Genomic DNA, 53,771 nt, shown 5'->3' on the forward strand with positions numbered 1-53,771 from the left:
GTGTAAGCGCAGTGATGTGTTGAGCTAACCCATACTAATTACCCGTGAGGCTTAACCATACAACACCCAAGAAGTGTTCTAAGGCTTGTAGCAAACCTAAGCGAACTACTAATTCAGTGATAGCGAAGCCAACAGGCAGTTCGTTATTCACGTCAGCTTTCTAGATTAAGAATTTGCCTGGCGGCCATAGCGCCGTGGAACCACCTGATCCCATGCCGAACTCAGAAGTGAAACGCGGTAGCGCCGATGGTAGTGTGGCATTCGCCATGCGAGAGTAGGACACTGCCAGGCACTCAATTTAAGAACCCCGCTCATCGAGCGGGGTTTTTTATTGCCTGCAATTCAGCAAATAGCCTGATAATTGACCGTTCATTCTCTCTTCTCCGCCGTTTCTCTGTTTTCCCTCCCCGATTTTCTCCGGTTATGCCATCGCCGCTGGCTCTGGTTGCCGTTATAATGGCCGCCCTCAAGCAAGGTGGTGGTATGAAAGCGGAATATCTACAGCGATTCGGGGGCATTGCCCGTCTTTATGGTCAGAACGCCTTGCGTTCCTTTAGCCAGGCCAAGGTCTGTGTGGTGGGGATCGGCGGCGTAGGCTCCTGGGCGGCCGAGGCGCTGGCCCGTGCCGGTATCAACCAGATCACCCTGATTGACATGGACGATATCTGCATCACCAACACCAATCGCCAGATCCACGCCATGCAGGGGACTGTTGGTCGCCTCAAAACCGAGGTGATGGCTGAGCGCATTCGCGGCATCAATCCGGATTGCGAAGTGATCGAGGTGGACGATTTCGTCACCGCCGACAACCTGGCCGAGCATATCAAGCGAGAGTTTGACTATGTGGTGGACGCCATCGATTCGGTCAAGGCCAAGGTGGCGCTGATTGCCTTCTGCAAGCGTAACAAGATCCCGGTGATTGTAGCGGGTGGTGCTGGCGGCCAGATGGATCCGACCCAGATCACCGTGGCCGATCTGGCCAAGACCATTCAGGATCCGCTCGCTGCGAAGGTTCGCTCCGACCTGCGCCGGTTGCACAACTTCAGCAAGAATCCTGCGCGCAAATTCGGGGTGGAGTGTGTCTTCTCAACCGAGCAGCTGAGTTATCCGGATGGTAATGGTGGTACCTGTCAGGCCAAGGCGGCCAGCGATGGCACCATGAAGATGGATTGCGCCTCCGGTTTTGGCGCCGTGACGCCGGTGACGGCCACCTTTGGGCTGGTTGCCGCGTCCCGGGTATTGAAGAAGATTGCCGAGCGGGGGGCCCGCGCCGAGAAAGAGGCAGGGAATGAAAACGCCGGGTCGATTGGCGAAGCCTAATCGACCACTGAACAAGGCGGGTTAGACTGCCTGCTCCCGGATCGCCAGCACGATCGCTCTGAGCCCGTTACCTCGTGACGGGCTCAAGTGTTTCTCAAGTCCCAGTTCGGTGAAATACCCTTCCATATCAAATGCCTGGATCGCCGCAGACGATTGGTGGTTGAGTGCCGCCAGGACGATGACGATGAGGCCACGCACGATGCGAGCATCGGAATCACAGGCAAAGTGCCAGCAGCCATCCTCGCTTTGTTCTCCCTTCAGCCAAGCCTGGCTTTCACACCCCTTGAGGCGGAACTCCTCCTGCTGCCATTCGGCGGGTAGCGCTGGCAGCTGCTTGCCGAGCTGGATGATGAGCCGATACTGGTTCTCCCAGCCGTGGGCGGCGGCAAACTGCTGGCGGATAGTGTCGGCGTTGGGCTCAAGGCCAATCTGGGTATAGCTTGCGAGGTCACTCATTCGGTTGTCTGCCTTAGAAGAAGTCACAGAGTTTGTGCAGGGCGGCCAGCAGGGCGTCGACATCATCCCGATTGTTGTAGCAAGCCAGCGAGGCGCGCATGGTGCCGCCGATCCCGAGGGATTCCATCAGCGGCATGGCGCAGTGATGGCCGACTCGCAGGGCGATACCCTGCATGTCGAGCAGGGTAGCAGCATCTTGCGGGTGGATGTCGTCGAGCAAGAAAGAGACCGCACCGGCGCGTTGGCCGGGTTCGCCGACCAGACGCAACCCCGGCACTTGTTGCAGGCCAGCTACCAGATAGTCGGTCAGTGCCTGCTCATGTTGGGCGAGCCATTCCCTATCTTGCCCCATCACAAAGTCGATGGCGGCGGCGAGGCCGATAGCGCCAGCGATATGGGGGGTGCCCGCCTCGAATTTGAAAGGCAGGGTATTGAAGGTGGTGCCGCTGAAACTGACCCGATCGATCATCTCGCCACCTGCTTGCCAAGGCGGCATCCGCTCCAATAGCTCGGTGCGGCCCCACAACACACCGATGCCGGTCGGGCCATAGAGCTTGTGGCCGGAGAAGGCGTAGAAGTCGCAACCGATGGCTTGCACATCCACCTCGAGATGAGCCACTGCCTGGGCGCCGTCGATTAGCGTCACGGCGCCAACCGTTTTGGCGGCAGCCACTATCTCTTTGACCGGATTGACTGTACCGAGGGCATTGGAGACGTGAGCTACGCTCACCAGTCGGGTGCGTGGCCCCAGCATGGCGTGATAGGCGGCCAGATCGAGATCGCCTCGCTCATCGAGCGTGATAACCCGGATCTCCGCCCCGGTGCGCTGGGCGACCAGTTGCCACGGGACGATATTGGCGTGGTGCTCCAGCGTACTGAGGATGATTTCATCCCCCGTCTTGAGCTCGCTCATCCCCCAGCTCTGGGCAACCAAGTTGATCGCTTCCGTGGTGCCGCGGGTCCAGATCACCTCGCGAGAGTAAGGCGCATTGATAAAGCGGGCGACCGTCTCGCGGGCTGTTTCGAAGGCCCGGGTCGCGCGGCCACTCAGGGCGTGGGCGGCGCGGTGCACGTTGGCGTTGTCGGCCCCATAGTAGTGAGCGATGGCATCCAGTAACGCTTGCGGCTTCTGGGTGGTGGCGGCGTTGTCCAGATAGACCAGAGGGTGGCCGTTCACCTCCTGCGCCAAGGCCGGAAACTGGCTGCGCAGTTGGTCGTGCTGTTGCTGATTCATGCTCCCCTCATCATCCGGAAAAAGTCATCATCTCGAAAGGTCGGCCATGATCCTGAAAATAGCGCCCGAACACAAGGTGCGATAAGCCCGATGAGCGGCTGCCTGCTGTGCAGCAGGTACGGCTCGTCGGGTGATTTCTGGTACAATGCCGCCCCTCATCATAAGCCAAGAGATCCGGCCCATGAAGCTCAACCCCAATCAGAACGAAGCGGTCAAGTATGTTTCCGGCCCTTGCCTGGTGCTGGCGGGTGCCGGATCGGGCAAGACCCGCGTCATCACCAACAAGATTGCCTATCTGGTGCAGCAGTGCGGCTACAACGCTCGCAACATCGCCGCAGTTACCTTTACCAACAAGGCGGCACGGGAGATGAAGGAGCGGGTTGGCCAGACTTTGGGTCGCAAGGAAGCGCGGGGGCTGATGGTCTCCACCTTCCATACACTGGGTCTCGATATCATTCGTCGGGAGCACAAGAGCCTGAATCTCAAGGCGAACTTCTCCCTGTTCGACGACACCGACCAGCTGGCGCTGCTGAAAGAATTGACTGAAGACGAGCTCGACAACGACAAGGACAAGCTCTCGGCACTGATCAGCCAAATCTCCAACTGGAAGAACGACCTTATCCTGCCCGCCCGTGCCATGCGCATCGCCCGCGGGCCGGAAGAGGTGCTGATGGCCCAGCTCTACGAACGTTATCACCGCCAGATGGTGGCCTATAACGCGCTGGATTTTGACGACCTCATCGTGATGCCGACCCTGCTGCTCAAGAGCAATCAGGAGGTGCGCGAGCGCTGGCAGAACAAGATCCGCTATCTGCTGGTCGATGAGTACCAAGACACCAACACCAGTCAATACGAGCTGGTGAAGCAGATCGTCGGCGAGCGGGCCCGTTTTACCGTGGTAGGGGATGATGACCAGTCCATCTACTCCTGGCGCGGTGCCAAGCCGCAGAACCTGGTGCTGCTGAGCGAAGATTTCCCCAGCCTCAAGCTGATCAAGCTGGAGCAGAACTACCGCTCCAAGCGGCGGATCCTCAAATGCGCCAACATCCTGATCGCCAACAACCCGCACGTCTATGACAAGGCGCTCTTCTCCGAGTTGGATGAAGGGGTGAAGCTCAAGGTGCTGTTTGCCAAGAACGAGGAGCACGAAGCGGAGCGGATCGCTGCCGAGATGATGGGACACAAGTTTATGAACCGCACCAGGTTCAAGGATTACGCCATCCTCTATCGGGGCAACCATCAGTCGCGCATCTTCGAGAAGGCGCTGATGACCAACCGCATTCCCTACCGTATCTCGGGCGGTACCTCGTTTTTCTCCCGCACCGAGATCAAGGACATCATGGCCTACCTCAAGCTGCTGGTGAACCCGGACGAGGACACAGCCTTCCTGCGGGTGGTCAACCTGCCGCGCCGCGAGATTGGCCCCACTACCCTCGAAAAGCTCGGCCAATACGCCAATCAGCGGGGCAAGAGCCTGTTTGCCGCCAGCTTCGAGCTGGGGCTGGAGCAGCACCTCTCTGGCCGTGGCCTCACTGCATTACAGGCCTTCACCAACTGGCTGGTTCGCCTTGGCGATCAGGCGTTGCGCGGCAATCCGGTGGAGGCGGTGCGGGACATGATCAAGGAGATCCACTACGAAGAGTGGCTCTACGAGACCTCCCCCAGCCCGAAAGCGGCCGAGATGCGGATGCAGAACGTCTCCACTCTGTATCGCTGGATCACCGAGATGCTGGAAGGGGATGAGCTGGAGGAGTCGATGACGCTGGCACAGGTGGTCACTCGCCTCACCCTGCGCGACATGATGGAGCGCAACGAAGGGGAGGATGATGCCGATCAGGTGCAGTTAATGACCCTGCATGCCTCCAAGGGGCTGGAGTTCCCCTATGTCTACATGGTGGGGATGGAGGAGGGCTTGCTGCCCCACCAGACCAGCATAGATGAAGACAACGTCGAGGAGGAGCGGCGTCTCGCCTACGTGGGGATCACCCGGGCTCAGACCGAACTGACCTTCACCCTCTGCAAGGAGCGGCGTCAGTTTGGCGAGTCGGTACGGCCAGAGCCGAGCCGCTTCCTGCTGGAGCTGCCGCAAGATGACCTTGAATGGGAAAACCAGAAGAAGGTGACTGCCGAGGAGCGCCAGCAGAAGGGGCAGGTTGGTGTTGCCAACCTGCGGGCGCTGTTCAAGAAGGATTAATCCTAAGGATTGGCCGGGGTCAGTAGCGGTACTATGTCTGCTCCCGGCATGGGCGGTGAGATATAGCGCCCTTGCCCCATCCGGCAGCCGATATCAATCAGCTTCTGCAATTGCTGCTGGTTCTCGATCCCCTCGACTACCAGGGTGTAATCGAGATCCTGACAGATATCCCGCATGGCGCGGATCAGCGCCAAATCTTTGGGCGATTGCAGCATCCGCTGGGTAAAGCTGTCATCCACCTTGATGTAATCCACCGGGAAGTGGAACAGAGCGTTGAGGGAGGAGAAGCCGGTGCCGAAATCATCGAGGCTGATCTGGATACCCTTGGCGCGCAGCTCGTGCAGCGACGCCAGTGCATCGGAATCTTGTCGCGACAGTTCCCGCTCGTTGAATTCAAAAATCAGATAGCCTGGGGCGACCCCTTCCTCTTCGATGATCCCCATCAGTCGCATGATGTGGTCATGGTTGACCAGATGCTTGCCCGACAGATTGATGGCGACCTTGAACTTGCTCTGCCCGGAGATTGGCAGCCAGTTTTTCAGTTGCTGACAGGTGTGGCGCAGGATCTGGTAATCCAGCTCCAGAATCAGGCCGCACTGCTCCGCCAGCGGAATAAAGTCGAACGCATCCTTCAGAATCCCCTCCTCGGTCAGCCAGCGCGCCATCACCTCCAGTCCGGTCAGGCGGCTATCCTGCAGCCGGATCACCGGCTGGAAGTAGGGGACGATACGCCCCTCCCGCAGGGCTCTGGCCAGCATCTCTTCCGGCGAATTCCAGTTCTGGTTGATGCAATCATCCGAGTAGCTGACGATGCGACTGCGACCATTGCGCTTGGCCTGATACATGGCCAGATCTGCCTGATGGAGCAGCTGGCTGATATCTGAGGTTTGCTCGGAGACGCTCGATACCCCAAGGCTGACGGTAATGCTCAGCTCGTTGCCGAGTAGCCGGAACGGGTAGGAGAGACGGCTGATAATGCGGTTGAGCACCGGGCTGATGTCATCGTCGCTCTTGCTGCTGTCCAGATAGATGACAAACTCGTCGCCCCCCAGTCTGGCCACCAGATCGTTTTGCCGGATGCAGGTTTGCAGGCGGCGGCTCACCTCCTTGAGCAGCTGATCGCCAGCGCTGTGGCCCAGGGTGTCATTGATCTGCTTGAAGTGGTCCACATCGATAAAAATTACCGCAAATCCCGGCGATTTGTAGCGGTTGTAGTGGGTCATGGCGTGGTTGAGGTGGTTCATCAACAGCGCGCGGTTGGGCAGTTGGGTCAGCGGGTCGTGAAGCGCATCGAATTGCAGCCGCCGTTCCAGCTCCTGATGCTGCTTGAGCTGCTTTTGCAGCCTGAGGTTGGTTTGACGCAGCTGTTGCAGCCGTTGGTTGATGGAGTCTTCGGTATTGATGTCGTTGAGCTGCTGGCGGATCCGTCTCAGCTCCAGCAGCAGGGTGAGCTGACCACGCAGGAAGTCGAGAAACAGCTTGTCGTCGGTCTCCAACGGTTGAGCCGTGCTGATGATGAAGTGAGCGAAGTACTGTTGTTGCAGCCGCAGCGGCATGCTGTGCCAGTAGCGTGACTCCCTGCTCACCTCGATATTGCTGGTGCTGTGGCACAAGCCGCTGATGAACTCGTCTCCCTGATGGGGATGGGCAGGGTAGATCTTTTCCAGCTTCTGACTGGTTAACCTGACCAGCAGCATGTCCTCTATGGTGAGCATCTGGCGCAGTACCGCCTCCAGTTGGGAGAAGAGCGCCTGAGCCGGCAGGGTATTGGCGAGCCGCATGATGCGGCTGATGCTCTCGATTTTCTTTTTCCAGTTCGGGTCTTTGCGGATCAGCGGTGAAGGGAGCTCGGTGAGATGGGATCCCGCCTGGGTTTCGGTCAGCCGTTTGGCCAGACACTCCAGCAGCAGGCGCAGGGTCGGCAGGTCGGCTGGTGTGCCACGCGCCAGCAACCACTGTATCTGGCCATGCTCGATGGGGAAGACACACCACCCTTCGGCCTCATCCAGCTGGGTGAGCTGATCGGTTATGCGGGACTGCTCCCGGCCCAGCTGTTGCTTGAAGATGTCGCTGACCTTGTAGGCGTAAAGCCAGTTCAGACCGGTATCGGAGAGGCCCAGCATGCCGAAATGTTGCAGCGGGCAGAGTTGGTCAATCTGCTGGATCAGGGAATCGTAATCGTCAGACGTGGCGGTTTGTGGCGCCGGGAAGTCCATAATGGCAGAGACCAACGCCAACAGAGGAGTTGAGTAGTGGGGTTCGATGGATTGGGACGACATGTGCAACTCCCGATATGTCTACCTTACAAGAGTAGTCGGAAGCCGATAGATTGAAAGGGCCGCAATTGCGGCCCTTTCAAATACTTACAGCTTGTCGATCATGTAGTGGATGGCGTTTTCAATCTCTTCATCACTACAGTTCGCACAGGTACCGCGCGGAGGCATCATGCCGGACTTGCCGGTAAAGCCTTCAATGGCATGTTTCTTGAGAGTATCAATGCCCTGGGCGATGCGAGGATCCCAGGCTGCCTTGTCACCCCGTTTGGGGGCACCGGCTGCACCGGTGTCGTGACAGGCAAAGCAGGCGCCCTTGTATACCGTTTCGCCATCGCGGGGACCGGAAGAGGCGGCCGCCGTCGGTGCAGCATTCGCGCCGGCAATACCTTCCAGATCCTTGGCGGTATAGACCTGACCGATTGGTTTGATCCGCTCGGCAATGGCTTCCGGTGACATCTCATCGGCAGCAAGCACTGCCCCAGACAAGCTGGCGGCCGTCATCCCGACAGCCAGCAAATAGCTCAGTTTTTTCAACACGCTCATATACTCCCAGCAGTCTTTTATTATCCATGTAAACGACGGGATTATAACCGAATAGTTACAGCCATTTAAACGCTTGTGTGTGAAGTGTTAAACACTCTGCGTACAAAGTTTTGGTCGATATCACGGCAATTCGGGTAGTGGAGATAAAAAGAAACCCGGCATTCGCCGGGTTTCGGGTACCCAAGGGGTGAAATGGGTTATTTGTCCCAGCTCAGGATCACCTTGCCGGAGTGGCCGGAGCGCATCGCATCGAACCCCTGCTGGAATTCGTCGATATGGAATCTGTGGGTGATGATGGGGGAGAGATCCAGCCCGGACTGGATCAGGCTGGCCATTTTGTACCAGGTCTCGAACATCTCGCGGCCATAGATCCCTTTGATAAACAGCCCCTTGAAGATCACCTTGTTCCAGTCGATGGCCATGGTGGAGGGGGGAATGCCGAGCATGGCGATCTTGCCGCCATGGTTCATCTTGTCGAGCATCTCCTGGAAGGCGCTCGGGACGCCGGACATCTCCAGCCCCACGTCGAAGCCTTCGGTCATGCCCAGCTCGCTCATCACGTCGGCCAGCTTCTCCTTGGCCACGTTGACCGCGCGGGTGGCGCCCATCTTGCGGGCCAGCTCCAGCCGGTATTCGTTGACGTCGGTGATCACCACGTGGCGCGCACCCACATGACGGCAGACGGCGGCGGCCATGATGCCGATGGGGCCTGCCCCGGTGATGAGCACATCTTCACCCACCAGATCGAAGGAGAGGGCGGTGTGCACCGCATTGCCGAACGGGTCGAAGATGGCAGCCAGCTCGTCCGGGATGTTGTCCGGCAGCTTGAAGGCGTTGAATGCGGGGATCACCAGATACTCGGCAAAGGCGCCCGGGCGGTTGACGCCAACGCCAATGGTGTTGCGGCAGAGGTGAGTGCGCCCGGCGCGGCAGTTGCGGCAGTGACCGCAGGTGATGTGCCCTTCGCCGGAGACCCGATCGCCGATAGCGAAGCCGCGCACCTCCTGACCGATGGCGACCACTTCGCCGACATATTCGTGGCCGACCACCATGGGTACCGGAATGGTCTTCTGGGACCACTCGTCCCAGTTGTAGATGTGGATATCGGTGCCGCAGATGGCGGTTTTGCGGATCTTTATCAGCAGGTCGTTGTGGCCGAGCTCGGGGGCTGGCACATCCGTCATCCAGATGCCGACCTCTTTGTGCAGTTTGGAGAGTGCTTTCATGGCTGTTCCTTCAATATGAATGCAGAAAAAAGGGGCTGCAGCCCCTTGATTCAAATCAGATAACGCCGAGTTCACGGCCGATGCGGATAAAGGCGTCGATCGCCTTGTCCAGCTGCTCGCGGGTGTGAGCGGCAGACATCTGGGTGCGAATGCGCGCCTGACCCTTGGGCACGACCGGGAAGGAGAAGCCCACCACATAGATGCCGGCTGCCAGCATGCGGCTTGCCATTTCGGAGGCCAGTTTGGCATCCCCCAGCATCACCGGAATGATGGCGTGGTCGGCACCAGCCAGAGTGAAGCCGGCGGCGCTCATCCGTTCGCGGAAGTAACGGCTGTTCTCTTTCAGACGTGCGCGCAGGTCGTGACCTTCCGCCAGCATGTCGATCACCTTGATGGTGGCGGCAACGATGGAGGGGGCCAGCGAGTTGGAGAAGAGGTACGGGCGGGAGCGCTGACGCAGCCAGTCGATCACCTCTTTCTTGCCGGAGGTATAGCCGCCGGATGCGCCGCCGAGCGCCTTGCCCAGGGTGCCGGTGATGATGTCGACCCGATCCATCACGCCGCAATATTCGTGGGTGCCGCGACCGTTTTCGCCGATAAAGCCGACGGCGTGGGAGTCATCCACCATCACCAGCGCATCGTATTTGTCTGCCAGATCGCAGATGGATTTGAGGTCGGCGATGACGCCATCCATGGAGAAGACACCGTCGGTGGCGATCAGCTTGAAGCGGGCGCCATCGGCGTCAGCCTGCTTGAGCTGGGCTTCCAGCTCGGCCATATCGTTATTGGCGTAGCGATAACGCTTGGCCTTGCACAGTCGCACGCCGTCGATGATGGAAGCGTGGTTGAGGGCATCGGAGATGATGGCATCTTCGGCGCCGAACAGGGTTTCAAAAAGACCGCCATTGGCATCGAAACAGGAGGAGTAGAGGATGGTGTCTTCGGTGCCGAGGAAGGCAGACATCTTCTGCTCCAGCGCTTTGTGCTGATCCTGGGTGCCACAGATGAAGCGCACCGAGGCCATGCCGAAGCCATGGCTGTCGAGTCCCTGATGGGCGGCAGCGATCAGATCCGGGTGGTTGGCCAGCCCAAGATAGTTGTTGGCACAGAAGTTCAGTACCTGCTCACCGCTGACGGCGATGCTGGCCTGCTGGGCGGAGGTGATGATGCGCTCCTGCTTGTACAACCCTTCAGCTTGCACCTGGTTCAGTTGCTCGGTCAGGTGACGATAGAATCCGTTAGACATCCTCGATCCTTATTGGCTATTTCAGCTGCGTATCAACAGAGGGCGACATTTTACTGCAATCTGTTGCGGTAAATTCAAATGATTGTGCTGATATTCAACAAATGTGAAACAGATCTCACCCAGCTGGTTGGGCCAGCTGACGGTAGTGAAGTTCCAGCTGCTGGATCTGTCCGGCTACCTGGGGTTGCACATAGGGGCGCAGCAGAAACAGCACCTTCAACACGCCCTGATAGAGCAGCGGCTTGGTGATGCGGGTGTTGGGGGCCTGGGCAATCTGGAACGGGATCCAGCAGGTCACCACCATCTTGATGGTCTGGCCCAGATCCGGCAGGTCTTCATCGCTGACATCGATAATGCCGCCTTCGCGCAGGCTTCTGAGCAGCGCGACCACGGAAGAACGCATCTGCTCCTGGGCCTTGAGGTACTTCTGTTGCAGCGGTTCGTCACGGCTCAGGATGTCCGGTAGATTGGCGTAGAAGAAGCGGAACTGCCACATCAGATAGAAGATGGCATCCAGATAGCCCATCAGATCCTGCAGGGTGATCTCACGGTTGCGGGTCGGGACGAAGCTCTCGCTCAGGTGGCGGGCATACTGGTCGAAGATGGAGTGGATGATGTCTTCTTTATTGCGGAAGTGGTAGTAGAGGTTGCCCGGGCTGATGCCCATGTGCGCCGCAATATGGTTGGTGGTGATGTTGCGTTCACCCTGATCGTTGAACAGCTCGGTCGCGCTGTGAATGATCCTGTCTCTGGTTTTCATCACTCATTCCTCCAACAGGTTCCGCTCGGGGCAGTTTTGAACAAGGTCGAATCCCCGGACGGCCCGTGATAAACTTTTCGGCAATTTCAAATTGGCTCACTATACACAGCTTTAACAAGCAGTCACATGTAGCCATCAACGTACGAGAGGCAAACTCCATGATCGTAGTAACTGGCGGTGCTGGCTTTATCGGCAGCAATCTGGTCAAGCAGCTGAACGCTCAAGGACGGACCGATATCGTGGTCATTGATGACCTGACCGACGGCACCAAGTTCGTCAACCTGGTCGATCTGACCATCGCTGACTACATGGACAAAGACGAGTTTCAGGCTCGCATCGTCTCCGGTGACGAGTTTGAAGAGTGGGATAACGGCATCGAGGTGATCTTCCACGAAGGTGCCTGCTCTGCGACTACCGAGTGGAACGGCAAGTTCATCATGGAGGTCAACTACGAGTACTCCAAGGATCTGTTCCACTACTGCATCGAGCGTGAAATCCCGTTCATTTACGCCTCTTCTGCCGCGACCTACGGTGGCCGCAACGACAACTTCATCGAAGATCCCAAGTTCGAACAGCCGCTCAACGTCTACGGCTACTCCAAGCAGCTGTTTGACCAGTACGTGCGCCGCTGGATGCCGGAGATCAACTCTCAGGTTGTCGGCCTCAAGTACTTCAACGTCTACGGCCCGCGCGAGCAGCACAAAGGCTCCATGGCTTCCGTCGCCTTCCACCTCAATACCCAGGTGAAGAAGGGCGAGAATCCCAAGCTGTTTGAAGGCTGTGACGGCTTCCCGAACGGTGGCCAGATGCGTGACTTCATCTATATCGACGACGTCTGCAAGGTAAACCTCTGGTTCTGGCAGAACCCGCAGCACTCCGGCATCTTCAACTGCGGTACCGGCCGTGCCGAGCCGTTTCAGAACGTGGCCGAAGCGGTGATCAAGCATCATCAGAAGGGAGCCATTGAGTACATTCCCTTCCCGGATCACCTCAAGGGCCGCTACCAGAGCTTCACCCAGGCTGACATGACCAAGCTGCGCAGCGTGGGTTATGACGCCGCGTTCAAAACCGTTGCCGAAGGGGTTGCAGATTACATGGCGTGGCTCAACCGCTAACGGGTGAGTTTTACACTGCCTATGTAGACAAGCCGGAAGCAGGCCATACCTGTTTCCGGCTCTGTTGTTTGTCACTGTTTTTCTCAGTTTCTACCGGGTAACCACGCAATGAACATATTGATGGCACTCTCCCAGCTCGAAGTGACGGGCGCCGAGGTTTATGCCACCACGGTCGGCAACGAACTGACCCGGCGTGGTCACAACGTCTTTTATGTGTCGGATACGCTGACCAAGCCAACCCTTGGTCCCGTCTTCAAGCTTCGATTCAACAAGCGCAGTATCCTGCGCCGTTTCTGGCACGTATTTTACCTTATCTATCTCATCAAGAAGCACCATATCCAGTTGGTGCATGCTCACTCCCGCGCCTCCGGCTGGAGCAGCTATGTTGCCTGCAAACTGACCGGCACTCCGATGATCACCACGGTACATGGCCGCCAGCCGGTACACGCATCCCGCAAAGCCTTCCATGCCCTTGGATTCAGGGCCGTTGCCGTTTGCGAGGATATCGCCTGGCAGATCATCGACAACCTTGGTGTAGATCCCGCTATCGTGCAGGTGCTGCGCAACGGTATCGAGACCGGCAAGTTCCAGCCCGTGCCGGCGCCGGATAATGACAAGCCGGTGATCGCCATCATTGGCCGTTTGAGTGGCCCCAAAGGGGAGCTCTGCTACCGCCTGCTTGACGAAGTACTCGATCTGGATGCCTGCAAAGTACGGATTGTCAGCGGTACCCGCGTGCCCGAGCGTTTTGCCCGTTTTCAGGAGCGTGCCGAGTTTGTCGGTTATGTCGATGATGTGCCTGCTCTGCTGGCGGGTTGCGACCTGGTCATTGGTGCCGGTCGGGTAGCCATGGAAGCGCTGCTTTGTGGCCGCCCCGCCTTCGCCATCGGCGAAGCCAAGGCCATCGGTCTGGTGACCGAACAGAATCTGGATGAAGCGCTGGCCAGTAACTTCGGCGATATCGGTCCCAAGGATCTGGCTATCGATTTTGCTGCGCTGAAGGGCGAAATCAAATCCGCCCTAGCCAGCAAGGTTGTGCCGGAAGCCATTCGCCAGCGGATTCAGGACGAGTACGGCTTGCAGGGGGTAGTATCCGGCCTTGAAACCATCTATCAGGATGCGGTGGTTGAAACCCTGCGCCGCGAGATGCCGGTCATCATGTACCACCGCTTTATCGAACACGAAAGCGAGAAAGGGGTTCACGGTACCTGGATGCCGATCACCATGTTCGAGAAGCATCTGCGCCTGATGAAGTGGCTCGGCTACGAGACCCTGACTTTCCGCGATCTGGCGGACAAAGGCTTTATCCACCGTCTGCAATACGGCAAGAAGTACCTGATGATCACTGCCGATGACGGTTATCAGGACAATCTGACCCGCATGCTGCCGCTGCTGGAAAAATATGGTTACAAAGCAGTGGTGTACGTGGTGACTGGCGAAGGTTATAACCGTTGGGATGTGGAGCATCCGACCAATCCGGACACCAAGGTCTCATTGATGAGTGGTGAGCAGGTCAAGGCGCTGGCCGCCAGCGGTCATGTGGAAATTGGTGGTCATACCCTGACTCACCCCCGCTTGAGCAAGCTCACACCCGAACAACAAGCCCATGAAATTCAGGAGAATAAACGCCAACTGGAGGCCCTGCTTGGCCATCCGCTGCTCTCGTTTGCCTACCCTTACGGAGATATGAACGAGAGTGCCAAGGAGCAGGCTATCGCCGCCGGGTATCGTTTTGCCGTCGCTACCAATAGCGGCCCCAAAGCGATGCACCAGGACCCTTTCCAGATCCGCCGGATCGCCATCTTCCCCCGTACCGATGTGTTTGGGCTATGGCGAAAAATTCGCGGTAATTATGTATTCAGGAAGTAAGGTATGATAAATTTTCTTAAGCTATATGCACGTAATAAAGTGAGATGCCAATCTGGAAATACCATAGAGATTCTTGGTCCTGTCAGGGTCAGAAAGTGTCAAATAAAAATAAAAGGCTCTGGGAATAAATTAATATTACATTCCGGTGCCAATGTAAAAAATACCATTATTGAGATTGATGGTAATGATTGTGAGCTATCAATAGGTCGTGACTGTGTTATTGGTGAGGGATGCTATCTCTCATGCCGGGAGAGAAATATAGCATTAAACATAGGTGATCACTGCATGTTCTCTCGCAATGTTAGGGTTATGACATCTGATGGTCATGATATTTTGAAAAATCATATACGTATCAATCCCGCGAAAAATATAAAAATTGGATCACATGTTTGGTTAGCTGATGGAGTTACAGTCTTAAAGGGTGCCACCATTGGTAATGGTTCCATAGTTGGAGTGGGTGCATTGTTAACATCATCTATGCCAGCAAATTCTATGTCTGTGGGTATCCCAGCGAAAATAGTAAAAGAGAATATCACTTGGCAGGAAGATATTACTTTTTAGGAAACGTTCATGAAAATCTACGTAATTAGCCTCGTTAGGTCTAAATATCGTCGCCAACGAATCATGGAGCAAATGGCATCTTATGGTATTAAATTCGAATTTTTTGATGCAATAGATGGGAAACTTGAAAATCCACTTTTTACTGATTATGACTATAAAAAATGCCTTTGGCTCACTAGTGGGAAAATGCCAACGCGTGGTGAAATAGGGTGTTATGGTAGTCACTATTTATTATGGCTGAGGTGTGTCTCGCTCAATCAACCCATTGTGGTTCTTGAAGATGACGTTATTTTAAGTGAGTCATTCAAAGATATTATTAAAAGAATAAGAGAGGATGTGGAACAATGTGGTTTTGTTCGTTTGGAGCCAGTGGTGAGAGGTAGGCTGCATACTGTTATTGACAAGGATGAATATAAAATATCCCTAATGGAGGATAACTTTGGTGGCGCTAGAGGATACGCTATATCGCCAAGTTCTGCATCAAAGCTCATTAAGCATAGGTGGTCTGTGCCAGTAGATTGTTTTATCGGCTTACAATATTTACATGGGATGAAATCATTCGTTATTTTCCCATCGCTTATAACTCATAACGAGAAAATGGAAACAACAGTACAAACCGGATTTTCCCTGACCCATTGGTATAGAAAACCGACCAGAGAATTTTATTCTCTTTATAAAAAAATAAGAATAAAGATAGCATTTATTATAGCAACATGGAGTCTTGGTAAGTGAAAATAAAACCCTCATTATATTGGTGTTTTGATTTTTATTATATGTTACCAATGCTTATATTGTCCTGCTTTTCATTCACCACCTTTGGTGGAAAACATTACATATCAAGGCTTGTGGTTGTTATGTTTGTTATTTCGTGTGTTTTTTGTAGAAATACGATAATAAATAATCTTAAGAGAGCGGAGGTCAGGATAATACTATTTTTTTGGCTTTCTGTTGTAGTGTTTTTTTCACTTTACTGTATCTTTAGAGGTGAGCAGTTTAGTATGCCACGTACCATACTAGTGTCTATCCTATATATAGTCATTGTCCCTTGGCAAATGATTTCACTCAATATAGTAAGGCTGTCTATTGTGTTGGGTGGTGTCGCTGCTGGTATTTTAGGTGCGTATGAGTATGCTATTCTTGATATTTCTAGAATTGGTGGCGTTGTCAACCAGATACCTTTTACATTGTATGTCGCAATTACATGTGTGATTTCAATAGCTACATACCTGCAGTGTGATAATAAGTATTTGAAAACATTATCTATTATTTCTGTTTTTGGCTCGGTATTTGCCATTATAATGACTGAAGTGCGAGGTGTGTGGTTGTCAATAATTCTCACAATAATATCTCTTGTGTTATTTCAATTGCAAAGATTTGAGGCTCGTCGTATTGCGTTGATAACGGTTGCCACATTAATTTTCCTTTTTGCATTTTATTCAATCCCTGAGGTATCACAAAGAGTTAATGTTACAAAGCAGGAATTTGTAGAAATATCTAAAGGAAACATGGATACCTCAATAGGCATCCGCTTTCAACTATGGCACTCGGCAGTAGAAATAATAAAAGACCATCCATTAATGGGCGTGGGCACCAAAAAATATCCTGATTTAATGGGGCTGCAATATCAGCAAGGTATGATCTCCGAACTTGCGCTTTCATTTAAGGATGCACATTTTCATAATCAATACCTAGATAGCTATGTTCGCTATGGACTAATTGGTGTGTTAGCCATTATTGCTATTTTTCTATCACCATTTTTTTTATATGGAAAATTAGATGCGGGTGTTAAATATACTTGTTTGGCCATAGCCCTTATTTGTGTTTTTGCTGCACTGACAGATGTTCCGTTGATTCATACAGGAATAATTTATATATATATTATATATCCAGCGGCAATATTTTTATCTTGTTCAAACAATGCGTCAGGTGAGGTTTGACGTTATACATGGGAAAATAATATTCGATTAGGTATTATTAGCGGATATGGTAGTGACCTTAGTTGCTACTTTTCATTTATCGAAGTGTTGAAATTATATTAATCATGAGTTTAAGTAAAAAAAGAATATATGGAATTGATGGCCTTAGATTTATTGCTGCAATATCAGTTGTGCTTTTTCATTATCTCAGCTATTCCGTTGATAAAACATTTTTGGAGGTTTTGAAAAAGTCGGATTTTGGCTGGTTAACATCCATCTCTAAATATGGTTTTTTGGGGGTGGAGTTGTTTTTTATGATAAGTGGATTTGTTATTTTATATAGTGCCAAAGGAAAGTCATGGCAGAGTTTTGCTTGTTCGAGATTTTTAAGAATATATCCAATGTTATGGTTGGCTGCGTCAATAACTTTTGTCTTCCTTGTTTTTCTTGGTTCGACAAATAAAGAGCCATCATTGTGGCAATACCTAACAAATCTTACACTGATGCATCGATTTATATTTAATCAACCGCATTTGGATGGCGTATATTGGACGTTAACTGTTGAGCTTAGATTCTATCTGATAATTGGTATTTTGATAGCATATAATTTGCTGACAGAGAAGAACATAAAACTAATAATGTTTCTATGGGCCGTTACCGGATTGATATATCTTTTTCTAGGGAAGAATGGAAATTTTATTACAAGTGGTACCTATTTTGCTGCTGGGGTTGGTTTTTATTATATCTGGAGCAGCGGGACAACAATACATAACATTGGGTATATGCTTCTGACATTTATTATTAGTTCAATTTCAGTAGTCTTATCTCATGCATCAGAAGGTTTGTCACATAGTGTTCTCGTGATATTGATGTGTTCATTTTTTTGTATTTTCTATTTATTGGTTAATGGCTGGATACCTCCAATATCTAAAAAAATTATGACATGGTTGGGGGGGCTAACATACCCGCTATATTTACTGCATCAAGAGATTGGTTATTCATTGCTTCAATATGTCAGCAATGGCACAGGATATATATACTATGCATTATTTTTGGTACTATTAATGTCATTTTTATCATGGGGTATATATTATCTGGTAGAACCTAGGTTAAATAGATATATTGATTTTACTTTAGGGTATTTAGTAAGGAAATTTCGTGCTTCTAGTTTAACGATGAAGTATTGAGCGTGATTTTTTGAATAGATTTGTATATATTTATGATGGCGGTTATTTCTTGGTGTAGGTGGGGTGCGGTTACATATGAAAAAAATAATAATCGATCTTGATGGTACGTTAACACAAGCAAACACATCTGATTATAAAGTAGTGTTGCCACGAATGGATGTCATTGAGGCACTAAAAATTTATAAAGAAAATGGGTTTGAAATAGTCATTTTCTCCGCAAGAAATATGAGAACCTTTGAGGGTAATGTAGGGAAAATAAATGTCCATACATTACCAATCATTACAGAGTGGCTCGATACTCATCAGGTTCCATATGATGAAATTATTGTCGGTAAGCCGTGGTGTGGTAAGTCAGGTTTTTATATCGATGATCGTGCTATTAGACCATCTGAATTTGCCACACTCTCGTTAGACGAGATCAACACATTGCTTGAAAAGGAAAAAAAATGTTCCTGATCATGTCTGCTGCGTATGTGAATCAAGACCTAGAGGCTGAATTCGGTAAAATCCCCCCCAGTTTTTTGCCACTGGGTAATCGTCGTTTATTCAAACACCAAGTGGCGCTAGCCCCGAGTGGAACAGATGTTTATTTGTCTGTTCCAGAAAATTATAGATTATCAGATAGTGACCTTGCATGGTTGACTGAGCAGGGAGTTAAGGTCATTTACATTCCTGTCGGACTTAGTCTTGGAGCTTCTCTTGTTGCTGCGGTTAATTTGAGCGAGTACCGCCAGGGGAGTTCTCTACATGTTCTTTATGGCGATACGTTATTTGGCCGACTCCCTGCAGGGGAGAATATAGTTAGCGTTTCAAAGACTGAGTATTATTACAATTGGGCTACTCTAGGGCATGAGAATGTTGATTGTATTGAAGATGAAAACCGCGATGTTGAAGGTCTGATAATAGATGGATATTTCAAGTTCCAGGACGCTAGGGAACTAATTCGATGTATTACTCAATGTAACTGGAGTTTTCTAGAAGGATTAAATCGGTATCATCATAAAGTTAGGTTAAATGTAGTTAAATCAGATGGGTGGTTGGATTTTGGGCATGTAAATACATACTACAGATCAAAGGCTGAATTTACCACGCAACGTGCATTCAATGAGATTGTGATTACGCCATATTTTATTGAAAAATCTAGCGTCCATAATGTAAAAATTATGGCCGAGGCGGAGTGGTTTGAAAAGCTTCCTTTTTCTTTACGTGGATACATCCCTCAGTTCTTGGGATCATCAAAAAATGATGGTAGCGCTACGTATCGACTAGAGTATTTGCACAATACAGCGCTAAATGAGGTTTATGTCTTCTCTGCGTTACCCAGCTTTTGCTGGAAACCAATAATTAATAATTGCCTAGATTTTCTATTGGATTGTCAACGTGTTAAAAATACTGAAAACCAGCCTGCTAATCAAGTGAGCGATTTATTTGGGGCGAAAACACTGAGTCGTATCAATGATTATTGCCAGTCAACAAATATATCACTTAATGAACATTGGAAATATAATGATTTTCAGCCTGTATCCATTCAGGATTTATTAGATGCATGTAGTGTATATTTACCAAAAGATTGTGGGTTAGCGTCTGTACTGCACGGAGACTTCTGTTTCAGTAATATATTATATGATTTTCGTGCACAAAAAATAAAAGTGATTGATCCTAGAGGAATTACTGCTAACAGTGAAATGACGATATATGGAGATGTTTCATATGACATCGCTAAGCTTAGTCATTCTATTCTTGGTTTGTATGATTGGATTATCGCTGGTTATTATGATGTAAACATATCTGCAAGGGAAATAGAATTTAAAATCAAAGTCAGTAATTATGTGGATGATATTCAGTCTTATTATATATATCGCGTCGGTTCGGTATTTGGTATGCGGCCTGAGACTCTTTATGCGATGCAAATTCATCTGTTTTTGTCTATGTTACCACTTCATGCTGATTGTAAAAAACGGCAAAATGCGCTATTCGCAAATGCATTCCGTTTATTCCACATATTAAAGGGACTTAATTGATGATTGTTATTCCAATGGCAGGAATGAGTTCTCGCTTTTTTAAAGCGGGTTATGATAAGCCTAAATACATGTTGTCTGCACATGGTGCTACGCTATTTGAACACTCAGTTAATAGCTTTCATATGTATTTTGAAGATACGCCGTTTTTGTTTATTGTTCGTGATGTTTACAATACTGAAAATTTTGTAAAAGAAATGGCCACCAAGATGGGGATCAAGAATTTTTTCATTTCTACACTTTCAAAAGAAACAAGAGGGCAAGCTGAAACGGTAGCGATTGGACTGCTTGATTTCATCAAAAATCATGCTCCATACCTAGGTTCTATCACAATATTTAATATCGACTCTTTCCGTCACAATTTCACCTTTCCAGATATCATTGAGAATTGTGATGGATATTTAGAGGTTTTTAAAGGTGATGGTGATAATTGGTCTTTTGCAAAGCCATTAAAAGAAGGTAGTACAGAAGTTGTGCTGACGGCTGAAAAAAATAAAATATCAGATTTATGTAGTACCGGATTATATTTTTTTGCGAAGTGCGATGACTATTTAGATGCGTATAAAAAATATGAGGCTTTGCCTGCAGCGAAATGGGATAGGGGTGAGTTATATATAGCCCCAATGTATAATATAATGATAAAAGAGGGTAAAAAAATCCATTATAATTTGATCGAACGAGAAGAAGTTATTTTCTGTGGCGTGCCCAGCGAATACCTTGATTTCCTTTCTCAGGATGTAATAAATGAAGATAAATGATCAAGATATTACGTTCGTTGTACAAGGTCCAGTGCAGGCAAGTAAGGATCGTTCTCAAATTGATGGGGTCACATCGCAATGTCTGAAGTCTATTAGAACGTACTTTCCTACGTCCACAATCATTTTGTCTACATGGCAAGGCCAGAATATTGATGGTTTGGATTTTGATCAGGTTTTACTATTGGAAGATCCTGGTCAAAATATTATAATGAATGATGGCAATGTTGTAAAATTAAACAATAACCGACAATTATATGGTGTGCACATGGGACTTGCTATGGTTGCAACCCCTTATGCCGTAAAGATTCGTAGTGACAATATAGTGACTGGTCGCGGTTTTCTAGATCTCTATCAGAAGTATGTAAACGAAGAAAGAGTGAGTGATTTCTGCTATTTGGATAGCCGAGTCATTACGAGTAGTGCTTTTTTTATTTCATCACATTACGGTAAGCCTGTATTTTTCCATAAGAGTGATCTATTTGACTTTGGTCTGACGACAGATCTACTAAAGATATGGCCAGAGAAAAAATTAGAACAGCTGCACTTCTACTTAAAGGCCGGATATAAAGAGCGTTATCCAGCAACGGAACAATACTTTTTACTACATTGGCTGTCCATATTGATGGGTAAGACGTTGAAGATCAATAATAAGGCTAATGATGATGCAGGATTGGGATCAGATTTCTGGCCTTGTTTTGTGGCTAACAATCTCATTGTGGCAACACCTGAAATGTTATCTCTAGATGTGACAGAAAAATTTTATAAACGAGGTAATCTCGCGTTAGAGTTAGACTTGAGTGACTGGTTATATTTCGTTGGCTTGAAAAAACGGCCATTTGATGTCAAGAGAGTGTATAGGAAATATAAAGAAATATCTGGGCTCCTATTCAGGAGAATCAGAGAATAAAACACAGGTTCATGACATCTGTCACACTTAAGTCTGATTGATGAATTGTCATATTTAATGCTGTTAAATATTATATTGTGGGGCATACCTTTTTCTTAAGGGAGCTATGATTTTAATGGTCATGTGAGAAATCAATGGTGAAAAATAGTTATGGACTGGCATTGTTACTCGGTATTGGGACATCCATATTATTTTCTGTATCGCAAGTAATCGGTGGCGATCAGACCCAGATGCTCTACAAGGGTTACCTTGGGGCTTATGAGGGGGTCTGGCTCAGCTATGGCAATGCGGCGAGTGCTGTGGGCAATGTGCCGGGGAGCTTGTCTGCCTGGCTGATTGGCGGGCCGCTGCTGCTGTGGGATTCTCCCTATGCCCCCATGGTGTTGCTGCTGGCGATGCGGTTGGTCGGGTTTCTGCTGTTTGATGCGGTGATCAGTCAGGTGTTTGATGACAGGGTGCGTCTGCTGTTTCTGGTGCTCTGCTGGCTCAACCCCTGGTTCCAGTACGAGAGTCTGCTCTACAACCCCTCCTATCTGTTCCTTTTCTCGGCCATGCACTGCTGGTCGGCCTGGCATATGCGCGAGCGGGCCTCCTTTTGGCACATGATCGTCCACCTGCTGGCTATCGGCATGGCGATGCAGCTGCACTACTCCTGGCCGCTGCTGGCGGTAATGTCCACCTATCTGTTCTGGCGCCGCATTCTCAAGGTGAGCTGGAGCGGGGTGGTGGTGGCGACCCTGCTGATCGGTGCCTCCCTGATCCCTTACGTCATGGAAGTGATGAGCAACAGCCATATCACCCAGAACGTCGATCCCGAGGCGCGCCAGCGCTATATCGGCTGGGGGCTGGTGCATGTCTATCCGGTGCTGAAATCAGTGCTCTACTGGCTGCGCTACGGCTCCTGGCTGTTTGCCAGCAAGCTGGTCAACGACACCCAGTTCATCTGGCTGGCGGGACACGAATACCTGCAGATGGCGGCCATCTGGCTGTGGCGGGTGGTGATCTACGGAGTGGGCTCGGCCACCGTGCTGCTGGCAGCAAAGGCCAACTGGCAGCTGTGGCGTGAACTCAAGCCGCGTCTGCTGCGCAGCGACCGTGCTCCAGTGGATGGTGAAAGCTGGCTCGGCCTCTATGCGCTGGCGGCGGTGCTGGCGGTGCTGGTGAGTGCGGCGCTCTCGCCCATCATCTTCAACTACTGGCACCTGATGCTGATCTTCCCCTACGCCCTGTTCCCGATCCTGCTGTTGCTGGTGCGCTGGAGCCGCCGTTATCCGCAGTGGGTTGGCAAGGGGCTGCTGGCGGCAACCCTGTTCTGCACCGCGGTGAACCTGATCGCGGCGTGCGACAGCACCAAGTTCTCTTATCAGGCGGACTACAAAACCCAGGTGCTGGAGTATCTGCAAGAGATGAAGCTGCAACCCAAGCAGTGAGTCATCCACGGCCAGCTCCCCGATCTCGGTGGGCTGGCTGTCACTATTCGAAACGGTCCATATGGGCGAAGTTTTTGGCTTCGGCAACCCAACCCTCACGTCCCTGCTTGTCCCGGATTTTTACCCACCACTGGTTCTGCGGTGACCGGCCGTATCTGATCTCTTTGCGCGCATAGTCATAATCGAGGATGTAGGTTTTGCCCTTGTACCAGAACAGGCTATTGCCTTCGCCCAGTCCGCCGAGGATATAAAGCGTTTCCCCTGCCTTCATATTCAACAGCGGCCCTTTTCCCTCCTCGTTGTAGCCCAGCTTGACCGATCTGAGTATTTCGACGATCCCCGGTAGTTCGGTAATGACAACCCCGGTCAGTCCTTCCACCTGTTGGCCGCGGGGTAGCCGGAACAGCGCTTTGGCCGTCAGGGATGGTTCTGCTCTGACAATCACCTCTTGCTTGGTGGTCCACGCCTGATAGGTACAACCCTCAAACGGGCAGCGACCCCAGTCGTAATAGGGCAGGCGCGGCTTTTCATCAGAACTTACAGTCGTAGCAAACAGCGACAACAACAGCAAAAACAGTCTCATGAATCTACCTGTCCGGCGGGGCGCTCACCCGCCGGTTTAATGAATGGGGCCGCACTATATCTCAAGAGACCAAAATCCATCAAAGCCGCGGAAGTATTGATTTTCACCGCAATAAAACGGGGCCCATTGGTCATGGGAGTAGGGGGCACAAGAGGTCGAAGCGCGGCAGGGGCGGATAGCCCGCCCCTTTGCCTTGTGCCATGCTGATGGCTATCAGGGCATCGGGTCGGCACCTATGGGCATCTCTCGTTCGGGCACGCGTTTGGTATTACTGCTATCGGCACTTCTTCTCCCTCTTATGACCATCAGTCACGCCGTGGCGATCACCGCGCCCCTGCGAGGATGCGTCTTTCAGCTGGCGCCGCTGGTCACCATCGATCAGCAGGGCGAGGTCTCCGGGCCGGTGATCGACTACTTTCGCCGTCATATCGAACCCGCGATCGGGCGCACCATCGAGTGGCAGGGGCTCAATGTGGCGCGGCTGCTCAGCAACCTCGAGAGCGGCGAGTGCGATCTGACCCCGCTGCTGAGTTACAGTCCCGAGCGTGCCCGTCACTTCCGCTATATCGACCCCCACCTGTTGCTGCTGCGGCCGGTGCTGGTGGTAATGGTGCCATCGCGACTTCACTCGGTCGAACGGCAAGAAGATCTCTTCGGCACCACCATCGGCTGGTCGAGTCAGGCGATCGTGCCGCCGCTGTTGCAGCATCCGCAGATCCACATCGACACCCTCTCCCAGCTCAGCTGGGAGCATGGCAACATGCAGAAGTTGCTGCGTGGGCGGATTGATGCCGCACTCTTCTCCAACGATATTTCCGCCAACCATTTTCGCGCCAAGCTCCCTGCGGCGACCCGCCTCATCTACCTGCCGGTCACCCCGCTGCAGGTGCATATCGTGCTGAACAAGTCGCTGGGGGATGGCAATCCCGAACTGGTACAACGTATGCGTCAGATGGTGGAGCGGGTGCCGCTCGCCTCGCTGGTGGAACCAACCCCTCGGCTGTGGGGGCGTTGAGAGGGGGTTGCGTGCAATAATCTACAAGTCCAAGGCCCGCTTCTGGTGTATCTATAAGCCATGAATACCACCGATTCCCTTATCCGCTACTGGCAATCCCCGCACCTGCCGGGGGTCGAGCTGTCACACTCCCACCACAGGGCGTTCAGCTACGGCCGCCATGTCCATCTCGATTACCATATCGGGCTGGTGCAGCGGGGTGGCCAGAAGTTTATCCACAAGGGGAACAGCCACCATCTGGTGCGCGGGGTGCTCTCTACAGTCAACCCGGATGAGGTGCACGACGGCCTCAGCCTGCTGCCGGAAGGGTATGAGGTGCGGGTCTTCGCCATCGATCCGCAGCAGCTGATGCTCTGGCTGCCGGAGCAGCCGGAACCCTTCTTCGACAAGGGATTGCAGAGCCGCCCCGACCTCTATCAGGGCTTTGCCCAGCTGCACGGCTATCTCGACAACCCCAAGGCCGATGGCCTGCTGATCGAGAGCCAGCTGCTTGCCCTGCTGGGGGAGCTGCTGCATCTGGCCCCCGAGGTACACCAGTTGGCGGATCCCCAGTTGCGATTCCTGCGCGACTACCTGATGGCCGCCCTCGACGAGCCCCACTCGCTGGAAGAGCTGGCGGGGCTGCTTGGGCTCGATCGCTTCGCCTTCCTGCGCCAGTTCAAGAAGCGCAGCGGCATGACTCCCTACGCCTGGCTGAAACGGCTGCGGCTGGAGCAGGGCAAGCGGCTGCTGGCGAGCGGCATGGCGGTGAGCGAGGTGGCGCTGGCGGTCGGTTTCTTCGATCAGAGTCACTTCCACCACGGCTTTCGCCAGGCATTCGGTCTGACACCCGCCGAATTTCGTGCCCAGATGCAATCTTTTACAAGCCGCGCCCCCCGCTGATCCGCCATGCTGACTCTCCGTCGTTAAAGCGAGAGTTGTTATGCTGACCAGTCTGTTCGTTACCCTCGGCCTGATGCACCTGATTGCACTGGCCAGCCCCGGCCCCGATTTCGCCCTGATCCTGCGCACCAGCCTGCACCGGCCGACCGCCCTTGGCGCGGCGCTGGGCATCTCGCTGGCGATCATGGTGCACGCCACCCTGAGCCTGACCGGGATCAGCATGCTGATCGCCAGTCACCCGCTGCTGTTTATGGTGATCAAGTGCTGCGGCGCCCTCTATCTGGGCTGGTTGGGGTGGGGCGCCCTGATGGCGGCTCGCCAACAGAGCAGCACCGTGATGCAGAGCGCCGCCAACGAGCTGCGCGGCTGGGGCAGGGGCGTGCGCACTGGCCTTGCCACCAACCTGCTTAACCCCAAGGCGCTGGTGTTCTTTATCGGTCTGTTGGCCGCCATGGTGACGCCAGAGGTGGATGGAATGACCCGCAGCCTGCTGGTGGGCGAGCTCTTCATCATCTCTCTCTGCTGGTTCGGGCTGCTGGCATGGAGCCTCTCCACCGATCGTGCCCAGCGCCTGCTACTGCGGGTGCAGCGGCCGCTCAATCTGGTGACCGGCGTGCTGTTTGCGGTGGTCAGCCTCTCCATTCTGGCGAGCATGGGGGCCGAGCTGATGGTCTGACGAGTGGGCGCATGGGCCTATACTGCAACAAGGTTTACCTGTCAGGAGTGCCCGGCCATGCGTCTACTGCCTCTTTGCTGGTTGTTGGGGATGACCCCGGCGCTGGCGGCCCCGGTTCAGCTCAAATTGCTTGAATGGGGCTATCTGCCAGCGGGTTATGAACAACAGTTTGCCGACTACGCCAAAGCCCATGGGGTGGAGGCGACGGTCAGCCGGATCGAGCCGCTGCTGACCGATTTCGACAGCGTCTACCGCGCCCTGCGCACCCGCAGCGCCGATGTGGTGCTGCCGACCAGCTACTTCTACAAGGCCCATCACCAGCCGCTGTTCAAGCTGCTGCTCCCCATCGATTTCAGTCGCCTGCAGCACTACACCGAGGTGAAGCCCGCCCTCAAGAACACCGAGTATGACAAGCAGGGGGAGCGCAACTACTCGGTGCCCTTCTCCTACGCCATGTTCAGCCTTGCTTACGACAGCAAGCAGGTGCCACAGGCGCCCACCAGTTGGCAGGTGCTCGCCAACAGCTCGCCGCCGGGCCAGTTTGCCGAGTTCTGCGACCAGTTCGAACCGCTGCTGTTCTCGGTGCTGCTCTCGCTGGGCAAGTCGCCCGCCCTGTTTGCCAGCGGCGAGATGCTGGCCGACAAGACCTTGCAGCAAGAGGTGGAGCAGCAACTCTCGCAGCGGCTGCGAGCCAGTCGCGGCTTCTGGTTCAATCAGGCCAACCGCTGCGAGGATCTGCGCCAGCAGACCTTTGCCACCACCTGGGGGCTGGAGCTGGTGGAGTGCAACAAGCAGAACGAGCAGCAGTGGCGGATCGCCATGGTGCAGGAGGGGGCCATCTATGCTCTCGATGCGATCTCCATCGCTCGCCATGTTAGCGATGATCCCGCACGGCTCAAGGCGGCCTACCTGCTGGTGGATTTTCTGCTGAGCGCACCGCTGCAGCGCCAGATGCTGGTGGGCACACCCACCATCTCGGCCAGCAATATGGCCTCCCGGCCGCCCCTCAGCCCGCAGGAGCAGGCGGTGCTGCCGGATCGCCCGCTGCCGGAGTTTGACGAGCGGCTGCTGGTGCCTGCGTTGCCCGCCCATATCAAGAATCGCTACAAACGGATGGTGCAGCAGGCGATCGTCGCCAGCGGCAAAGAGGGGCTGGTCAAGCAGTGCCCCTGGGATCTCGATAACTGATGAATGAGCCTGCCGCTTCTCCGGCGGCAGGCAAGTTTGCGCAAGATGGCTGATGATCGGTCATCGCCCGTTCCAGGGTATTCCCCCGTTCAACTCACGCCGCTCGCGGGCTCACATCGTTTGAAAAAACTGAGCGCTTACCGCAGCCCCATTTAGCCGGATTAAACAACCGAACCCTCGCCAGATTGCCGCTCATACCCTGGCTGACCCTGTACAAAAGTGCCTCAATTGTGACAACTTGGATGTGAGCTGAACAATCCTGATCTGTCCCTTGTGGGAAGGTGATGAATCGGTTATTTCTCTGTGACATTGGCGGCATCCGGCACGGGTTCTCCAGCCATGTGGTGCGAAATCCACCGCAAAAACAAACAGTAAAATGCAGGAGCAAATATGAAAAAGGTCGTGATGGTTGCCGTGGCTGCGGCCCTTCTGGGTGGCTGCGCCGTCAAGAATCAGGTATCCCACAGCTTGCAGGCGATCCCGCTGACTGCCTTCCAGCAGAGCGAGAGCAACCCCAATCAGCGCGTTTACAAGGAGCCGGGCGTTGACCTGCGCCAATACAATGAGGTGCTGCTCGATCCGCTGCAGTTTATTCGCCAGGAGAACGGTCAGTGGTATCTGCTGACCGCCAATGAACAGAACCAGATTGGCCGCTACTACCACGACAAGTTCCAGAGCGAGCTGATCAAGCAGGGCGTCAAGATCGCCACCGCCCCCGGCCCGAAAGTGATGCGGATCCAGGCCGCCGTCACCAACTTCGACCTGACCCGCCCCGACCCCAAGCTGCGTGACCTGCTGCCAGCCAAGATCGCCATCAATGTCACCCGCGAAGTGATCGGCAAGGAGCCTTACCTGCTTAAGGTGGGCAGCATGGCCCAGCTGCTCGACTCCCGGAGCGGCAAGCTGCTGGTGCGAGTGATGGATGCCCGTGAGAGCACGGATACCACCCACAAGGATGAGCCCATCACTGCCGAGGAGATGGAGAAGATGATCGACCAGTGGGCGGCCAGCCGTGCCAAACAGCTGGCGGACAATCTGGGGCGCTGATCGATTGGTGCGTCCAAGCGGGGCGCAGCGGGAGCCTTTTGGGCTGCAATAATGGCAAGATGTTGATAAGGTGGTCATTTTGCAGGCAGGAGAAAATGATATGAAACGTGTGTTGTTACCCATCCTTGTTGCTGGCCTGTTGAGTGCCTGCAGCACCTCGTCACCCACGCCTGAGTGTGCGCCGATGGCGGGTGGCTGGCAGAGTCAGCCGTTGCCCAATGCTGAAGGGGAGGCCGCGCTGGCCAGCGTGCTGGCTCGCATGAACACGGCCGCCAAGCTGCAGAGCATCCGCGAGGTGCGCAGCCAGGTGGTCTCCGGGGTCAACTACGACATCGAGTTCCAGCTCGACAACGGAGAGGTGTGGAACACCCGTGTCTATCGGGATCTTGCCGGCAACTACCAGATGACCCGCCCGGCTGCACAGGGCGAGCTTCCTCCCTTGCCTTGCGTCAAGGCCAAGTAATTCCTGCTTGTTGAGCCCCTCGTCAGAGGGGCTCATCTGACCAGAAAATTTCTGCTGTTCTCCCCGCATTCTGACAGTCAGGATGACCCTTCCCGTGACTGTATCCTCATAGAAAAGGAACCGCTATGAATCGCCACCCCTGCATCAAACACTGGAGCGAGCTGCAAGAGCAGACGCCGCGCTACTACTCCGGCAGTCAGGAGCCCCTTTCTCGCGGCTGTGCCCTCGGCAAACACTTCGGCTTTAGCCGCATCGGCATTCACCACGAGATTGTCGAACCCGGCCATCGCACCAGCTGGCCCCACGCCGAAAAGACCGAGGACGAGTTCGTCCACGTGCTGGAAGGGACGCCGGATGTCTGGCTCGATGGCGTGCTCTATCGGCTGCAACCGGGGGATTCGGTGGGCTTCAAGGCCGGTGACGGACTAGCCCACGCCTTTATCAACAACACCGAAGAGACTGTCCGGCTGCTCTGCATCGGCGATACCGACCGGGAGGACAACCGCATCCACTACGCCGTCCACCCCGAGCGCAATATCACCCTCGGCAAGCTGAACTGGGATGACGTGCCCGCACGCGAGCTGGGGGATCACGACGGCCTGCCCGACAAGCTGCGCGAGAACAACGGCCCCTTCTAGGGCGCAGCCTTTCTGCGCACCAGCCCAGCACCACCCGATATAAAAAAGCCTGCCGCGTGGCAGGCTTTTGCTATCTGTTTGCCGCCTGTGGCGTGCAGCGTTTATTGCAGGTTGAGCCCGCCCAGATAGTCACGCTTGCCGAGATCGACCCCGGCGCGGCGCAGCAGGGCGTAGGCCATGGTGAGGTGGAAGTAGAAGTTGGGAATGCCGTACTCATGGACGCAGGTATGGCCATCCATCCCCTTGCCGCCCGCCCAGTGGGGCACGTAACGGCCGCTGGCGTACTGGCTGTAGTCCGCGTCCAGCTTGCCTTGCAGATAGCTGATGGTCTTGCCGATATGGGCGCGCAGATCCGCGATGGTCTTGGGGTCATCGCCTATGGCCGGCAGCTCGCTGTGGCTGGCGGTGGCGACCACGGCGCGGGCCGAATCGCAGCAGATCAGCACCTGCTTGGACAGCGGCAGCATATCGACGATCAGCCGATCGCCGAAGAAGTTCTCCACGTTGAACTGCTTCGCCGCGGCGTGGGCCTCGGCCTTGGCCAGACAGTGATCCAGATTGGTCAGCATCTTGATGAACTGGGCGGTGATATCGCGATTCATGAGCACTCTCCATCTTGTTGAAACAGCGGCCCGCGTGCGCGGCCACAGTGAATGAGACTGGCTAATCGGCCACCAATATACCCCAACCGCTGCCGGGTTCGAGCCCGCCGCGACGAAAAGGGTAGGGCTGCGCGACTTCGCGCGACAGCCGTTGGCCAAGGGGCCATGCTCGCTTTCTGAACCTGCGAGTCCCTTATCGCCCCTTTTTTGATCTGTGACATAAATCACCTTTTTTCAGGGGCGTAGGCTGAATGCCGTTGTCCTGGACAGACGCCTGCGCATCCGCCAGGACCCAAGAAAAGGAGAATGAGATGAAGATCTATGACCGTAACCGCAATGTGCTGAACCTGGGTCAGCGCGTCATGATTGCCGCCACTGGCGCAGTCGATTTTCTGAAAGAGGCCCACACCGACAATATGACCCCCTATCAGGCGGAGCATGAGAAGTGCCTGCTGCTGGCAAACTCCGGTGAGCGCTACGCCCCCATCGAGTTGATTAGACTAGGCTGATCCCTTTCCCTGTCACCCTACTCTTTACAATTCACCCGGCCGCCGCACCTGACGGCCGGGTTTCTGATTTCCCCTCTTCATCCCACCAAATGCCGAAAAATTGAACCGGGTCACATCCCGCTCGATTTGAGCGATTGTCAGCCAGCGCAGGCTCATGCGAACCTTTAAATCCCGTTAACTCACTAAAAAATAACGACTATGTTCAGGCAAATAATGATGGGTGCCGCCCTGCTATCGGCGGCGCTGCTTTCCGGTTGTGCTTCCGTACCCATGGCCGATGCCACCGCAGACGCGCAGGCCAAGCAGTTTGTGGCGCCCAAGGATGCGGCCAACCTCTATATCTATCGCAACGAGACCTTTGGTGCGGCGGTGAAAATGCCGCTGCTGGTGGACGGTATGGCGGTCGGCGATACCGTGGCCCACACCTACATCCTCAAGCAGGTGACACCGGGCAGCCACACCATCACCTCCAAGTCGGAGAACGATGCCACCCTGACTCTCAGCACCGAGGCGGGTAAAAACTACTACGTCTGGCAGGAGGTCAAGATGGGCCTGCTAATGGCTCGCTCCAAGCTGAGTCAGGTCAGTGAAGAGGAGGGCAAACAAGGGGTGATGGAGAGCAAGTTGGTTAAATAATCGACAGAAAAGCAAGACGCAGTTATACCAACTACGTCTTGCTCAGAAAAATAAGAATTCTAAATTCCCTATATTAAAACATACGAAATAAGGTCATAGGCCCAATTTTTCTTTCAAGCATGATAAGGATTTGCTCAAGTTCGACACATGCTTCAGCTTGGAGGCCTAAACATTTTGAAATACCATCGTCATCAGTACTGAGTCTTGAGTCCATACAAATTTTGTATTTATCATTAACTCTACTCATTCTATAGGAGTGAAAATGAAGTGAGTCGCCGAGTCTTGCTGGTTGATTAAGATGGGAGAAATTGAACTCACTACCCATATAATCTAACAAATGATCTTGAATAACTAAGACGAGCTTCTTGTTTATATGTTCAAAAGTTTTTATCTTATGATGCATTTGAACTAAAATAGTTTTCGCGGTCATTTTCCAGTTGATTCCATACGGCCTACTGGAGTACTCAGCATCATCGCTAGGAATCAGGTCTACTTCTCTTAAAAAACGCTGTCTCTCAGGCCAGACTGTCCCTGTTGTATCCATTGTTTGTAGTTCAATCCCAACAAAATCCATCACTCTGCCATTTCTTGCTGAGACTAAAAAGAAGTCAACGTTTCCACCTGGAATTTTAACCTCTGGAACCACATGTAACTCATTACCTGGTTCATGGTTGGTAAGTAGATGCAGACAGTCTGTAAATATCTGGCCTCGCTCCAAAAGTCTTTCTGGGCAGATCATTATGGGTTTTGAATCTCGACCATACAGAACAGAGCATGTGCCAATAGCAATACTGGAATCAGATTTTCTTGTTTTGAAACAAGCTCTTCCTCTAAAAGGACAGCGTTGCTCTTGAATCACTTTGAGCCAATTTTGTTCGGATTTAGTATCCAGTCCAAAAAATTCTATTATATTGCTCATTTTAATTCACTGAACCTCTTTCTAGTAAGTTCTAAATAGCTTTCTGATATATCTATACCTACAGATTTGCGACCTAATTCGTATGCTGTGATTAATGTCGAACCTGTGCCAGAAAATGGGTCTAATACTATGCCACCACTTGGGCAGGTAGCTAGAATAGGTATTCTACAAAGATCTAATGGATATGCAGCGAAGTGAGACTTTCTTTTTTGAGTGTCTTCAGGCAAAATATCCCAAACATCTGCAGGTTTACTGCCATTAGGATGGTATCGTAGAAAATAAAAACCTTTATCTCTAAGTTCTTTTGCCCTTCCAGAAACTTTTTCGCTCTCTGAATGTGTGGTTCGTTGTTGTCCACGAATAACCATCCTGAAATCAGAATATTTCCCAGATGCAATATCATCTAACATACTATTAAGGGCTGAAAGAGCATTCAGTTTTTCTTGGTAATCTAATGCGGTAGACAGTTCTATTTGTCTTTTGTATCTCACACCAGAAACTCCCGTAGCGGAAACTACGGAACCATTAACTATTTTTGCATCCCTAGGCTTAGTACGAATTGCATCTACATTATAATAATAACCTTTACTTTTTTTAACAAAATGGAATATGTTTTCATGTACATTACCTAGACGATCAGTGCTATTGTCCATGCCACCTTTCAGTTTATTCCAGATTACACTATTCCTAAGTATCCAACCTTGATTATCAGTTAACTCAAAAGCTACGCGCCATGGGAGACCCAATAGTGCCTTATCTTTATATGTATCGCCTAGATTTAACCAGAATGAGCCAGTGGGTTTTAAAACTCTCTTAATTTGCAGACAGATATCAGCTAGGTTTCTGACAAAGTCCATATATTCAGTTTCTAATCCAATACCTCCATTCTCATACTCTCTTTTTCCCCAGTAGGGGGGAGATGTCATAATGAAGTCAATCGAATCAGATGGAATATGTGACAGAAGCTGAAGAGCATCACCACACATCAAAAGCGGAGAGCAATCTTGAGTGTTCTGGTACAGAGAAAATGCTTCAGAGAAAGAATCATGAACGCACTTTATATTTTTATCATGATTTTCCATCATGGTATTGATTTCAAACCCTGACTCTAATTTCTTTTTCATCTAGGTATACCGTAATACGTTCATAAAAATTAAGTACAGCTGATAATATCATTATCCAGACTAAAGTTCTTGCACCCTTCACTAGATTCTGGCCAAACTATATATTCGAATAGCCCTGTAAGGCCATCAGTGATAATTGATATCACAACCAACCCGCCCTAAGCCGGGTTGGTTTAGTTAAAAAGCGGGAAAAATCAAAGCGCTTCCAGTCTGGCATAAGCCGTCACCAGCCACTTGGCGCCGACGTCGTCGAACTGGATCTGCACCCGGCTCTGCTGGCCGACCCCTTCGAAGTTGAGTACCACCCCTTCGCCGAATTTCGGATGGAGCACCCGCTGGCCGAGCTTGATGCCGCTGGCGTCAAAGCTCTGCTGCACCTCGTTCTGGCTGAAGCGGCCGTACTGGGTGGGGCGGCTGACCTGGGTGCGCAGCCGGATCTCTTCCAGACACTCGGCGGGCATCTCGCGGATAAAGCGGCTCGGCTTGTGGAACATCTCGCGGCCGTAGATGCGGCGGCTCTCGGCATAACAGATGTAGAGCTTCTCCATGGCGCGGGTCATGCCGACGTAACAGAGGCGGCGCTCCTCCTCCAGCCGGCCCGACTCCTCGGTCGATTGCTGGCTGGGGAACATGCCCTCTTCGACGCCGACCAGCAGCACCAGCGGGAACTCCAGTCCCTTGGCGCTGTGCAATGTCATCAGCTGCACTGCATCGGCATATTCATCCGCCTGATTCTCGCCGGATTCCAGCGCCGCGTGGGCGAGGAAGGCGGAGAGATCGCTCATATCTTCCAGCTCGTCCGGGCGCTGGTACTGGCGGCAGGCGGTGACCAGTTCGTCCAGGTTTTCTACCCGCGCCTGGGATTTCTCGCCTTTTTCCGCCAGATACATCGCCTTGAGGCCGGAGTTCTGGATGGCGATATCCGCCTGCTGGTGCAGCGGCAGCAGGGAGACCTGCTCCTCCAGCGCGTCGATCAGATCGACAAAGCCGCGCACCGCGTTACCGGCGCGACCGGTCAGCACCTTGTCGTTGAGCAGCGCCTTGGCCGATTGCCACAGGTTGAGCCCCTGATCGCGGGCGTTGCCGCGCAGGATCTCGAGGGTGCGATCGCCGATGCCACGGGTCGGGGTGTTGACCACCCGCTCGAAGCTGGCGTCGTCACCACGGTTGTTGATAAGCCGCAGGTAGGCCATGGCGTCCTTGATTTCCTGGCGCTCGAAGAAGCGCAGGCCGCCGTAAATGCGATAGGGCATGGCGTCCTGCATCAGCGCCTCTTCCAGCACCCGCGACTGGGCGTTGGAGCGATAGAGGATAGCGCAGTCGGCCAGGAGGCCGCCCTTTTCCTTCCAATCCTTGAGACGGCCGACCACGAAGCGCGCTTCGTCCACCTCGTTGAAGGCTGCGTAGAGGGAGATCGGCTCGCCTTCGGCCCCTTCGGTCCACAGCTCCTTGCCAAGGCGCTCGGCGTTGTTGGCGATGACGCTGTTGGCGGCCTTGAGGATATTGGCGGTGGAGCGGTAGTTCTGTTCGAGGCGGATGGTCTCGGCGCCCTGATAGTCGGTCAGGAAGCGCTGGATGTTCTCGATCTTGGCGCCGCGCCAGCCGTAGATGGACTGGTCATCGTCACCAACGATCATCACCTTGCCGCTGTTGCCCGCCAGCATCCGCAGCCAAGCGTACTGGATGCCGTTGGTATCCTGAAACTCGTCCACCAGGATGTTCTGGAAGCGGTCGCGGTAGTGCTCGAGGATGTGCGGCTTGTTGAGCCACAGCTCGTGGGCCCGCAGCAAGAGTTCTGCGAAGTCCACCAGTCCGGAGCGATCGCAGGTCTCCTGATAGGTCTTGTAGATCTGCTGATAGGTGCGGGTGACGGGGTCGCCGTAGAGGTCGATGTCGCCGGGGCGCAAGCCTTCGTCCTTCTTGCCGTTGATGTAGCCCATCACGGCGCGGGGGGCCCAGTGCTTCTCGTCGAGGTTGAGCGCCTTGAGCACCCGGCGGATCAGCCGGTACTGGTCGTCGGAGTCGAGGATCTGGAAATCCTGCGGCAAGCCTGCATCCAGATGGTGGGCCCGCAGCAATCGGTGGGCGATACCGTGAAAGGTGCCGATCCACATGCCGCGCACGCCGTCGCCGATCACCTTCTCGACCCGGCCGCGCATCTCGGCCGCCGCCTTGTTGGTAAAGGTGACCGCGATGATGGAGAAGGGTGAACAGCGTTCCACCTGCATCAGCCAGGCGATACGGTGCACCAGCACCCGGGTCTTGCCCGAACCGGCACCGGCCAGCACCAGCAGGTTGCTGCGGGGGGCCGCAACGGCATCTCTTTGCTTGTCGTTGAGCCCGTCGAGCAGGGTTGAAACGTCCATCACCACTCCTGTTTATTTATACAGGCGGGGATTATACGGCCATCCCCCCTGCCAGACCAAATCCAAACTCGGGGGGAGGGGCGAGATGGGGTCTTGCAGGGGCGCCGGTGCGGCCATTTTTGGCTGGCGCAGAGAGAACGGGACGGGGAGGTTTCCAGCTGTAGCCAATCCTTGCTCGCGCGGTTTGTGGGGATTTTGCGAGCCGGATCACGGGCTTGCCGGGGGGCTGGATGAATAAGAGGGGAAAACGGTTTACAGTAACTTGCTGAACAATAAGAGAAATGTCGTTTGGGTCTTTTGATTGTCAGCATAAAAAACTGAAAAGTAGCTAAAAAACAACTGCTTATAAGGTTATTTGCTTAGAATTCAAACCGTTAACGCAAACGTTTTTCCCTTATCATTTGCTTGACCCGCATCGGGGCTGACTTAGAGTAAGCCTGCGTGCTAGATAGCCTGCTCTGACAGGCAAGCAAGTTCCCTCACTTAATAACAATCAAGGATACGATCGTGACTAAAGTGCTCAAGCTGGCCACCGTGGCCTCCCTCACTCTCGCTGCTCTCTCTGCTCAGGCTGCTTCCGAACCAGCCGTCATTTATGACACCGCGGGCAAGTATGACAAATCATTCAACGAAGCCGTGTTCCGTAACGGCGTCGAGCTTTACAACAAGGACAAGGGCGTCAAGGTCAAAGAGTTTGAACCCCAGAACGAAGCCCAGCGCGAGCAGGGTCTGCGTCGTCTGGCCAGCCGTGGCAACGGCCCGATCGTGGCGGTCGGTTTCAACATGGGTTCTGCGGTAGAGAAGGTTGCGACCGAATTCCCGAAAACCCAGTTCACCATCATCGACATGGTGGTCGACAAGCCGAACGTCCAGTCCGTCATCTTCAAGGAGCATGAAGGTTCCTTCCTGGTGGGCGCGCTGGCTGCCATCGCTTCCAAGAGCGGCAAGGTCGGCTTCGTGGGCGGCATGGATATCCCGCTGATCCGCAAATTCCAGTGCGGTTACGAGCAGGGTGCCAAGTTCGTCAATCCGAAGATCGAAGTGTTCCAGAACATGGCGGGCTCTACCCCGGCCGCGTTTGCTGACCCGGCCAAAGGTGCCGAGCTGGCCAAGTCCCAGTTCGCCAAAGGTGCTGATGTGGTTTACGCCGCAGCTGGCGGTACCGGTATCGGTGTCTATCAGGCAGCGAAGGACAGCGGCAAGTTCGCTATCGGTGTGGACTCCAACCAGAACCACCTGCAACCGGGCACCATGCTGACCTCCATGGTCAAGTCTGTGGGTCTGGCCGCTTACCAGACCTGGGATGACGCTGCCAAAGGCGAGTGGAAGCCGGGTATCAAGAACCTGGGTCTGGCCGAAGGTGGTGTGGATTGGGCGCTCGACAAGGACAACGAGAAGCTGATCACCCCGGAAATGAAAGCCAAGGTGGATGCCATCAAGGCTGAAATCATCGCTGGCAAGGTCAAGGTTCATGACTACATGAGCGATAACACCTGCAAATACTAATTAGATAGCTGCTACGACTCTCAACGCACCACCGGCCCGCACGGGCCGGTTTTTAGTCTTATTTCATGAAACGCAGGGCTGCATCATGGACCAGACAGATCGCTATGCCATCGAATTAAGAGGTATCGATAAGCGGTTCGGCGAAGTGTACGCCAACAAGCTGATCGACCTTAAGGTTCGCAAAGGCAGTATCCACGGCATTGTCGGCGAAAATGGCGCCGGTAAGTCCACCCTGATGAGCATCATTTATGGTTTCTACCATGCCGACAAAGGCGAGATGCTGATCGACGGGAATCCTTTCAAACCCCATGGCTCACAAGATGCGATTGCCGCAGGGGTGGGCATGGTTCACCAGCACTTCATGCTGGTCAACAACTTCACTGTATTGGAAAACGTCATCCTCGGCGCTGAGAACGGCTGGCACCTTCAGCAGAGCGTGGCGTCAGCCGAAAAGCTGCTTGGCGAACTGGCGCGAGATTATGGCCTCGACGTGCCGCTGCACGAGAAGGTCGAAGATCTGCCGGTTGGCTTGCAACAGCGGGTCGAAATTCTCAAGGCGCTCTATCGCGGCGCTCGCATCCTGATCCTCGACGAGCCGACCGGGGTACTGACCCCGCAAGAGGCGGATCACCTGTTCGAGGTGCTGAAAAAACTGCGGGATCAGGGGGCGACCATCATCCTTATCACCCACAAGCTGCGGGAGATCCTGGCCATTACCGATCAGGTTTCCATCATGCGCCGTGGCGAGATGGTGGCACACGTCGCCACCAAGGATACCGACAAGGAGCAGCTGGCCGAACTGATGGTGGGCCGCAAGGTGCGCCTCAAGGTCGACAAGGGGCCAACCCAGCCCGGTGAAGCCAAGCTGAAGATCGAAGGGCTCAGTTACGTCGACGCCAGCAAGGTGGAGCGGGTCAAATCGGTCAGCTTCGAGGTGCGGGCCGGTGAAGTGGTCGGCATTGCCGGGGTCTCCGGCAACGGTCAGTCCGAACTGCTCAGCCTGCTTGGCGGCATTCTCAAGCCGAGCAAGGGCGGCTTCACCATCAGCAGCCGCAGCGGCGTGCACAAGGTGAGCGCAGAGCACCCGGCCGATCCGGAGCTGGTGCGCAACTACGGCCTCGGTCATGTGCCGGAAGATCGCCACAAGATGGGGCTGATCAACCGCTTCGAGGCGAAAGAGGCCTTTATTCTCGGTTATCACCGCCGCCCGCAATACAACAAGGGTTGGCTGCAGAACAAGGAGGCGATCCAGCAGGATTGTCAGGCCAAGATGGAGAAGTGGGACGTGCGCCCGCCCCATCCCGAGCACAAGACTGCCAACTTCTCCGGTGGCAACCAGCAGAAGCTGGTGATCGCCCGTGAAGTGGAGCAGGACCCGGATGTGCTGTTGATCGGCCAGCCGACCCGCGGGGTCGACATCGGCGCCATCGAGTATATCCACCAGCAGATCATCGCCATGCGTGACAAGGGCAAGGCGGTGCTGCTGGTCTCGGTGGAGCTGGACGAGATCATGAGCCTCGCAGACCGGATTCTGGTGATTGCCGATGGTCGCATCGTTGGCGAGCTGGATGGTGCCAAGGCGGATGAGCGCACCATTGGTCTGATGATGGCGAACATAGTGCCGGACGAAGTTGCCAAGGAGGCCCACTGATGAGCCAAGTACGTATTCCTGCCTGGGTCTCCGTAGGCGTCTTGTCTGCGGTCAACATCCTGCTGGCCTTCCTGGTGTCGGCCATTCTGTTCTACTACCTCGACATCAACCCGGTCGATGCCGCCAAGATCATGTGGTACGGCGCGTTCGGCACTGGTGAAGGGGTCGGCTTCACCCTCTACTACGCAACCGGCTTTATCTTTACCGGTCTGTCGGTGGCGGTCGCCTTCCACGCCGGTCTGTTCAATATCGGCGGTGAAGGTCAGGCCTATATCGGCGGGCTCGGTGTCGGTCTGGTCTGTCTGATGCTCGGCGAGGTGCTGCCGTTTGCCCTGCTGTTGCCGCTCTCCATCATTGCCGGTGGTCTGTTCGGTGCGGCCTGGGCCTTTATTCCGGCCTGGCTGCAAGCCAAGCGCGGCAGCCATATCGTGATCACCACCATCATGTTCAACTTCATCGCCGCCTCGCTGATGGCCTATCTGCTGGTGGAGGTGTTCAAGCCGCCCGGCTCGATGGCGACCGAGAGCAAGGTGTTTGCCGAGGCAAGCTGGCTGCCCAAGATGAGTGGGCTGGCGAACCTGTTCGGGATGGAGATCCCCAACAGCCCGCTCAATATCAGCTTCTTCTGGGCGCTGATCTGTGCGGCGCTGGTGTGGGTCTTTATCTGGCACACCCGCTGGGGTTACGAGATCCGCTCGGTCGGCGCCAGCCAAAGTGCCTCCGCCTACGCCGGTATCTCCTATCCCAAGGTGGTGATCCTGGCCATGGTCATCTCCGGTATGCTGTCGGGCTTCTTCGCCCTCAACGTGCTGCAGGGTGAGCTGCACCAGATCAAGCTCAACTTCGTGGAAGGGTTCGGCTTCACCGGTATCGCGGTGGCGCTGATGGGGCGCAACCATCCGGTCGGCGTCATCATCGCCAGCCTGCTGTTCGGTTTCCTCTATCAGGGGGGCGCCGAGCTCAGCTTCGAATTCGGTGTCGACCGCAACATCGTGGTGGTGTTGCAGGGTCTGGTGATCCTGTTCTGTGGCGCCCTTGAGCACATGATGCGTCCGCGCATCGAGCAGCTCTATCTGGCGTTTGCCAACCGCTCAGCCGCGCAAGCTAAAGGAGTCTGATCATGTTTGAAATTCTGATCCTGATGCTGGATGCGACCATCCGTACCGCGCCGCCGCTCATTCTCGCCGCCATGGCGGGCATGTTTTGCGAGCGCTCCGGGGTGGTCAACATTGCGCTGGAAGGCAAACTTCTGGCGGCGGCGTTCGCCAGTGGTGCGGCGGCGGCGGTCTCCGGTTCTGCCTGGATAGGTCTGGGTGCCGGGGTGGGTGTTTCCATCCTGTTTGCCCTGATGCACGGCTTTGCCACCATCACCCACCGCGGTGATCAGGTGGTGAGCGGTATGGCCATCAACATTCTGGCGGCCGGTCTGACCGTCACCCTGGGCCGTTACTGGTTCGATCAGGGGGGCCAGACTCCGGCGCTCTCCGGTGATGCCCGTTTCGCCCCCATCGATCTGCCCTATGCCAAGGAGCTGTGGGATGTGCCGGTGATCGGCCAGCTCTACAGCGAGCTGCTGAGCGGCCACTCCCTGCTGGAGTACGTGGCGTTTGCCTGCGTGCCGCTGGCCTGGTGGGTGATGTTCCGTACCCGCTTCGGTTTGCGTCTGCGGGCGGTGGGTGAGGCACCCGCAGCGGTCGATACCGCCGGTATCTCTGTGGTGCGCATGCGCTACACCGCGCTCCTCATCGGCGGCCTGCTGGCCGGTATTGGTGGCACCTATCTGGCGGTGGCCCAGACGGCCCAGTTCATCCCCAACATGAGTGCGGGCAAGGGCTTTATGGCGCTGGCGGCGCTGGTGTTCGGCAAGTGGCGTCCCTGGAATGCCATGGCAGCCTGCCTGCTGTTCGGCTTCCTCGATGCGGTCGCCATCCGGCTGCAAGGGGTCAGCATTGGCGGCTTCGCCATTCCGGTGCAGGCCATCGAGGCACTGCCCTACATCCTGACCGTGTTCCTGCTGGCCGGTTTTATCGGCCGTGCGGTGGCACCCAAGGCGCTCGGCACCCCCTATGTGAAGGAGCGGGAGTAGCGCCTTTTATCGCGATATTCACGATCACACAGATAACAGCAGGCCCACTTCGGTGGGCCTGTTTTTTATGGCTTGTGGCTGGTTACAGCAGGAACAGGGTCGCCAGCCCGAGGAAGATAAAGAAGCCGCCGGTATCGGTGATGGCGGTGATCATCACGCTGGCCCCCACCGCCGGGTCGCGGCCGAGGCGGGTCATGGTCATGGGGATAATCACCCCCATCAGGGCGGCCACCAGCAGGTTGAGCATCATGGCCAGGGTCATCACGGCGCCGAGCGCCGCATCCTGATAGAGCAGATAGGTGGCAATGCCCATGGTGCCGCCCCACACCAGCCCGTTGATAAAGGCGACGCCGAGTTCCCGCAGCAGCAGGAAGGAGAGGTTGCCTGCCTGAATGTGCTGCAGCGCCAGCGCCCGCACTATCATGGTGATGGTCTGGTTGCCGGTGTTGCCGCCGATCCCGGCGACGATGGGCATCAGCGCCGCCAGTGCCACCAGCTGGGAGATGGTGTGCTCGAACAGGCCGATCACCCGCGAGGCGACAAAGGCGGTGCAGAGGTTGATGGCAAGCCAGGCCCAGCGGGTCTTGACCGCCTTGGAGACCGGGGCGAACACGTCTTCATCCTCGCTGATACCCCCCATCCGGCGCAGGTCGGTGTCACTCTCCTCATAGACCAGATCCACCACCTCTTCGACGGTGAGGCGGCCCATCAGCTTGCCCTTGCCATCCACCACGGCGGCGGAGAGCAGGTCATCCCGTTCGAAGGTGCGGGCCGCCGCTTCGTCGTTATCCTCCGGATCGAAGGTGACCGGATCCCGCTCCATCACATCGCTCACCAGAGTGGCGGGTTTGTGCAGCAGCACAGTGGTGAGGGCCAGCTCCCCCAGTAGGTGGTTGCGCCGATCGATGACGAACAGCTTGTCGGTGTTGGCGGGGATCTTGCCGCGCAGCCGCAGATAGCGCTGCACCGTGGCCAGACTCACCTCGGGGCGGATGGTGATGATCTCGAAGTCCATCATGGCGCCGACGGTGTGCTTGCCGTAGCGGATCACCTCCCGCACCCGATCCCGGTCGGCGGGGGCCATATAGGTGAGCAGCCGCCCCATCAGGTTGCGCGGCAGGTACTGGCCCAGATAGATCTGATCGTCGATATCCAGGGTACGCAGGGCGTGCAGTAGCTCCTTGTCGCTCATCCCGCTGATCAGGCTGTCCCACACCGTCTCCGACGCTTCGACCAGGATCTGGCCGCGCTTCTCCTCCTCCACCAGTGCCCACAGGGCATGACGCTCATCGGGCGGTAGCGACTCCAGCGCATCGGCGACGTCGGCGGCGGGCAACCCGTTGACCAGCGCAGTGAGTTCGCTGGTCTGATCGCGCTGCTCGGCATCCTGCACTACCTGCGGATCGAGCAGGCTGTCGGTGAGGGCATCATCGCGCAGCAGCAGGGTGAGAATGCGGGATCTGTCATCCGCGCGCTGCCTGGCGCTGTTCTTGATGGGAAGAGACATGAAAAGTTTCCTGAACCGGTGGTCATGGGCATAGGATAACAGACCCACCCCCTCTTGTTATGGGGAAGGACGGCCAGTGCAGCGGGCAGAAAAAACGCCTCGTGGAGGAGGCGTCTTGCTATGGAGTTGAGCGGTTCGCTTACAGGATCTTCAACCCCTCAGATTATGATCTTCGATTGTGAACAGTCTGTTACAGAATAAAGCGGCTCAGATCCTCATCCTCAACAAGCGCACCGAGGTGGGCGTTGACGTAGTCGGTGTCGATGACAAAGGTCTCGCCGGACTTCTCGGAGGCGTCGTAGGAGATATCTTCCATCAGGCGTTCCATCACGGTGTGCAGACGGCGGGCACCGATATTCTCGGTACGCTCGTTGACCTGCCAGGCCGCTTCGGCCAGACGGCGGATGCCATCCTTGGTGAACTCGATATTGACCCCTTCGGTGGCCATCAGCGCCTTGTACTGATCGGTCAGGGAGGCGTTCGGTTCGGTCAGGATACGCTCGAAGTCATCTGTGGTCAGGGCGGTCAGCTCGACTCGGATCGGCAGACGGCCCTGAAGCTCGGGGATGAGATCGGACGGCTTGGCGATCTGGAAGGCGCCGGAGGCGACAAACAGGATGTGGTCGGTCTTGACCATGCCGTGCTTGGTGTTGACGGTGCAACCTTCAACCAGCGGCAGCAGGTCGCGCTGAACCCCTTCACGGGAGACATCCGGGCCCGAGCTTTCGCCGCGCTTGCAGATCTTGTCGATCTCGTCGAGGAAGACGATGCCGTTGTTCTCGACCGCAGCGATCGCTTTCTGCTTCAGCTCTTCCGGATTGACCAGACGGGCCGCTTCCTCTTCGATCAGCGCCTTCATGGCCTCTTTGACCTTGATCTTGCGCTTCTTCTTCTGGTTCTGGCCCAGATTCTGGAACAGCCCCTGCAGCTGGTTGGCCATCTCTTCCATGCCCGGCGGGGTCATGATTTCGACGCCCATCGGGGAGGCGGAGAGTTCCAGCTCGATCTCCTTGTCATCCAGCTGACCTTCCCGCAGTTTCTTGCGGAAGATCTGGCGGGTGTTGGAGTTGTCGGCTTTCTCTTCCTCACCCCAGGTGTTGCGCGGGTTGGGCAGCAGGGCGTCGAGGATGCGCTCTTCGGCGGCTTCCTCGGCGCGGTATTTCATCTTCTCCATCTCGGTTTCGCGCACCAGCTTGATGGCGGCATCGGTCAGATCGCGGATGATGCTGTCCACTTCCTTGCCGACATAGCCCACTTCGGTGAACTTGGTCGCTTCTACCTTGATGAAGGGGGCGTTGGCCAGCTTGGCCAGACGACGGGCGATCTCGGTCTTGCCGACACCGGTCGGGCCGATCATCAGGATGTTTTTCGGGGTCACTTCATGGCGCATTTCTTCGTTGAGTTGCATCCGGCGCCAGCGGTTGCGCAGGGCAACGGCAACGGCGCGCTTGGCATCGGCCTGACCAATGATGTGTCTGTCCAGCTCGTGGACGATTTCTCTCGGGGTCATCTCGGACATGATGGTGTTCCTGTATCCGGGGCGGGCAGTGCCCACCCCTTGGGAAATTGGGTTTGGCTGGTGGCCTTATTTCGCCGAATAGTCCAGCACTTCGATGGTGTGGTTGCCGTTGGTGAAGACGCAGATGTCGCCCGCAATCTTGAGGGACTTCTCGACAATGGTCCTGGCATCCAGCTCGGTGTTTTCCAGCAGCGCGATGGCGGCGGACTGGGCAAAGTTGCCGCCGCTGCCGATGGCGATGAGATCGTGCTCCGGCTGTACCACGTCACCGTTGCCGGTGATGATGAAGGATTTGTGTTCGTCGGCCACGGCCAGCAGCGCTTCAAGGCGGCGCAGGGCGCGATCGGTGCGCCAATCTTTGGCCAGCGCCACGGCGGCGCGCTCCAGATTACCCTGATGGGCCTGCAGTTTTGCTTCGAAACGTTCGAGTAGGGTGAAGGCGTCGGCGGTACCGCCAGCGAAACCGGCCAGCACCTTGCCGTTATAGAGGCGATGAACCTTGCGGGCGTTGCCCTTCATGACGGTGTTGCCAAGAGAGACCTGGCCATCGCCACCGATGACGACCTGACCGTTGCGGCGAACTGAAACTATGGTAGTCACTTTACTTACCTCGCTTGAGCCGAATGACGGCCTGACTGTGCATGGCAAGAAAGATGGGGATGGCAAACGGGCTTTTCAACCCTGCCTTTGGTCGGGATAAACGGGGTAGCAAACAGCGTGGGTGCGAGTGGCACCAAAAGAACAGGGCCGGGTGTTGCCACCCGGCCCTGCGTCATCGGTAAGCGGATTACCCTTTCTTGGGAATGCAGCCGCTGATGCCGGAGCTCTGCAGCTTGCTGTTGGCCGCGTCGGCGGCCGCCTTGCCGTTGAAGGGGCCCACCATCACCTTGTAGACGGTGCCGTTGGCGCCATTGATCACCTGCAGGCTGGAGGAGAGGCCGGCGGTGAAGGCGATACGCGCCTTGAGCGACTCTGCGGAATCCTGCGAGCGCAGGGCGGCGCACTGCATCATGTAGCGACCGCTGTCGGCGGCTGCGGTCTGGGCTGGCGGAGTGGCCGCTTTGGCCTTGGCCGCTTCGGCCCGCTCCCGTTCCAGCTCGGCGCGGATCTCCCGCTCCATCCGTTCCCGTTCTGCCTTGCGGTCGATCACCTGCTCTTGTGCGCTGGCAACCGGTGCACCCGAGGTGGAAGGGGTGGTCGCCGGATTGGGCTGATAGGGCTTGGGCTGGCCGATGGGCGTTCCCGGTTGGGGAATGTCGGTCGGCACCGGCTGCGGCAGTTTTTCCGGCTGCAGGGTCATGGTATCTGCCGGCGGTGGCGGCAGCACACCCGGCTGGGTCGGCGGCTCTATGATATCGACCTGCTTGTTCTCAAGCCGTTCGATGTAGCTCCACTTCTCCTGAGGCAGCCCGTTATTCTGCGCTTTTGGCTTGTTGGCCTTTACCTGCTCCTCAATGGTGGGGGCGTCGTTGCCCTTGCCATTGATCATGTAAAGGAAGCCACCAAAGCCTGCCAGCAGTGCCACGACCAGCAGCACTGGAATAACAGGAAAGCGGCGAGGGGCCGCTTTCTTGGTATTGCGGCCACCCGCCCGACGTCGCGGGCGGCTGCCGACATAATCCCGGGTTGCCATCTATTACATGCGCTCCAGGGTATGGATGCCCAGTACGCCGAGGCCCAGTTTCAGCACCTTGGCGGTGGCGGCGCACAGCAGCAGACGGCTCTGACGGGTCGCTTCGTCCACGCCATCCTTGTTGATCGGACAGGCTTCGTAGAAGGTCATGAAGTTGCCGGACAACTCGTACAGGTAGGTACAGAGCAGGTGCGGCATGCCTTTGTCGGCCACGCCGTTGACCGCGTCGGAGAACTGGATCAGCTTCTGGGCCAGCACCTCTTCGGCCTCTTCGTTCAGGGTCACGTTGCCGGTCAGCGTCTCGGCATCGATGTTGGCCTTGCGGAAGATGGACTGGATACGGGTGTAGGCGTACTGCAGGTAAGGAGCTGTGTTGCCTTCAAAGGAGAGCATCAGATCCCAGTCGAAGATGTAGTCGGTAGTGCGGTTCTTGGAGAGATCCGCATACTTGACCGCACCCATGGCGATGGCGTGCACCACTTCGGCCTTCTCTTCGGCAGAGAGGTCGCTGTTGCGGCTCTCCAGCAGGGCGGCGGCGCGCTCTTCCGCTTCGTTCAGCAGGTCAACCAGCTTGACGGTGCCACCGGAGCGGGTCTTGTAGGGACGACCATCCTTGCCCAGCATCATGCCGAAGGCGTGGTGCTCGAGGGGGACGGATTCCGGTACATAGCCCGCTTTGCGGGTGATGGTCCAGGCCTGCATCAGGTGCTGGTGCTGACGGGAGTCGATGAAGTACATGACACGGTCGGCGCCCAGGGTTTCATAACGGTATTTGGCACAGGCGATGTCGGTGGTGGTGTAGAGGAAACCGCCATCGCTCTTCTGGATGATGACGCCCATGGCCTCGCCATCCTTGTTCTTGAACTCGTCCAGGAAGACAACGGTGGCGCCTTCGCTCTCGACCGCCAGCCCCTTGGCTTTCAGGTCGGCAACGATCTCCGGCAGCATGTCGTTGTACATGGACTCGCCCATGATGTCCTTGTTGGTCAGGGAGACATTCAGGCGGTCATAGTTGATCTGGTTCTGTTCCATGGTCATGTCGACCAGCTTCTTCCACATGGTACGGCAGTACTCATCGCCGCCCTGCAGCTTGACCACGTAGTTACGGGCGCGCTCGGCGAAGACTTCGTCTTCGTCGTAGCAACGCTTGGCCTGGGTGTAGAAGGCTTCCAGATCCTTGAGCGCCATGTCGCTGGCGTGTTCGTTGGACATCTTCTCCAGGTAGGCGATCAGCATGCCGAACTGGGTGCCCCAGTCGCCGATGTGGTTGGCACGGATCACTTTGTGGCCGAGGAATTCCAGCGCGCGCGCAGCTACGTCACCGAGTACGGTGGAGCGGATGTGGTGCACCGCCATCTCTTTGGCCACGTTGGGGGCGGAGTAGTCCACCACCACGGTTTGTGGCGCGGGCAACCGTACGTTGGCGTTGGCAGAGGTCACCATGGCCTCGACCTGACCGGCCAGCCAGCGCTGGTCGAAGAAGAAGTTGATGAAGCCGGGACCGGCGATCTCGACCTTGGCGATCAGGTCGGAGGCAGGCAGATGCTCGATGATGGCAGCCGCCAGCTCACGGGGATTCTTGCGGGCCGGTTTGGCCAGCAGCATGGCCAGGTTGGTAGCCAGGTCGCCGTGAGCTTTTTCCTTGCATCGGTCTACTTGCACGCGGGCTTCCAGGTCCGCCGGCAGGACGCCTGCTGACTTGAGATTGGCTACCGTTTGTTCAAGTAGATGATGAATATGCTCTTTCATAACTGACCACCAAGGTTGCGCGTCGAAAAATGACTGATATATAAGGGCGTGAATTTTACCCGCATCGGCCCGAGAAAACTATAGGGATGACCCGCCGCTCGCTGTCGGGCGGATATTTCACTGCGTTTGGCGCCATATTCCAGAATATTGGGCGGAAATTACGGTGCTTATCCATTTCTACTGCATATCGAAGCGGCTTGTCCAGGCTATTTTCCCCTGATTGTTAAGGGTTTTTCCTTTCCGCTGACGGGAATGATCTCCTCCCTCTGGCCCGGCGTATCAACAGAGGTTCCCAACCGAGGAGTTTGCGATGCGACTGGCGCTGTTTCCCCTATCTGCCCACCTGCTGCCCGGCGGCGTCATGCCGCTGCGGATCTTCGAACCAAGATACCAGCGGATGATTGCCGAGGCGGGGGAGTCCGGCTTTGCCCTCTGCATGGTGGACCCTCGCCAGCCCGACGCCCTGCGCAACATGCTGCCCATCGCCACCCGGGTCACCATCATCGATTTCGACCGGCTGCCGGACGGCATGCTGGGGATCACGGTGCAGGGAATGGAGCGGGTGCAGATAGAGGATCTGTGGCAGGAGCAGGATGGCCTTCGTATCGGCGAGGTGACGCCGCTGACGGCCTGGCCGCCCCGCCGGCTCCATCCCGATCAGCAACCGCTGGTCGAGGCATTGCGGGAGGTGTTTGCCGACTATCCAGACTATGCCGCCCTCTATCCCGCCCCCCGCTGGGATGATGGCAACTGGGTGGCCCAGCGCTGGCTGGAGGTGCTGCCGATCCCCCCTGAACAGAAACAACTGCTGCTAGCCGCCGCCGACAATCAGCCCGCCATCGCCCTGCTCAAGGGGGTACTGGTGGCCAGTCACTGATTTTTTCCTGACCCGCTGATCCGCCACTGCCGCAGCGCCGTACAAGTCATCACCACAGCATGTTCGACAGCACACCAAAGGGATGGCGCAATGGCATATACTGGCCAACCACACTCGACCATACGCAGGACCTCGCCCGTGATGGATAACCCGGATGGCGACCTCAAATCTCTGCTGATAAGGGTGGCAGAGCAGGCCGACAAGGCTGCTTTTGCCCGCCTGTTCCAACACTTTGCGCCGCGCATTCGCAGCTACGGCCTGCGCCACCTCGGCAGCGAAGCCAACGCTATGGAGCTGGTGCAGGAGACCATGCTGCTGGTATGGCAAAAGGCGCGTCTCTACCACCCCGAGAAGGGGGCGCCGACCACCTGGATCTACACTGTGATGCGCAACCAGTGCTTCGACATGCTGCGCCGTCGTCGCGCCAGCAAGGAGGATCTCTGTGCCGAGGAGCTGTGGCCCGTGCTGGAGTTTCAGGCCGAAGAGGAGCATCTGAGCGGGGGGGAGGATGCGGTGCTGACCCGTCAGATGGCCCACTATCTGGGCACCCTGCCGGAGCCGCAACAGCAGGTGGTGCGTGGCATCTATCTGCAGGAGTTCTCCCAGCAGGAGCTGGCGGAGCGACTCGGCGTGCCGCTCGGTACCATCAAGTCCCGCCTCAGACTGGCGTTACAGAAATTGAAAGAGCAAGTGGAGCAAGGCCATGATTAAAGCCCATCCGACCGACCCTATGCTGCGCGCCTTCGCCGCCGACGAGCTCCCTCTGCCGCTGGCGGTAGGGCTCTCCGCCCACTGTGAACTCTGCCCCGATTGTGCTGCCCGACTAAAGACATTCGAAGAGGAGCTGGCGCAGCAATATCTTGCTTCGCCAGCAGAGCCCGAGCTGGCCTCCCGCGATGAAGTGGGACTGGACGCCGGATTCGACGCCATGCTGGCGGATATTCTGGCGCAGCCGCTGGCAGAGCCCCTCTCCGAGCCCCTGTCCGAGCCAACATATGACCAGCCCCGAGCCCAGCCCGGCGAGCTGAAGGTAGCCGGTCAGGCCTACCGTTTGCCACGGGTGTTGGCCCGCTACCGTTCCCCCAAGTGGCGTCATATCGGGGCCATTCGTCAACAGAGTTTGCCGCTGGACGAGATGGGGGCGCGAGCCAGTTTGCTCCACATCGAGGCGGGCGGCCGCATCCCCGAGCACACCCATCAGGGCTATGAGCTGACCCTGCTGCTGGCTGGCAATATTCAGGATGGCGATACCCTTTACAAGGCGGGAGATTTCATCTGGCGCGATGCCAGCCACTCCCATAGCCCGCATACGCCAGATGGCTGCCTCTGCTACACGGTGCAGGATGCGCCGGTGCAGTTCACCAAGGGGCTGTCACGGCTGCTGAATGGCATCAGCCAGCACCTTTACTAAGCACTATGACGCCATAGAAAAAGGGACCAGATTGGTCCCTTTTGTCATTTCATTGCTGGTTGCCGGTCAGGCAACAAACACCAGATAGACGGCGAATGCCACGATAAAGCGGTAGATGGCGAACGGGATAAAGTCGATGCGGCGGATCAATGTCAGGAAGGTCTTGATCGCAAACATCGCTACCACGAAGGCGGTGATAAAGCCCACTGCAAACATCGGGAAGTCGGCCATCGAGAGGAAATCGCGGCTCTTGTAGAGATCCAGCCCGCTGGCCGCAACCATCATGGGCACTGCCATGATGAAGGAGAACTCGGCGGCAGCGTGACGGCTGATCCCCATCAGCATGCCACCACTGATGGTGGCGCCGGAGCGGGAGAAGCCGGGCCACAGGGCCAGACATTGGAACAGACCGATGCCGAACGCCTGCTTGTAGCTGATGTCATCCAGGGTTTCGGCTGTGACTGCAGGGCGGAACTTCTCGGCGATGATCAGCAGGATGCCCCCCGCGACCAGCGCGTACATGACGGTCTGCGGACCAAACAGGTTGGCCTTGATCCAGCTGTGGATGGCCAGACCGACCACGATGGCGGGCAGCATGCCGAGGATGACATGCACCAGCGACAGGGTCGCGTGATCCCGGGACGGCTTCTGGCCGAAGTGGATGCCAATCAGGCCAAACAGGCGGCGCCAGAAGACGGCGACCACGGCGAGGATGGAGCCAAGCTGGATCACCACTTCGAAAGTGGCAGCCTTGGGCCCTTCAAAGCCCAGCAGATGGCCGACGATAATCATGTGGCCGGTGGAGGAGACGGGGAGGAACTCGGTCAGCCCCTCGACGACGCCCAGAATAAAGGCGACCAGCAGGCTATAAGTGTCAGTCATCGAACAAACAATCCTTAACTTCGTTGATGTAAAAACGCCCCGAAAGGGTCTCGGGGCGGCTTATCTTGCTCGATAGTGACTGCTGAGGCTATGTAAAAATCATGAAACCTTTAAGTCAGTCGCGGATAAAACGGTAGCGGGTCTGGTGGTGATAACGCCCGCCCGGCAACAGCCAGGGGTCGCCCAGCTCGGGGCGATTGGGGCTGTCCGGCAGCTGTTGCGCCTCAAGACAGAAGCCGTCGTGATCCCGGTGCGACTGGCCGCTACGGTTCGGGGTATTGGCCAGCCAGTTGCCGCTGTAGAACTGCAGCGAGGGCTGGTTGGTATAGACCTCCATCGCCAACTTCTTGTCGCCAGAGACGACCCGAGCGGCCCATTCTGATGTCGGGCCGTTGAGCACAAAGGCATGATCGTACCCCTTGGCCTGTCGCTGCTGGGGATGGCTCAGCCAATCCTGTCCGACAAGGCGCTCGCGGCGCAGATCGAACGGCCCCTCCACCGGAGTGATGGCGATCGGTAAACCGCTCGGGTCGGTCGGCAGGAAGTGGTCGGCATTGATGCTGATGAGGTGGTCACGGACATCTTCGCCATCGGTTTGCCCATCGAGATTGAAGTAGGCGTGGCTGGTGAGACTGACCGGCGTCGCTGCATCTGTGCTGGCCACAAAATCGACCACCAGATCGCTCTGCTCCAGCCGGTACTCCAGGGTGACCCGCAGATTGCCGGGAAAGCCCTGATCTCCTGCCCGGGAGAGCAACGCCAGCTTGACCCGATCCGCCTCCAGCTCCTTGATTTGCCAGCGCTGGCGATGAAAGCCTGCCTGCCCGCCGTGCAGACAGTTGGGTGCCTGATTGGCATTCAGCTGCCAGCGCTGTCCATCACGCACCAGCTCGGCACCGCCGATGCGGTTGGCAAAACGCCCGGCCACCGCACCCAGCCACACCTGCTGGGTGGGATAGGCGTCGTCGGCACAGCCCAGCAGCACTTCACGCCGTTTGCCCACCACCTGCAGGGTGAGGGAGGTGAGGGTGGCGCCGAAATCGAGGCCGCGCAGGCGCAGCCCCTCCTCGTTTTCCAGCTCGAATGGCGTCATGGCGCTGCTCATAGCTTGCCTGCACCGGCGCTGGCAGAGCAGACGTAGCAGTCGGCCTTGAGGCCGGAGAGGGCCGGATACTCCGCCTCGACCGCGGCGATCACCTCAGCTACTTTCTCCGGGCGCAGCAGGGCGACCACGCAGCCGCCGAAGCCGCCGCCGGTCATCCGCACGCCGCCATCTGTGCCGATTTTAGCCTTGATAATCTCCACCAGACCGTCGATGGCGGGCACAGTGATTTCGAAGTCATCGCGCATGGCGGCGTGCGAGTCGGCCATCAGCTCGCCGAGACGAACCAGATCCCCTTGCGCCAGCGCATCGGCGGCGGCCAGGGTGCGGCTGTTGTCGCCTACCACGTGGCGGGCACGGCGGTAGCAGACCTCATCCAGTCCGGCTTTGCCCGCTTCCAGTCCGGCCAGATCGAGGTCGCGCAGCGCCTTGACCCCGTAGTGACGGGCGGCGGCTTCGCACTGCTGGCGACGAGTGTTGTATTCGCTGTCCACCAGACCGCGGCGCACGTTGGAGTTGACGATCAGCACCGCCAGATCCGCCGGCATGGGGATGAGGCGGGTCTCCAGCGAGCGGCAGTCGAGCAGCAGGGCATGATCCGTTTTGCCGCTGGCGGAGATCATCTGATCCATGATGCCGCAGTTGCAGCCGACGAACTTGTTCTCCGCCTGCTGGCCGTTGAGGGCGATCTCGGCCTGGCTGATGTCGAGCCCCAGCGCCTCCTTGAAGGCCTGACCGATGGCCACTTCCAGTGAGGCGGAGGAGGAGAGCCCCGCCCCCTGCGGCACGTTGCCGGAGACCACCAGATCGAGGCCGCGCAGGGCATAGCCTCGCTCTTGCAGATATTTCACCACGCCGCGGATGTAGTCGCTCCAGCGTTGGCTGGGGTGGTGCTCGATGGGCTGGTCGAGGTCGAACTGGTCGCGCTGGTTGTCGTAGTCGGCGGCGATCACCTGCACTTGCCGGTCATCGCGCAGGCCGATGGCAACGCAGGTCTCGTAGTCGATGGCGCAGGGCAGCACGAAGCCGTCGTTGTAGTCGGTATGTTCACCGATGAGGTTGACGCGACCTGGGGCGCGCACCAGCAGATCGGGCGCTTTGGCAAATTGCTCGGCAAAAACGGTGCTGACGCGTTGGCTGGGGGTCATAGGGCCTCCTCATTGGTGTGGTTGGTCTGGGTGTAGTGAACGGGGCTCAGGGCACGCAGCCGCTCGGCAGCCTGCTCGGGGGTAAGGTCGCGCTGGGTTTCGGCCAGCATCTCGAAGCCCACCATAAATTTGCGCACGGTGGCGGAGCGCAGCAGCGGCGGATAGAAGTGGGCATGCAGCTGCCACGCCTCGGGGCAATCCGATTTGGGCGGCGCAAAGTGCCAGCCCATGGAGTAGGGGAAGCTGCACTCGAACAGGTTGTCGTAGCGGCTGGTAAGCTCCTTGAGCGCCACTGCCAGATCCTGTTGCTGGGCCTTGGTCAGATTGAGCATGGAGGGGACGTGCGCCTTGGGCAGCAGCAGGGTTTCGAACGGCCAGGCGGCCCAGAAGGGGACGATGGCAAGCCAATGCTCGGTCTCTACCACGATGCGAGAGCGATCCGCCAGCTCCCGCTCTACATACTCCAGCAGCATGGGGCGGCCATGCTCGGCCAGCCAGTCGCGCTGGTGCTGCTCTTCGCGGGCGATCTCGTTGGGCAGGAAGTCGCTGCCCCAGATCTGGCCGTGGGGGTGCGGGTTGGAGCAGCCCATTACGGCCCCTTTGTTTTCAAAGACCTGCACCCATTCCCACTGGGCTGACAGTTCGGCGACCTGATCCATCCAGGTGGTGATCACCCCCTCGATGGCGGGCAGCGGCAGCTCGGGCAGGGTCTTGCCGTGATCCGGCGAGAAGCAGATGACCCGGCTGGTGCCGCGGGCGGCTTCCAGCTTCAACAGGGGATCGCTGGCACTATCGGCGGCCGGGGTATCCTGCATCAGGGCGGCGAAGTCGTTGGTAAAGACGAAGGTGCCCTTGTAGTCGGGGTTGATGTCGCCGGTGACCCGGGTGTTGCCTGCGCAGAGGAAGCAGTCGGGATCGTGTGCCTGTTTGGGGGCCTGACTCACCTTCTCCACCTGTCCCTGCCAGGGGCGTTTGGCCCGATGGGGGGAGACCAGCACATACTGGCCGGTCAGCGGGTTGAAGCGGCGATGGGGAT

50 protein-coding genes and 1 rRNA gene are annotated in these 53,771 nt (G+C 55.8%); 30 read left to right on the top strand and 21 right to left on the bottom strand.

All coding sequences use genetic code 11. The annotated features are described in order from the left end of the window. Positions 1 to 176: 176 nt before the first annotated feature. Positions 177 to 291 (top strand): 5S ribosomal RNA (gene rrf / locus AB5Y92_RS21875). 192 nt (positions 292 to 483) lie between these two features. Beyond that, positions 484 to 1,320: a tRNA cyclic N6-threonylcarbamoyladenosine(37) synthase TcdA gene (tcdA, locus tag AB5Y92_RS21880; RefSeq protein WP_111901584.1), complete on the top strand. Its 837-nt coding sequence runs from the start codon at positions 484 to 486 to the stop codon at positions 1,318 to 1,320. 21 nt (positions 1,321 to 1,341) lie between these two features. Here the strand turns inward: tcdA and AB5Y92_RS21885 are convergent, their stop codons facing one another. Together AB5Y92_RS21885 and AB5Y92_RS21890 are read right to left on the bottom strand one after the other, a co-directional pair. Then, positions 1,342 to 1,776 carry a SufE family protein gene (locus tag AB5Y92_RS21885; RefSeq protein ID WP_058056434.1) on the bottom strand — a complete coding sequence of 145 codons (435 nt, stop codon included), beginning with the start codon at positions 1,774 to 1,776 and terminating at the stop codon, positions 1,342 to 1,344. 13 nt (positions 1,777 to 1,789) lie between these two features. After that, positions 1,790 to 3,010: an aminotransferase class V-fold PLP-dependent enzyme gene (locus AB5Y92_RS21890; RefSeq protein ID WP_368227793.1), complete on the bottom strand. Its 1,221-nt coding sequence runs from the start codon at positions 3,008 to 3,010 to the stop codon at positions 1,790 to 1,792. Between the two features lie 181 nt (positions 3,011 to 3,191). Here AB5Y92_RS21890 and rep point away from each other — a divergent pair, with 181 nt between their 5' ends. Then, entirely contained in the window at positions 3,192 to 5,204 is a 2,013-nt protein-coding gene (gene rep, locus AB5Y92_RS21895) for a DNA helicase Rep (protein ID WP_204477950.1), read from the top strand. A 2-nt stretch (positions 5,205 to 5,206) separates the two neighbouring features. Here the strand turns inward: rep and AB5Y92_RS21900 are convergent, their stop codons facing one another. The 5 genes from AB5Y92_RS21900 to AB5Y92_RS21920 form a co-directional block, all read right to left on the bottom strand. Beyond that, entirely contained in the window at positions 5,207 to 7,483 is a 2,277-nt protein-coding gene (locus tag AB5Y92_RS21900; RefSeq protein WP_181223098.1) for a bifunctional diguanylate cyclase/phosphodiesterase, read from the bottom strand. A gap of 84 nt (positions 7,484 to 7,567) precedes the next feature. Then, positions 7,568 to 8,023, bottom strand: a complete 456-nt coding sequence (locus AB5Y92_RS21905; protein ID WP_168176865.1) for a cytochrome c5 family protein — start codon at positions 8,021 to 8,023, stop codon at positions 7,568 to 7,570. Positions 8,024 to 8,220: 197 nt separating this feature from the next. Next, the gene (tdh, locus tag AB5Y92_RS21910) at positions 8,221 to 9,249 is read right to left on the bottom strand and encodes an L-threonine 3-dehydrogenase (RefSeq protein WP_005340852.1); all 1,029 of its coding nucleotides are present in this window, start codon (positions 9,247 to 9,249) and stop codon (positions 8,221 to 8,223) included. A 55-nt stretch (positions 9,250 to 9,304) separates the two neighbouring features. Beyond that, positions 9,305 to 10,495, bottom strand: coding sequence for a glycine C-acetyltransferase (locus AB5Y92_RS21915; RefSeq protein WP_368227796.1), 1,191 nt, complete (start codon positions 10,493 to 10,495; stop codon positions 9,305 to 9,307). A 115-nt stretch (positions 10,496 to 10,610) separates the two neighbouring features. Beyond that, the gene (locus AB5Y92_RS21920; RefSeq protein ID WP_042054294.1) at positions 10,611 to 11,255 is read right to left on the bottom strand and encodes a TetR/AcrR family transcriptional regulator; all 645 of its coding nucleotides are present in this window, start codon (positions 11,253 to 11,255) and stop codon (positions 10,611 to 10,613) included. Between the two features lie 158 nt (positions 11,256 to 11,413). On the opposite strand from AB5Y92_RS21920, the gene rfaD reads away from it, so the two are divergent. From rfaD to AB5Y92_RS21975, 11 genes are all read left to right on the top strand, one after another. Next, positions 11,414 to 12,370, top strand: coding sequence for an ADP-glyceromanno-heptose 6-epimerase (gene rfaD, locus AB5Y92_RS21925; RefSeq protein WP_204384861.1), 957 nt, complete (start codon positions 11,414 to 11,416; stop codon positions 12,368 to 12,370). A gap of 108 nt (positions 12,371 to 12,478) precedes the next feature. Next, positions 12,479 to 14,239: a polysaccharide deacetylase family protein gene (locus AB5Y92_RS21930; protein ID WP_164535775.1), complete on the top strand. Its 1,761-nt coding sequence runs from the start codon at positions 12,479 to 12,481 to the stop codon at positions 14,237 to 14,239. A 3-nt stretch (positions 14,240 to 14,242) separates the two neighbouring features. Further along, positions 14,243 to 14,800 (top strand): acyltransferase, encoded by a 558-nt coding sequence (locus AB5Y92_RS21935; protein WP_368227799.1) that lies wholly within the window; start codon positions 14,243 to 14,245, stop codon positions 14,798 to 14,800. A gap of 9 nt (positions 14,801 to 14,809) precedes the next feature. Next, positions 14,810 to 15,532 carry a glycosyltransferase family 25 protein gene (locus AB5Y92_RS21940; protein ID WP_164535777.1) on the top strand — a complete coding sequence of 241 codons (723 nt, stop codon included), beginning with the start codon at positions 14,810 to 14,812 and terminating at the stop codon, positions 15,530 to 15,532. Positions 15,533 to 15,798: 266 nt separating this feature from the next. Continuing rightward, complete coding sequence (locus AB5Y92_RS21945; RefSeq protein WP_164535778.1) at positions 15,799 to 16,737, top strand: O-antigen ligase; 939 nt, start codon at positions 15,799 to 15,801, stop codon at positions 16,735 to 16,737. A 104-nt stretch (positions 16,738 to 16,841) separates the two neighbouring features. After that, positions 16,842 to 17,903 carry an acyltransferase gene (locus AB5Y92_RS21950; protein WP_164535779.1) on the top strand — a complete coding sequence of 354 codons (1,062 nt, stop codon included), beginning with the start codon at positions 16,842 to 16,844 and terminating at the stop codon, positions 17,901 to 17,903. A gap of 75 nt (positions 17,904 to 17,978) precedes the next feature. Then, positions 17,979 to 18,359 carry an HAD hydrolase family protein gene (locus tag AB5Y92_RS21955; protein ID WP_101530401.1) on the top strand — a complete coding sequence of 127 codons (381 nt, stop codon included), beginning with the start codon at positions 17,979 to 17,981 and terminating at the stop codon, positions 18,357 to 18,359. Further along, positions 18,350 to 19,924: a capsular biosynthesis protein gene (locus AB5Y92_RS21960; protein ID WP_164535780.1), complete on the top strand. Its 1,575-nt coding sequence runs from the start codon at positions 18,350 to 18,352 to the stop codon at positions 19,922 to 19,924. The genes AB5Y92_RS21955 and AB5Y92_RS21960 overlap by 10 nt, the downstream gene beginning before the upstream one ends. Further along, positions 19,924 to 20,679: a glycosyltransferase family 2 protein gene (locus tag AB5Y92_RS21965; RefSeq protein WP_164535781.1), complete on the top strand. Its 756-nt coding sequence runs from the start codon at positions 19,924 to 19,926 to the stop codon at positions 20,677 to 20,679. The genes AB5Y92_RS21960 and AB5Y92_RS21965 overlap by 1 nt, the downstream gene beginning before the upstream one ends. Next, a complete protein-coding gene (locus AB5Y92_RS21970; protein ID WP_101530404.1) occupies positions 20,666 to 21,586 on the top strand; it encodes a WavE lipopolysaccharide synthesis family protein in 921 nt (306 codons plus the stop codon). Before AB5Y92_RS21965 ends, AB5Y92_RS21970 begins: the two co-directional genes overlap by 14 nt. A 230-nt stretch (positions 21,587 to 21,816) precedes the next feature. Next, positions 21,817 to 23,016, top strand: coding sequence for a 3-deoxy-D-manno-octulosonic acid transferase (locus AB5Y92_RS21975; protein WP_201987249.1), 1,200 nt, complete (start codon positions 21,817 to 21,819; stop codon positions 23,014 to 23,016). 43 nt (positions 23,017 to 23,059) lie between these two features. Here the strand turns inward: AB5Y92_RS21975 and AB5Y92_RS21980 are convergent, their stop codons facing one another. Beyond that, a complete protein-coding gene (locus tag AB5Y92_RS21980; RefSeq protein WP_159142749.1) occupies positions 23,060 to 23,599 on the bottom strand; it encodes a hypothetical protein in 540 nt (179 codons plus the stop codon). Between the two features lie 298 nt (positions 23,600 to 23,897). Between AB5Y92_RS21980 and AB5Y92_RS21985 the strand changes: the two genes are divergently transcribed. From AB5Y92_RS21985 to AB5Y92_RS22015, 7 genes are all read left to right on the top strand, one after another. Continuing rightward, positions 23,898 to 24,614: a substrate-binding periplasmic protein gene (locus tag AB5Y92_RS21985; RefSeq protein ID WP_368227805.1), complete on the top strand. Its 717-nt coding sequence runs from the start codon at positions 23,898 to 23,900 to the stop codon at positions 24,612 to 24,614. A 60-nt stretch (positions 24,615 to 24,674) separates the two neighbouring features. Then, entirely contained in the window at positions 24,675 to 25,496 is an 822-nt protein-coding gene (locus AB5Y92_RS21990; protein ID WP_368193198.1) for an AraC family transcriptional regulator, read from the top strand. Between the two features lie 40 nt (positions 25,497 to 25,536). Then, positions 25,537 to 26,172 carry a LysE family translocator gene (locus AB5Y92_RS21995; protein WP_076495599.1) on the top strand — a complete coding sequence of 212 codons (636 nt, stop codon included), beginning with the start codon at positions 25,537 to 25,539 and terminating at the stop codon, positions 26,170 to 26,172. A 57-nt stretch (positions 26,173 to 26,229) separates the two neighbouring features. Next, on the top strand, positions 26,230 to 27,360 hold the full coding sequence (locus tag AB5Y92_RS22000) for a PotD/PotF family extracellular solute-binding protein (protein WP_368227806.1): 1,131 nt from the start codon (positions 26,230 to 26,232) through the stop codon (positions 27,358 to 27,360). 390 nt (positions 27,361 to 27,750) lie between these two features. Then, positions 27,751 to 28,407, top strand: a complete 657-nt coding sequence (locus AB5Y92_RS22005; protein WP_100644777.1) for a DUF3313 domain-containing protein — start codon at positions 27,751 to 27,753, stop codon at positions 28,405 to 28,407. A 100-nt stretch (positions 28,408 to 28,507) separates the two neighbouring features. Beyond that, entirely contained in the window at positions 28,508 to 28,870 is a 363-nt protein-coding gene (locus AB5Y92_RS22010; RefSeq protein ID WP_042054283.1) for a cystatin domain-containing protein, read from the top strand. A 125-nt stretch (positions 28,871 to 28,995) separates the two neighbouring features. Continuing rightward, positions 28,996 to 29,508, top strand: coding sequence for a cupin domain-containing protein (locus AB5Y92_RS22015; RefSeq protein ID WP_139748102.1), 513 nt, complete (start codon positions 28,996 to 28,998; stop codon positions 29,506 to 29,508). 101 nt (positions 29,509 to 29,609) lie between these two features. Here the strand turns inward: AB5Y92_RS22015 and AB5Y92_RS22020 are convergent, their stop codons facing one another. Next, positions 29,610 to 30,110, bottom strand: a complete 501-nt coding sequence (locus AB5Y92_RS22020) for a DUF1993 domain-containing protein (RefSeq protein WP_368227809.1) — start codon at positions 30,108 to 30,110, stop codon at positions 29,610 to 29,612. Between the two features lie 311 nt (positions 30,111 to 30,421). Between AB5Y92_RS22020 and ydfZ the strand changes: the two genes are divergently transcribed. Further along, complete coding sequence (ydfZ, locus tag AB5Y92_RS22025; protein ID WP_368227811.1) at positions 30,422 to 30,619, top strand: putative selenium delivery protein YdfZ; 198 nt, start codon at positions 30,422 to 30,424, stop codon at positions 30,617 to 30,619. A 198-nt stretch (positions 30,620 to 30,817) separates the two neighbouring features. Next, the gene (locus AB5Y92_RS22030) at positions 30,818 to 31,255 is read left to right on the top strand and encodes a DUF2846 domain-containing protein (RefSeq protein ID WP_047438473.1); all 438 of its coding nucleotides are present in this window, start codon (positions 30,818 to 30,820) and stop codon (positions 31,253 to 31,255) included. Positions 31,256 to 31,328: 73 nt separating this feature from the next. On the opposite strand, the gene AB5Y92_RS22035 is transcribed toward AB5Y92_RS22030, so the two are convergent. The 3 genes from AB5Y92_RS22035 to uvrD all read right to left on the bottom strand — a co-directional run bounded on the left by AB5Y92_RS22035 (position 31,329) and on the right by uvrD (position 35,664). Beyond that, positions 31,329 to 32,174, bottom strand: a complete 846-nt coding sequence (locus tag AB5Y92_RS22035) for a NotI family restriction endonuclease (RefSeq protein WP_368227814.1) — start codon at positions 32,172 to 32,174, stop codon at positions 31,329 to 31,331. Continuing rightward, positions 32,171 to 33,298: a site-specific DNA-methyltransferase gene (locus AB5Y92_RS22040; RefSeq protein WP_236374519.1), complete on the bottom strand. Its 1,128-nt coding sequence runs from the start codon at positions 33,296 to 33,298 to the stop codon at positions 32,171 to 32,173. The genes AB5Y92_RS22035 and AB5Y92_RS22040 overlap by 4 nt, the downstream gene beginning before the upstream one ends. A gap of 194 nt (positions 33,299 to 33,492) precedes the next feature. Continuing rightward, the gene (gene uvrD, locus AB5Y92_RS22045) at positions 33,493 to 35,664 is read right to left on the bottom strand and encodes a DNA helicase II (protein WP_115521530.1); all 2,172 of its coding nucleotides are present in this window, start codon (positions 35,662 to 35,664) and stop codon (positions 33,493 to 33,495) included. A gap of 507 nt (positions 35,665 to 36,171) precedes the next feature. Here uvrD and AB5Y92_RS22050 point away from each other — a divergent pair. From AB5Y92_RS22050 to AB5Y92_RS22065, 4 genes are all read left to right on the top strand, one after another. After that, positions 36,172 to 37,170: a BMP family protein gene (locus AB5Y92_RS22050; RefSeq protein ID WP_005340803.1), complete on the top strand. Its 999-nt coding sequence runs from the start codon at positions 36,172 to 36,174 to the stop codon at positions 37,168 to 37,170. 85 nt (positions 37,171 to 37,255) lie between these two features. Beyond that, positions 37,256 to 38,821, top strand: a complete 1,566-nt coding sequence (locus AB5Y92_RS22055; RefSeq protein WP_368227816.1) for an ABC transporter ATP-binding protein — start codon at positions 37,256 to 37,258, stop codon at positions 38,819 to 38,821. After that, on the top strand, positions 38,821 to 39,939 hold the full coding sequence (locus AB5Y92_RS22060; RefSeq protein ID WP_368227818.1) for an ABC transporter permease: 1,119 nt from the start codon (positions 38,821 to 38,823) through the stop codon (positions 39,937 to 39,939). The genes AB5Y92_RS22055 and AB5Y92_RS22060 overlap by 1 nt, the downstream gene beginning before the upstream one ends. Before the next feature lie 2 nt (positions 39,940 to 39,941). Then, positions 39,942 to 40,907: an ABC transporter permease gene (locus AB5Y92_RS22065; protein ID WP_021230728.1), complete on the top strand. Its 966-nt coding sequence runs from the start codon at positions 39,942 to 39,944 to the stop codon at positions 40,905 to 40,907. Between the two features lie 82 nt (positions 40,908 to 40,989). Here the strand turns inward: AB5Y92_RS22065 and mgtE are convergent, their stop codons facing one another. From mgtE to argS, 5 genes are all read right to left on the bottom strand, one after another. Continuing rightward, positions 40,990 to 42,414: a magnesium transporter gene (gene mgtE, locus AB5Y92_RS22070; protein WP_139733602.1), complete on the bottom strand. Its 1,425-nt coding sequence runs from the start codon at positions 42,412 to 42,414 to the stop codon at positions 40,990 to 40,992. A gap of 190 nt (positions 42,415 to 42,604) precedes the next feature. Further along, complete coding sequence (gene hslU / locus AB5Y92_RS22075; protein ID WP_005340773.1) at positions 42,605 to 43,933, bottom strand: HslU--HslV peptidase ATPase subunit; 1,329 nt, start codon at positions 43,931 to 43,933, stop codon at positions 42,605 to 42,607. 66 nt (positions 43,934 to 43,999) lie between these two features. Next, positions 44,000 to 44,533: an ATP-dependent protease subunit HslV gene (gene hslV, locus AB5Y92_RS22080; protein ID WP_005340772.1), complete on the bottom strand. Its 534-nt coding sequence runs from the start codon at positions 44,531 to 44,533 to the stop codon at positions 44,000 to 44,002. Positions 44,534 to 44,720: 187 nt separating this feature from the next. After that, on the bottom strand, positions 44,721 to 45,566 hold the full coding sequence (locus tag AB5Y92_RS22085) for an SPOR domain-containing protein (protein ID WP_005340771.1): 846 nt from the start codon (positions 45,564 to 45,566) through the stop codon (positions 44,721 to 44,723). A gap of 3 nt (positions 45,567 to 45,569) precedes the next feature. Beyond that, positions 45,570 to 47,315, bottom strand: coding sequence for an arginine--tRNA ligase (gene argS, locus AB5Y92_RS22090; RefSeq protein WP_368227820.1), 1,746 nt, complete (start codon positions 47,313 to 47,315; stop codon positions 45,570 to 45,572). Positions 47,316 to 47,625: 310 nt separating this feature from the next. Here argS and AB5Y92_RS22095 point away from each other — a divergent pair, with 310 nt between their 5' ends. From AB5Y92_RS22095 to AB5Y92_RS22105, 3 genes are all read left to right on the top strand, one after another. After that, the gene (locus AB5Y92_RS22095; protein ID WP_101530424.1) at positions 47,626 to 48,192 is read left to right on the top strand and encodes an LON peptidase substrate-binding domain-containing protein; all 567 of its coding nucleotides are present in this window, start codon (positions 47,626 to 47,628) and stop codon (positions 48,190 to 48,192) included. 141 nt (positions 48,193 to 48,333) lie between these two features. Further along, positions 48,334 to 48,903, top strand: a complete 570-nt coding sequence (locus AB5Y92_RS22100; protein WP_005355542.1) for a sigma-70 family RNA polymerase sigma factor — start codon at positions 48,334 to 48,336, stop codon at positions 48,901 to 48,903. Next, entirely contained in the window at positions 48,896 to 49,603 is a 708-nt protein-coding gene (locus AB5Y92_RS22105; RefSeq protein WP_368227822.1) for a ChrR family anti-sigma-E factor, read from the top strand. Before AB5Y92_RS22100 ends, AB5Y92_RS22105 begins: the two co-directional genes overlap by 8 nt. A 66-nt stretch (positions 49,604 to 49,669) precedes the next feature. On the opposite strand, the gene bacA is transcribed toward AB5Y92_RS22105, so the two are convergent. The 4 genes from bacA to AB5Y92_RS22125 all read right to left on the bottom strand — a co-directional run. Beyond that, the gene (bacA, locus tag AB5Y92_RS22110) at positions 49,670 to 50,485 is read right to left on the bottom strand and encodes an undecaprenyl-diphosphate phosphatase (protein ID WP_257124127.1); all 816 of its coding nucleotides are present in this window, start codon (positions 50,483 to 50,485) and stop codon (positions 49,670 to 49,672) included. A 115-nt stretch (positions 50,486 to 50,600) separates the two neighbouring features. Beyond that, positions 50,601 to 51,590, bottom strand: a complete 990-nt coding sequence (gene galM / locus AB5Y92_RS22115; RefSeq protein WP_368227825.1) for a galactose-1-epimerase — start codon at positions 51,588 to 51,590, stop codon at positions 50,601 to 50,603. Beyond that, positions 51,587 to 52,735 carry a galactokinase gene (gene galK, locus AB5Y92_RS22120; RefSeq protein WP_368227827.1) on the bottom strand — a complete coding sequence of 383 codons (1,149 nt, stop codon included), beginning with the start codon at positions 52,733 to 52,735 and terminating at the stop codon, positions 51,587 to 51,589. Before galK ends, galM begins: the two co-directional genes overlap by 4 nt. Next, positions 52,732 to 53,771 (bottom strand): UDP-glucose--hexose-1-phosphate uridylyltransferase (locus AB5Y92_RS22125; RefSeq protein WP_368227830.1); only part of this gene is annotated, 1,040 nt, incomplete at its 5' end. The genes galK and AB5Y92_RS22125, both read right to left, overlap by 4 nt.

The sequence above is a fragment of the Aeromonas sp. R1-1 genome, from assembly GCF_040908495.1.
Lineage (GTDB): Bacteria > Pseudomonadota > Gammaproteobacteria > Enterobacterales > Aeromonadaceae > Aeromonas > Aeromonas veronii.

Coding starts and splice junctions, on each gene's coding strand:
- AB5Y92_RS21985 (WP_368227805.1), top strand. CDS start 23,898: ATGACCATCAGTCACGCCGTGGCGATCACCGCGCCCCTGCGAGGATGC.
- mgtE (WP_139733602.1), bottom strand. CDS start 42,414: ATGTCTCTTCCCATCAAGAACAGCGCCAGGCAGCGCGCGGATGACAGA.
- AB5Y92_RS21935 (WP_368227799.1), top strand. CDS start 14,243: ATGATAAATTTTCTTAAGCTATATGCACGTAATAAAGTGAGATGCCAA.
- AB5Y92_RS22085 (WP_005340771.1), bottom strand. CDS start 45,566: ATGGCAACCCGGGATTATGTCGGCAGCCGCCCGCGACGTCGGGCGGGT.
- AB5Y92_RS22020 (WP_368227809.1), bottom strand. CDS start 30,110: ATGAATCGCGATATCACCGCCCAGTTCATCAAGATGCTGACCAATCTG.
- AB5Y92_RS21945 (WP_164535778.1), top strand. CDS start 15,799: ATGCCACGTACCATACTAGTGTCTATCCTATATATAGTCATTGTCCCT.
- uvrD (WP_115521530.1), bottom strand. CDS start 35,664: ATGGACGTTTCAACCCTGCTCGACGGGCTCAACGACAAGCAAAGAGAT.
- AB5Y92_RS21885 (WP_058056434.1), bottom strand. CDS start 1,776: ATGAGTGACCTCGCAAGCTATACCCAGATTGGCCTTGAGCCCAACGCC.
- AB5Y92_RS21965 (WP_164535781.1), top strand. CDS start 19,924: ATGATTGTTATTCCAATGGCAGGAATGAGTTCTCGCTTTTTTAAAGCG.
- AB5Y92_RS21955 (WP_101530401.1), top strand. CDS start 17,979: ATGAAAAAAATAATAATCGATCTTGATGGTACGTTAACACAAGCAAAC.
- AB5Y92_RS21995 (WP_076495599.1), top strand. CDS start 25,537: ATGCTGACCAGTCTGTTCGTTACCCTCGGCCTGATGCACCTGATTGCA.
- AB5Y92_RS21975 (WP_201987249.1), top strand. CDS start 21,817: ATGCTCTACAAGGGTTACCTTGGGGCTTATGAGGGGGTCTGGCTCAGC.
- AB5Y92_RS21950 (WP_164535779.1), top strand. CDS start 16,842: ATGAGTTTAAGTAAAAAAAGAATATATGGAATTGATGGCCTTAGATTT.
- AB5Y92_RS21930 (WP_164535775.1), top strand. CDS start 12,479: ATGAACATATTGATGGCACTCTCCCAGCTCGAAGTGACGGGCGCCGAG.
- AB5Y92_RS22030 (WP_047438473.1), top strand. CDS start 30,818: ATGTTCAGGCAAATAATGATGGGTGCCGCCCTGCTATCGGCGGCGCTG.
- AB5Y92_RS21920 (WP_042054294.1), bottom strand. CDS start 11,255: ATGAAAACCAGAGACAGGATCATTCACAGCGCGACCGAGCTGTTCAAC.
- AB5Y92_RS21915 (WP_368227796.1), bottom strand. CDS start 10,495: ATGTCTAACGGATTCTATCGTCACCTGACCGAGCAACTGAACCAGGTG.
- galM (WP_368227825.1), bottom strand. CDS start 51,590: ATGAGCAGCGCCATGACGCCATTCGAGCTGGAAAACGAGGAGGGGCTG.
- AB5Y92_RS21980 (WP_159142749.1), bottom strand. CDS start 23,599: ATGAGACTGTTTTTGCTGTTGTTGTCGCTGTTTGCTACGACTGTAAGT.
- AB5Y92_RS21970 (WP_101530404.1), top strand. CDS start 20,666: ATGAAGATAAATGATCAAGATATTACGTTCGTTGTACAAGGTCCAGTG.
- AB5Y92_RS22005 (WP_100644777.1), top strand. CDS start 27,751: ATGAAAAAGGTCGTGATGGTTGCCGTGGCTGCGGCCCTTCTGGGTGGC.
- AB5Y92_RS22060 (WP_368227818.1), top strand. CDS start 38,821: ATGAGCCAAGTACGTATTCCTGCCTGGGTCTCCGTAGGCGTCTTGTCT.
- AB5Y92_RS22035 (WP_368227814.1), bottom strand. CDS start 32,174: ATGAGCAATATAATAGAATTTTTTGGACTGGATACTAAATCCGAACAA.
- AB5Y92_RS22015 (WP_139748102.1), top strand. CDS start 28,996: ATGAATCGCCACCCCTGCATCAAACACTGGAGCGAGCTGCAAGAGCAG.
- AB5Y92_RS22095 (WP_101530424.1), top strand. CDS start 47,626: ATGCGACTGGCGCTGTTTCCCCTATCTGCCCACCTGCTGCCCGGCGGC.
- AB5Y92_RS21890 (WP_368227793.1), bottom strand. CDS start 3,010: ATGAATCAGCAACAGCACGACCAACTGCGCAGCCAGTTTCCGGCCTTG.
- AB5Y92_RS22105 (WP_368227822.1), top strand. CDS start 48,896: ATGATTAAAGCCCATCCGACCGACCCTATGCTGCGCGCCTTCGCCGCC.
- AB5Y92_RS21990 (WP_368193198.1), top strand. CDS start 24,675: ATGAATACCACCGATTCCCTTATCCGCTACTGGCAATCCCCGCACCTG.
- AB5Y92_RS21960 (WP_164535780.1), top strand. CDS start 18,350: ATGTTCCTGATCATGTCTGCTGCGTATGTGAATCAAGACCTAGAGGCT.
- AB5Y92_RS21905 (WP_168176865.1), bottom strand. CDS start 8,023: ATGAGCGTGTTGAAAAAACTGAGCTATTTGCTGGCTGTCGGGATGACG.
- galK (WP_368227827.1), bottom strand. CDS start 52,735: ATGACCCCCAGCCAACGCGTCAGCACCGTTTTTGCCGAGCAATTTGCC.
- AB5Y92_RS21900 (WP_181223098.1), bottom strand. CDS start 7,483: ATGTCGTCCCAATCCATCGAACCCCACTACTCAACTCCTCTGTTGGCG.
- rep (WP_204477950.1), top strand. CDS start 3,192: ATGAAGCTCAACCCCAATCAGAACGAAGCGGTCAAGTATGTTTCCGGC.
- AB5Y92_RS21940 (WP_164535777.1), top strand. CDS start 14,810: ATGAAAATCTACGTAATTAGCCTCGTTAGGTCTAAATATCGTCGCCAA.
- tcdA (WP_111901584.1), top strand. CDS start 484: ATGAAAGCGGAATATCTACAGCGATTCGGGGGCATTGCCCGTCTTTAT.
- AB5Y92_RS22040 (WP_236374519.1), bottom strand. CDS start 33,298: ATGAAAAAGAAATTAGAGTCAGGGTTTGAAATCAATACCATGATGGAA.
- AB5Y92_RS22010 (WP_042054283.1), top strand. CDS start 28,508: ATGAAACGTGTGTTGTTACCCATCCTTGTTGCTGGCCTGTTGAGTGCC.
- AB5Y92_RS22065 (WP_021230728.1), top strand. CDS start 39,942: ATGTTTGAAATTCTGATCCTGATGCTGGATGCGACCATCCGTACCGCG.
- ydfZ (WP_368227811.1), top strand. CDS start 30,422: ATGAAGATCTATGACCGTAACCGCAATGTGCTGAACCTGGGTCAGCGC.
- AB5Y92_RS22055 (WP_368227816.1), top strand. CDS start 37,256: ATGGACCAGACAGATCGCTATGCCATCGAATTAAGAGGTATCGATAAG.
- AB5Y92_RS22000 (WP_368227806.1), top strand. CDS start 26,230: ATGCGTCTACTGCCTCTTTGCTGGTTGTTGGGGATGACCCCGGCGCTG.
- argS (WP_368227820.1), bottom strand. CDS start 47,315: ATGAAAGAGCATATTCATCATCTACTTGAACAAACGGTAGCCAATCTC.
- rfaD (WP_204384861.1), top strand. CDS start 11,414: ATGATCGTAGTAACTGGCGGTGCTGGCTTTATCGGCAGCAATCTGGTC.
- AB5Y92_RS22100 (WP_005355542.1), top strand. CDS start 48,334: ATGGATAACCCGGATGGCGACCTCAAATCTCTGCTGATAAGGGTGGCA.
- hslU (WP_005340773.1), bottom strand. CDS start 43,933: ATGTCCGAGATGACCCCGAGAGAAATCGTCCACGAGCTGGACAGACAC.
- tdh (WP_005340852.1), bottom strand. CDS start 9,249: ATGAAAGCACTCTCCAAACTGCACAAAGAGGTCGGCATCTGGATGACG.
- bacA (WP_257124127.1), bottom strand. CDS start 50,485: ATGACTGACACTTATAGCCTGCTGGTCGCCTTTATTCTGGGCGTCGTC.